This window comes from Aeromicrobium sp. 9AM, assembly GCF_902506105.1.
GTDB lineage: Bacteria > Actinomycetota > Actinomycetes > Propionibacteriales > Nocardioidaceae > Aeromicrobium.
Genome location: NZ_LR733303.1, coordinates 111215 through 167035, shown reverse-complemented (window position 1 = coordinate 167035; position 55821 = coordinate 111215). Strand labels below are relative to the sequence as shown.

Sequence of the window (55821 nt, the reverse complement as noted above, 5' to 3'; positions counted from 1 at the left end):
GGTGGCGGCCGGACTCGCGCCAGTAGGCCAGCGCGCCGGAGATGCGGTCGCCGTCCTTGGTCAGGTCGGTGACGGTGCACTCGGCGAAGACCTTGATCCTCGCGTCGAGGTCGCCGGTCTCGGCCAGGTCCTCCTGCTGCAGCGACACGATCTTCTGCTGCAGCGTGCGGATCAGCTCGAGGCCCGTGCGGTCGCCGACGTGCGCGAGCCGGGGATAGGTGTGGCCGCCGAAGTTGCGCTGGCTGATCTTGCCGTCGGGCGTACGGTCGAACAGCGCGCCGTAGGTCTCGAGCTCCCAGACCCGGTCCGGCGCCTCCTTGGCGTGCAGCTCGGCCATGCGCCAGTTGTTGAGGAACTTGCCGCCCCGCATGGTGTCACCGAAGTGCACCATCCAGTTGTCCTTGTCGTTGACGTTGCCCATCGACGCGGCACAGCCGCCCTCGGCCATCACGGTGTGGGCCTTGCCGAACAGGGACTTGCTGATGATCGCGGTCTTCTTGCCCTGCTCGCGTGCCTCGATCGCCGCTCTCAGGCCGGCGCCGCCGGCTCCGATGACGATGACGTCATACGACAGTCGCTCGATCTCCGTCATTCACGATCCTTGTCAGTTGATGATGCGGGGGTCGGAGAACCAACCGGCCGAGACGGCCATGATGTAGAAGTCGGTCAGCGCCAACGTGCCGAGCGTCAGCCACGCGAGCTGCATGTGCTTGCCGTTGAGTCGCGTCACCCAGCCCCAGAGCTTGTAGCGCACGGGGTGCTTGGAGAAGTGGTTGAGCCGGCCGCCGATGATGCTGCGGCACGAGTGGCACGACGCGGTGTAGGCCCACAGCGCGACGACGTTGCCCAGCAGCACGAGGTTGCCCAGGCCGATTCCGAATTCGCCGTCGCCGGTCTCGAACGCCTTGATCGCGTCGTACGTGTTGATCAGCGAGATCAGCACCGCGGCGTAGAAGAAGTAGCGGTGCAGGTTCTGGCCGATCAGCGGGAACCGGGTCTCGCCGGAGTAGGTCGCGTGCGGCTCGGCGACGGCACAGGCCGGCGGCGAGAACCAGAACGCCCGGTAGTACGCCTTGCGGTAGTAGTAGCAGGTCATCCGGAACAGCAGCAGGAACGGCAGGGTCAGCGCGGCGTACGGCAGCCACCACACGTCGGGCAGGAACGAGCCGAAGTGCGACGACTCGGGGACGCAGCCGTTGGAGATGCACGGCGAGTAGAACGGCGTCAGGTAGTTGTAGTCGCCGACGAAGTAGTCCTTCTGCATGAACACGCGCACGGTCGCGTACGTGATCCACGCGATCAGGCCCACGGCGGTGGTCAGCGGTGGGATCCACCAGCGGTCGGTTCGCAGGGTTCGGGCGGCGATCGCAGCACGGCCGTCGCCGGCTTCAGGTGACGAGGTGGAGGTGCGGAGTGTGGCCACCGTCACACACTAAGGCGGAGCCACCTATCCGCCAAGTCATTGTGAGGTCGCCTTTCATAGCCGTCGACTATCGTGGCATGCGTGCAGATCCAGCAGCTGACGTACTTCGTCGCGGTCGCCAGGACCCGGCACTTCACCCGCGCCGCCGAGCTGACGGGCGTCTCGCAGCCCAGCCTCTCCAAGCAGATCCGGGTGCTCGAGAACTCGCTCGGCACGCCGCTGTTCGTCCGCAACCGGGGAGCCATCGAGCTGACCAGCGCGGGCGAGGCGCTGCTGCCGCACGCGCAGCGCATCCTGATCGACACCGAGAGCGCGGAGCGCACGGTGCGCGAGGTCGCGACCCTGCGCCGCGGTCGCGTACGCATGGGCGCCACGCCTTCGCTGTGCGAGGGACTGCTGCCCGAGGCGCTCAAGGAGTTCCACGCCTCGTACCCCGACATCGAGCTCGAGGTGCAGGAGGCCGGCTCCCGCGTGCTGACCCGCGAGCTCGCCGACGGCCGGCTCGACGTCGCGCTGCTGATCGTGCCGCTGCACAACGCCGACCCCGACATCCAGACCACACCGATCCTGCGCGAGCGGCTCGTGCTGGCGAGCCCTGCCGACGCGGACCTGCCCGATCGCCTGGAGATCCGCGACCTCGAGGAGCTCCCGCTCGTGATGTTCCGCGAGGGCTACGACCTGCGCGAGGTCACCCTGGGCGCGTGTGCCGATGCGGGCTTCGAGCCGAAGCTCTCGGTCGAGGGCGGCGAGATGAGCGCCGTGCTCCGCTTCGTGCAGGCCGGCCTCGGCCATGCGGTGGTCCCGAGCATGGTGCTGACGACACGTCCGCAGCTCCGGGCGACCCAGCTCGACAGCCCTTCGCTCGAGCGCGTCATCGCCCTGGCCCACCGCAGCACCGAGGCGTTGCCACTGGCGGCCCGCGCGTTCAAGTCCGAGCTGCTCAAGCACCTGACGACGATGGTCTCGGACGACCTGGGAATCGTCTGACGCGGGAGACCTGGCGGCACTACGCTCCCGGGATGCGCATACGCCAGCTCGTCTGCATCGGCATCCTGCTCGTCCTGTCCGCGTGCGGCAGCGGCGATGGGTCCGACGAGCCGGCGTCGGCTCCCTTGTCCAAGGCACAGGCCCAGAAGGCCCTGCTCACGATCGACGACTTCGAGTCGGACTGGAAGGCCGAGCCGGTCGACGACTCGGCCGCCGGCATCACGATCACCAAGGGCGATGAGTCCTGCAACGCGCTGGCGAACGGCCCCCACGACAACGCGCCGACCCAGGTCGAGTCGTCGTTCTCCCGGGCCGACCAGGCGTCGATGAACGACACGGTCGAGTCGTACGACGACAGCTCCCAGGCGACAAAGAAGTGGCGCGCCCGCCTCAAGGCCGCGCGCGCCTGCCACGCCTTCACGCTGGGTGGGCCCGACGGATCGAGCGTGGAGGTCGCGGTCGAGCCGACCGAGGTCAGTGACCTCGGTGACGAGGCAGCCGCGTTCCACGCGACCGGGACGGTTCAAGGCGTCACGATGAACCTCGACCTGATCACCGTCAGGACCGGCCGCAACGTCGTCGCGATCACGACGTTGGCGTTCAACGACCGCCCGCCGAGGGACAAGCTCGAGGACAAGGTCAACACCATGCTCGACCGGCTCGAGGGCGCGGCCTGACGACGACGCGTCAGAGGCCCCGCAGGCGAAGCACGACGCCGCCGTGGTCGGACGGCCACAGCCCGGTCGCCGGGTCGCGATCGGCGACATCCGTGCCGGTGACCTCGCCACGGTCCACGGCCAGCGGGCCGCCGGCTGCGGTCCGGCCGAACACCATGTCGATGCGATGGTCGAAGTCAGCGGCGGTCGGATCGTCCACCAGCTCGGAGAGGCCCGAGGTCCAACCCCGTGCGGCCGGCGCCCACCTGAGCCACTCGTCGGTGAAGCCACCTGGACCGGTGATCAGCTCGTAGGGCGCCTTGTGCGGCACGTGGTCGTTGGGCTTGACCGAGCTGTTCAACGGGTCGGAGTTGCAGTCACACACCAGCACCGTGCTGCGGTCGCTCGCCGTGGCGGTCAGCAGCTCGGACGCCTGCGCGAGCGCGAGGTCGGAGCTGAACGCCTCGAGGTGGGTGTTGACGAAGCGGAACCTCGTGGCCCCGGAGCGTACGTCGACCCACTGGTAGCCGCGGTCGAAGCGGAACGAGGCACCTGCGGCGGTGACCACCAGGTTGTGCGCGTAGACCCGGTCGCCGGTGGATCCGGCGGTCAGGCTGCCCTTGACGTGCATCAGCACGACGTCACGCATCGTCAGGCGGACGTCCTTGGCGTCGGCGCTCATCGTGCCGTTGAACGGGCTGCCGGTGAAGCTCGGCGCCTCCACGTCCGCCCGGTTGCCGACCGACACGGCACGGTAGCGCTCGCCTCGCTCGGCGAGCGCATCCAGCAGGATCTGGAGGAAGTCGTAGTCGACGGTCGTGGCGTTGGGGACGCCGACCTGGTTGAGCTGCAACCCGCCCGAGCGCCACAGTGCGACCTCCTGGAGCCCGATCAGGTCGGGCTCGGTGCGGGCGATCTCGTCGGCCAGGAGATCTGCTCGCACGGGGAAGTTCGTCCGGTCGACGATGTCCCTGGTCACGTGCGTCGCGTTGGCGAGCGCCACGAGGATCTCCGGGCCGGTCTTGCCCTGCGCCTGCGCCGTCAGCGCCGCGGTGACGGGGCGGTTGATGTCCGCGCCGAGGTAGATGTTGCGCGACATCACCGTGACCGGCTTGCCCGGCGGGGTCTTGGCCTGGGCCGGTCCCGCCGCGACTGCGGTGATGACCAGCCCGATCGTGGCTGCGACTGCGAACGTACGGACCTGTCGTGACCTCATGTGTCCCCCGGGCTCCTCGATTGCCCTGATCCTGCACCCGCCACCGGCAGATGTCCATGGTGCGGCCGGGGCTACGAGGGACCGAGGGCGAACGTGTGCTGCGGGACCCAGCCGGCTGCGTCGTCGTGGTGGTAGAGCGCGAACTCGTCGACCGAGAACTGGCACTCGAACGAGCTGAGCTCGTCGTACGCGCGGTCGAGGCTCGCGTCATCGAGGTTGTGCGCGATCGTGACGTGCGGGTGGAACGGGAAGTCGGGCTCCGGGGCATCGAGCGCCCGGCGCACCGTCTTGGCCAGCATCTCGGTGTAGGAGATGCCCTGGCTGACCGCGATGAACACGACCGGCGACACGGGCCGGAACGTGCCGGTGCCTCGCAGTCTCATGGGGAACGGTGGAATCGACACCGAGGCCCGCTCGAGCGCAGCGTAGACACCGTCGAGCTCCTGGCGGTCGTACTGGAGCGGCGGGATCAGCGTGACGTGGCTCGGCACTGTCTGGGCCATCGGGTCGCCGAAGGCGGCCCGCATCTTGCGCAGGTCACCGCCGTAGGGCTCCGGCACCGGGATCGCGATCCCGACGGTCACGGGCGTCATACGGGACGCACGAAACCGGAGCGGTCGTAGACCAGGTCGAGGGTCACCGAGGCCACCTCGCGGGCGCGCTCGGCCCCCTTGGCGAGGATGCGATCGAGCTCGGCGCGGTCGCTGAGCAGCTCGCGCGTGCGCGCACCGAACGGCTCGACGAAGTCGGCGACGACCTGCGACAGCGCCACCTTGAAGGCGCCGTACTGCTGCCCTTCGTACTGCGCGACGATCTCGTCGATCGACTGGTCCGTCAGGGCGGAGTAGATCGTCAGCAGGTTGGAGATGCCCGGCTTCTCGGCCACGTCGTAGCGGATCTCGCTGCCGGAGTCGGTGATCGCCGAGCGGATCTTCTTGGCGGCCTTCTTGGGGTCGTCGAGCAGGTCGATGACGCCGTTGGGCGACGACTGCGACTTGCTCATCTTGTTGGTGGGTTCCTGCAGGTCGTAGATCTTGGAGACGCCCTTGACGATGTGCGGCTTGGGCACCGTGAACGTCTCTCCGAAGCGGTGGTTGAACCGCTGCGCGAGGTCACGGGTCAGCTCGACGTGCTGGCGCTGGTCCTCGCCGACCGGGACGCTGTCGGCCTGGTAGACGAGGATGTCGGCGGCCATGAGGATCGGGTAGGTGAACAGGCCGACGCTCGCGGACTCGGAGCCGCCCTTGACGGTCTTGTCCTTGAACTGCGTCATCCGGCTGGCCTCGCCGAATCCCGTGATGCCGCTGAGCACCCATGCGAGCTGGGCGTGCTCGGGCACGTGGCTCTGGGCGAACAGGGCGCTGCGCTGCGGATCGACGCCGGCCGCGAGCAACTGGGCCGCGGCGATGTAGGTGCGCTCGCGCAGGGCCGCCGGGTCGTACTCGATCGTGATCGCGTGCAGGTCGGGGATGAAGTAGAACGCCTCGAAGTCGTCCTGGAGGGCAACCCACTGCTTGAACGCGCCGAAGTAGTTGCCGAGGTGGTACGAGTCGGCGGTCGGCTGGGCGCCGGACAGGACTCGGGGGCGACGGTCAGCGGACATGGACGGCATTCTGCCAGCCACCGCCCACGTCGTAGGGTCGGGGCGTGACAGACGTGCGCCGGTGGGATGTGCCCGGACGAGTGAACCTGATTGGTGAGCACCTCGACTACAACGGCGGCCCCGTGCTGCCCATGGCGATCGACCGCTCCTTGACGATCAAGGTGCGGCCTCGCGACGACGAGACCGTCAACCTCTGGTCCGACCTCCCCGGCTCGGCGAAGGTCACGTTCGGTACCGGCGTGCAGCCCGGCGACGTGGACGGCTGGGCGGTCTATGCCGCCGGCATCGTGTGGAGCCTGATGTCCGCCGGCCACCGCTTCGAGGGCGCCGACATCGTCGTCGAGTCGCGGATCCCGTCAGGTGCCGGTATGTCGTCATCGGCGGCCCTGACCTGCGGCATCGCCTCGGCCCTCGACGACCTGACGGGCTTCGGCCTCGATCGCACCGAGCTGGCCCTGCTGGCGCAGCGGGCCGAGCACGACTTCGTGGGCGCGCCGGTCGGCCTGATGGACCAGCTCGCCGTGCTCTACGGCGAGGCCGGGCACGCCGTGCTGATGGACACCGCCCAGTCGCCCCCGACGACCGAGACCGTGCCGGTCACGTGGGAGGACGACGGGGTCGCGCTGGTGGCGATCAACACCCGGGCACACCACTCCCTCGCCGATGGCGAGTACGCCGCCCGACGCACCGAGTGCGAGCAGGCGGCGGCCGAGCTCGGTGTCACCTGGCTGGCCGAGGCGACACTCGACGCCACGATCGCCCTGACCGACGAGACCCTCAAGGCACGCACTCGGCACGTGCTGACCGAGACCGCCCGCGTACGCGGTGCCGTCAGCGCGATCGGCCGGCGCGCCTGGCCCCAGCTCGGCACGATCTTCACCGCGTCGCACGCATCGCTCCGCGACGACTTCCAGGTCAGCTGCCCCGAGCTCGACGTCGCCGTCGAGGCGGCGCTCGAGGGTGGCGCCCTCGGCGCTCGCATGACCGGCGGCGGCTTCGGCGGCAGCGCGATAGCCCTGGTCCCCGTCGAGCGAGTGGCGGCCGTGCGCGAGCGGGTCGAGGCCCGCTACGCGGCGCAGCAGTGGCGCGAGCCGGAGATCTTCGTCGTACGACCGGCAGCCGGCGCCCACCTGGTCCAGTAGCACCTCGATATTTCTCGAGGTGGATGCTTGCGCAGCCTATTCTGGATGTGTAATATCCAGGATATGAAGTTGAGCGAAGGCGTCGAATGGGCACTGCACAGCTGCCTCAACCTGTCGTGGGTCGAGGACGAGGCAGTCACCGCCACCAAGCTGGCTGCGTTCTACGAGCTGCCGACGGCATACATGAACAAGCAGCTCCAGGCACTGGCCCGGGCCGGCATCCTCTCCTCGGTCTCCGGGCCCCGGGGCGGCTTCCGGCTCGCCAAGAACATCGACGACATCACACTGCTCGACGTCGTCGTGGCCATCGAGGGCCCGGACGACATCTTCCGCTGCGACCAGGTCCTGCGTCGCGGGCCCGGCGGCTCGGACGAGGTCGACTATCGCCAGACCTGCATCCTGTCCGGAGCGATGCGCAAGGCCGACCTGGCCTGGCGCACGAGCCTCGCCGGCCAGACCATCGCCGACATCAGGGCCGACGTCGAGAAGGCGTACCCGCACACCCGCGACGCGACACTCAACCACTTCCTGAACGTCGGCTAGATCCACTCGCCGATCGCAGACGCGTCACCCGCAGATCACAATTCTGGACATTTTGTATCCATAACACAACCAAGGAGAATCGCATGAACACCACACTCGCACCCGTACTCGTCCGCGCCGACCAGGCCGAGACCGTCGTCGACGGACCGACCAGCCTGATCGGCCTCCTGGCCGATGCACCCGAGACCGGCGGCGCCGTGACCGTCAACCGGGCTCGGCTCGCCGTCGGCTCGCCCGGCGCGCCGCCGCACTCCCACACCCGCGCCGCCGAGAGCTTCTTCGTGCTCGACGGCGAGCTGCAGGTTCTCGTCGGCGACGAGGTGATCCATCTCGGCAAGGGCGACTTCTTGCTGGTGCCCCCCGGTACGACTCACGCGTTCGCCCCGCCGACGGGCCGGGAAGCCGACATCCTGGTCATCTTCACACCCGGGATGCGCCGGTTCGACTACTACCGCCTGCTCGGGCGCGTGCACACCGGCGAGGCGGAGGTCAGTGATCTCGCCGCCTGCTCGGAGGAGTTCGACAACCACTACGCCGTCAGCGAGGTCTGGGCGGCCCGGTAACGAGCGTGGAAGATTCTTGAGCCTGTCGAGGGGACGTGTGATGTCCTTTCGACAGGCTCAAGGAGCGAATGGGAGACTGGGCCGGTGAGCACCAAGCAGCGGATCGCGTACCAAGGAGAGCCGGGCGCGAACTCCCACATCGTCGCCAAGGAGCACTACCCCGACTGGGAGGCCGTGCCCTGCGCGTCGTTCGAGGACGTCTTCGCGGCCGTGACGGGCGGCGACGCCGAGCTCGCGATGATCCCGATCGACAACTCGATCGCCGGCCGGGTCGCCGACATCCACCACTTCCTGCCCACGTCGGGTCTACACATCATCGCCGAGCACTTCCTGCGCATCCAGTTCAGCCTGCTCGGCGTCCCGGGCTCGAGCCTCGAGACGATCAAGACCGTGCACAGCCACGTCCACGCGCTCGGGCAGTGCCGCAAGATCATCAAGCAGTACGGACTGACGCCGATCATGTCCGGCGACACCGCAGGCGCGGCCCGCGAGATCGCCGACGCCGCCGACCTCAGCCAGGCCGCCATCTCCCCGCCGATGGCCGCCGAGATCTACGGCCTCGACGTCCTGGCCTCCGACATCGAGGACGAGGACCACAACACGACCCGGTTCGTCGTCCTCTCCCCCGAACCCCGGCGCGCCCCCGCCGGCAACGGCCCTACCGTCACGAGCTTCATCTTCAACGTCCGCAACCTGCCGGCTGCGCTCTACAAGGCGCTGGGCGGCTTCGCGACGAACGGCGTCAACATGACCAAGCTCGAGAGCTACATGGTCGACGGCTGGTTCACGGCGACCCAGTTCCTCGCCGAGGTCGACGGGCACCCCGACGACGTACCCCTCGCGAGGGCGCTCGAGGAGCTGACGTTCTTCACGACCGACGTCAAGATTCTCGGGGTGTACCCGGCCGACCCGTTCCGCTCGCTCGCCCCATGAGCGCCACCGCATGAAGTGGCCGCTCAACGTCCCCGTTCTCAGCGACGGGGTCGTGACGCTGCGGGCCCACGTCCCGGCGGACACCGATGGCCTGGTCGAGATGGCGAACGACCCCACGATGCAGCGCTGGACCGCGATCCCGATCCCCAACACCCGCGAGATGAGCGAGCAGTACGCGTTCACGGTGCTCCCGCGCGGCTGGGACGACGGGAAGCACCGCGGCTGGGCGATCGAGGTCGACGGGCGGTTCGCCGGCAACATCGACATCCGGCAGTCACCCATCGCGGACATCGGGTTCGCCCTGCACCCGTGGGCTCGGGGCCGCGGCTTCATGACGCACGCCGTACGCCTGGCCGTCGACTGGGCGCTCAACGAGGGCGGCATCGAGATCGTGCACTGGCGGTCGCACGTGGGCAACGAGGCATCCCTCCGGGTCGCCCACCAGACCGGCTTCACCCTGCACGGGCTCATGCCGGGCACGCTGCACGAACGCGGCCAGGTCCTGGACGCGTGGACCGGCTCGTTCCGCTTCGGCGACAGCCCGGTGCCTCGTACGCCGTGGGCGGAGTCGGCGGTGCTGGAGTCCGAGCGCCTGCGCCTCCGGCCGTTCACCGAGGCCGACGTGCCGCGCGTCGTCGAGGCCTGCAGCGACCCGGTGTCCCGGCACTTCCTGGCCGGACTCCCCCACCCCTACACGCCGGCCGTCGCTCGCGGCTATCTCGCCGACTGCGTGTGGCAGGCGGCGACCGGCGCCAAGGCGACCTGGGCGATCGCAGACCACGGAACCGACGAGCTGCTCGGCAACATCGCGGTCATGGACATGATCGGCATCAACCCGACATCGGGCGAGATCGGCTACTGGATGCACCCGGCGGCGAGGGGGCGCGGCTTCATGACCGAGGCCGTACGGATGGTCGTACGCCACGCGCTCGATCCCCAGGGACTCGACCGGCGCCGCCTCGTGCTCTACGCCGCGGCCGACAACCCGGCCAGCAACGCCGTCGCCGTGGCCGCCGGCTACCGGCACTACGGCACGCAGCGCGCGGCCGAGCGACTCGGGGACGGGTCGTTCGACGACCTGCACGGCTACGAGATCCTCCGCTAGTCGGCCCTTGACCTCAACCCGGATTGAGGTTCTAGTGTGAGTTCGTCCACGACAAGCTGACACGAAGGACCGTGCCGCAATGACGATCGACCACTTCGCGATCCGCCCAGGCGACGCCGACTACGACACCGCGCGGGCCACCATCACCCGTACGGCGGAGCCGACGGTCGTGCTGCGCCCGACGAGTCCCGCCGAGGTCGCCGCGTCGATCCGTCATGCTCGCGACGAAGGCCTCCCGCTGGCCGTGCGCAGCGGCGGCCACAACGCCCTGGGCTTCGGCACGATCGACGACGGTGTCGTGATCGACGTGTCACGGCTCGACCAGGTCGAGCTCCTCGGTGACGGCCGGGTGCGCATCGGTGCCGGCGCCACGTGGGGTCCCGCGGCCGCGGCGCTCGCCCAGCACGGACTCGCCATCACGGCCGGCGACACGATCTCGGTCGGCGTCGGCGGCCTGACCCAGTCCGGCGGCATCGGCTGGATGGTGCGCAAGCACGGCATGACGATCGACAGCCTGCTGGCCGCCGAGGTCGTCACGGCTGCAGGCGACGTCGTGCGCGCCTCGACAACCGAGAACGCCGACCTGTTCTGGGCACTGCGCGGCGGAGCCGGCAACTTCGGCGTGGTCACGGCGTTCGAGTTCCAGGCGCAACCGGTCACGACCGTGCAGTTCGGGACGATCTCGTTCGCCCTCGACGACGTCGCGCAGCTGGTCAGTCGGTGGGCGCAAGTCATGCGCAGCGCGCCCGAGGAGCTGAGCGCGACCCTGGCACTGACGCCGGGACTCGGCGACTTCCCGGCCGGCGCCACCCTGTTCGTCTGCCTGGCCTCCGACGACACTGCAGCGCTCGAGCCGCTCCGCGCGATCGGTCCTGTCGTCGCCGAGTCGGTCAGCGAGCGCGCATACGCCGAGATCCTCGAGGAGGCTCCGCACGCACCCGACGGCATCCTGCCCGTCATCGGCAACACGTTGCTGACCACGCTCGACGAGCCACTGGCCGAGGCGATCGCCGAGGCGTACGCCGTCGGTGGACGCGTGATCTTCCTGCGCGGCCTCGGCGGCGCGTTCGGCCGGGTCGACCCCGCAGACACGGCGTTCGCGCACCGTGCCGCCGAGGTGCTGGTGGTCTCTGCTGCGTTCGTACCGGTCGATGCGCCGCAGGAGCAGTTCGACGCGGCGCGCGCGGTGTGGCGCACGATCGCCGACCGCGGCATCGGCTCGTACTCCGGGTTCCTCGGCACCAACAGCGACGAGGACGTCGCGGCGCTCTGGCCCGCGGAGACGCTCGAGCGGCTGCGTGAGGCCAAGCGTGCCTGGGACCCCGACAACCTCTTCCGGCGGAACTTCAACATCGCTCCCTGAGCCGGCGCTTCTGTCACACCCCCTCGCGAGACTTGGTTGTGCGACGCACCTGCGATGCTATATATTCCACGTGGAATAATTCGCATGGAATGAACCGGGAGGAGCATCGATGACGCTGACACCGCTGGCCATCGCGGCACTCGCGCTGGCGAACGAGCGGCCGATGCACCCCTACGAGATGTATCAGCTGCTGCTCGAGCGCCGGGAGGACCGCATGATCAAGGTCCGCCCCGGGTCGCTCTACCACACGGTCGAGCGCCTTCACGCGGCCAAGTTCCTCGAGGTGACCGGCACGGCACGCGAGGGCAACCGGCCCGAGCGCACGACGTACGCCATGACGGACGCGGGTCGCGAGGCGCTCTCGGCACGGATCCGCGAGCTGCTCAGCCAGCCGGTGCGGGAGTACCCGCACTTCCCCGTCGCGCTCGACGAGGCACACAACCTCCCCGTCGACGAAGCCGCGGCCGACCTCACGACATACGCGGACGCCCTCGACGAGGAGATCCTCGAGATCTCCGCGGTCCTGGACGCCGTACGCGCCCGCGACCTGCCCGAGGCGTACTGGATCGGCGGCGCCTACCTCCTGCACATCACCATCGCCCAACGCGACTGGATCCGCACACTCATCACCCGCATCGAGACCAAGGACCTCACATGGCAACCTCCACAGGCATGACCACGGACCTGCCCGACGACTACCAGCCCTGGCCGGCCCTCTGGGCGATGGTCATCGGCTTCTTCATGATCCTCGTCGACAACACGATCGTCTCGGTCGCGACCCCCGCGATCTCGACCGATCTCGACGCCGACGTCAACAGCGTCATCTGGGTCACCAGCGCCTACCTCCTGGCCTACGCCGTGCCGCTCCTCGTGACCGGGCGACTGGGCGACCGCTTCGGGCCCAAGAACCTCTATCTCGTCGGGCTGGTCATCTTCACCCTCGCCTCGTTGTGGTGCGGACTGACCGGCAGCATCGAGATGCTGATCCTGGCCCGGGTCGTGCAGGGCATCGGCGCCTCGCTCATCACCCCCCAGACGATGGCGGTCATCACCCGCACGTTCCCCGCGGCCAAGCGCGGCAGCGCGATGGCGCTGTGGGGTGCGACCGCCGGTGTCGCCACCCTCGTCGGCCCGATCCTCGGCGGCGTCCTGGTCGACAGCCTCGGGTGGGAGTGGATCTTCTTCATCAACGTCCCGGTCGGCATCGTCGGCTTCGTCCTGGCCTGGCGCCTCGTCCCGACCCTCCCGACCCACACGCACAGCTTCGACTGGCTCGGCGTCGCGCTGAGCGGCATCGGCGTCTTCCTCGTCGTGTTCGGCATCCAGGAGGGCGAGAAGTACGACTGGGGCCAGATCTCGGGCATCATCAGCGTCCCGTTGCTCATCGTCCTGGGCGTCTTGATCTTCGCCACGTTCCTCTGGTGGCAGGGCCGCATCCGCAAGGAGCCGCTCGTCCCCCTGGGGCTGTTCCGCGACCGCAACTTCTCGCTGGGCAACGGCGGCATCGCGATGGTGTCCCTGGCCATCACCGCCATGGCGCTGCCGTTCCAGTTCTACGCGCAGGGCGCCCGCGGCTGGAGCCCGACCGAGTCGGCCCTCCTGATGGCGCCCATGGCGGTCGTGCTGATGGTGCTGTCGCCGTTCGTCGGCAAGCTGGTCGACAAGGTGCACCCGCGCAACATCACGCTGGTGGGCTTCGGCACCGCGACGATCTCGATGGCCTGGCTCGCCATAATCATCGCTCCCGACACCCCGGTCTGGCAGATGCTGCTGCCGATGGCCCTGTTCGGCGTGTCCAACGCCTGCATGTGGGCCCCGCTCGGAGCGACCGCGACCCGCAACCTCCCGATGAGCTCGGCCGGTTCCGGCGCCGGCGTCTACAACACGACGCGCCAGATCGGCGCGGTCCTCGGCAGTGCGGCCGTCGCGGCCCTCATCCAGGCGCGGCTCACCGCCAACGGCCTCGGCGACTCGTCGAGCTCCGTCCAGGCGTCGGGCAAGAGCATGCCCGAGCAGATCCAGGGACCGTTCTCGGACGCCATGGCGCAGTCGCTCGTGCTGCCCGTCATCGCGTTCGCAGTCGGCTTCGTCCTGATGATCTTCTTCGCGAAGCCGTCGCACTCCGGTCACGCCGGTGCGACGCCGGCGGCCGCCGAGCCGGTGCCCGTCGCGGAGTGACGTGGGCCGAAGGCACCCGTCCAGATCTACAGTGGGCGGGTGCCTTCGACGTACGTCCTGACCTTGTCGTGCCCTGACCGGCCGGGACTGGTCTATGCCGTCACACGGTGGATCGCCGAGGCCGGCGGCAACATCCTCGACAGCCAGCAGTTCTCCGACACGAGCGACGCCGAGTTCTTCCTGCGGGTGCACTTCACGCTGCTCGACGGCTCGGCGCCCGAGGTGGACGCGCTGAGTGACCGTTTCGCCGACCTGGCCGGCGAGCACCGCATGGCATACCGGCTGGTGGTGGCCGAGACACCGATGCGGGCGCTCATGCTGGTGTCCAAGGAGGGGCACTGCCTCAACGACCTGCTCTACCGGCAGAGCACCGGGGCGCTCAACATCGAGATCCCGGCGATCGTCTCCAACCACCCCGACCTCGAACGGCTCGCGAGTGCGTACGACGTGCCGTTCCACCACGTGCCCACCGACGACAAGCCCGCCGCAGAGACGCGCCTGCTCGGCCTCGTCGACGAGCTCGCCATCGACCTCGTGGTGCTGGCCCGCTACATGCAGATCCTGTCCGACGAGACCTGCCGCCGGCTCGAGGGACGGGCCATCAACATCCACCACAGCTTCCTGCCGAGCTTCAAGGGTGCGCGGCCCTACCAGCAGGCCCACGATCGCGGGGTCAAGCTGATCGGCGCGACCGCGCACTACGTCACGGCCGCCCTCGACGAGGGGCCGATCATCGACCAGGGCGTGCTGCGGGTCGATCACCGGATGACCGCGGCCGACCTGGCGCGCGTGGGTCGAGACGTCGAGTCCCAGACGTTGTCGCGGGCCGTCCAGCTGCACGCGGAGTCCCGCGTCCTGATGAACGGCCCCCGCACCGTCGTGTTTGCTTGAACCAGGCGAGCTCTGCGAGCGAGCGCCGAGGGCAGGTTTGGGGGTCCCCCCACGAGCTCTGCGAGTAGGGGGCGCGATCGGCGCGAAGCCGCCCGATGACGAAACCTCGCGAGGTGAGCACCCAACGCAGGAAGCATGTGACCTGCACCATCTCGACATGCAGGCACACGTCTCGCATCCTGAGATCTGCTCAAACGCCTCGTCGGTCCCCCTAGTTTGAAGCCCGGAGCACGCACAGTGGCGGGCCCTGACGATGAGGTAGGACGATGAAGATCACCCGCAGGAACCTGATGGCCGGAGTCGCGATCGCGACGAGCGCAGCGGTGCTGACGGCCTGTGCGCCTTCCTCGGGCTCCGACGACTCCTCGTCGGCCGGCACCGGCAAGAAGACGACGCTCTCGCTCGTCGCCTACTCCGTGCCCAAGGCCGCGGACGGCGCGATCGAGGATGCCTTCGCCAAGACCGACCCCGGCACCGGGGTCACGTGGAAGCAGTCCTACGGCGCGTCGGGCGACCAGAGCCGCGCCGTCGTCGGCGGGCTCAAGGCCGATGTCGTGCACTTCTCGCTGAGCCCCGACGTCACCCGTCTCGTCGACGAGGGACTCGTCGACAAGTCCTGGGACCAGAACGCCAACAAGGGCATCCTGTCGACCTCGGTCGTGGCGATCGTCGTGCGCAAGGGCAACCCCAAGCACATCGAGTCGTTCGCCGACCTCGCCAAGCCCGGCGTCGGCATCGTGACCCCCAACCCGGGCTCCTCGGGCTCGGCCCGCTGGAACGTCCTCGCGGCGTACCAGTCGGTCATCGCGAACGGTGGCAGCGAGGCCGACGCCAAGGCGTACCTCAAGAAGCTGTTCGCCAACGTCAAGGCCCTGCCCGGCAGCGGCCGCGACGCGACCACCGCGTTCCAGGGCGGCACCGGCGACGTGCTGCTCTCGTACGAGAACGAGGCGATCTTCGCCCGCCAGAGCGGTGAGGACGTCGACTACATCGTGCCCAAGCAGAACCTGCTGATCGAGAACCCGGCCGCCGTCACGACGAAGGCTGCTCCGGCCGCCAAGAAGTTCCTCGACTTCGCGATCAGCCCCGAAGGCCAGGGCATCTACGCGCAGTACGGCTTCCGCCCGGTCGAGTCCGTCCAGGGCGTCGACATCGGTACGGTCAAGGGTGCCAACGACCCGGCCAACCCGTTCCCGAAGATCGACGAGCTGTTCACGATCGACAAGACCTTCGGTGGCTGGGAAGCCGTCAACGCCAAGTTCTTCGACGAGAAGAAGGGCATCATCACCAAGATCATCGCGGACTCCGGCAAGTCGTGACGACTGAGATCCCGCTTGCTCCGGGTGCGGCGCGCAGGCGCCGCACCCGGAGCGCCACGTCGCTCACGCGGTCCTCAGGCCTCGGCCTGGGGATCGCGTTGACGTGGTTCAGCCTGCTCGTCCTGATCCCCCTCGCGCTGGTCGTGATCCAGTCGGCCGATGACGGATGGGGAACGTTCCGCGACACCCTCACCAACTCGCAGACCGCCGCCGCCCTGCGGCTGACCGTCGAGCAGGCGCTGATCGTGACGGTCGTCAACGTCGTCTTCGGCACGTTGATCGCGTGGGTCCTCGTGCGTGACTCGTTCCGCGGCCAGCGCCTCCTCGAGGTCATCATCGACATCCCGTTCGCCCTCCCGACGATCGTCGCCGGGCTCGTGCTGCTAAGCCTCTACGGCCCGGACAGCCCCATCGGCATCAACGTCGCCAACACCGAGCGCTCGGTGTTCCTCGCCCTGCTGTTCGTCACGCTGCCGTTCGTCGTACGCACGGTCGAACCCGTCCTGCTGGAGCTCGATCCCGAGGTCGAGGAGGCCGCCGCGTCGCTCGGCGCCAGCCGCTTCACGACGCTTCGCCGGATCCTGCTGCCCGCGCTGGCGCCGGCCATCACCGCCGGTGCCGCGCTCTCGTTCGCCCGCGGCATCAGCGAGTACGGCTCACTGGTCCTGCTGTCGGGCAACCTGCCCAACAAGACCGAGGTCGCCTCGGTGCGCATCCTGACCTACATCGAGAACGGCAACGAGGCCGCCGCGGCATCGGTCGCGGTGCTGCTGCTCGGCGTCGCGCTGATCGCGATCATCCTGCTGCAGGTCCTCACCAAGGTGGTGTCCAAGCGTGGCTGACTCACGAGGTTTCGAGGCTACGGCCGCGGGCGGCCTTCGCACCTCAACCAGCGGATGCAAGCAGGTGACGGACCATGGCTAGCCGCATCCGACAGCCCAAGACCACGGGGACGTACGTCCGCCGGGGCCTCGTCATCGCGTACCTCTTCCTGCTCGTCGTGTGGCCCGTCTCGCTCGTCGTGCAGCACACGTTCTCAGGCGGCCTGGACAACCTGCAGACCGCGCTGTCCGACCCCGATGTCGTGTTCGCGCTGCAGCTCACGGTCTATGTCGCGGTGTGGGCCGTCGTCATCAACACGATCTTCGGCGTCGGCGTCTCCCTGCTGCTCGTACGCTACGACTTCCCCGGCCGCGGCATCCTGTCCGCGCTGATCGACCTCCCGCTGTCGGTGTCGCCGATCGTCGTGGGTCTCGCGCTGCTGCTGGCATACGGCGGCAACAACGGCCTCCTCGGCCCGACCCTGCAGGACGCGGGCTTGCAGGTCGCGTTCGCGCCGCTCGGCATCATCATGGCGACGGCATTCGTGAGCCTGCCGCTCGTGATCCGCGAGCTTGTGCCCGTGCTGCAGGAGATCGGCACCGACCAGGAGCAGGCCGCCCGCAGCCTCGGCGCCGGCCCGTGGCAGACGTTCCGCCGCATCACGTTGCCGTCGGTCAAGTGGGCACTGCTCTACGGCGTGGTGCTGAGCCTCGCCCGCTCGCTCGGCGAGTTCGGCGCCGTCAAGATCATGTCCGGCAACATCGCCGGCCAGACCCAGACCGCCACGCTGAGCGTGGAGGAGAAGTACCAGGACTTCCAGCAGGGCACGGCGTACGCCACGAGCTTCCTGCTGGCACTGATCGCGGTCGCGGCCCTCGTCGTCGTCTCCGTGCTCCGACCGAAGGAGAACCCCGATGGGGATTGAGATCCGCGGCATCAACAAGTTCTTCGGGGACTTCGTCGCCCTCGAGAACATCAACCTCAGCATCCCCAGCGGGCAGCTGACGGCGCTGCTCGGACCCAGCGGCGGCGGCAAGTCGACGCTGCTGCGCATCATCGCGGGACTCGAGTCGTCCGACAGCGGCACGGTCGAGATCGAGGGCGTCGACACGACGAACGTACCGGCGCAGAAGCGCAACGTCGGCTTCGTGTTCCAGCACTACGCCGCGTTCAAGCACATGACGGTCGCCAAGAACATCGCGTTCGGGCTCGAGATCCGCAAGCGCCCCAAGGACGAGGTCAAGGACCGCGTCCAGGAGCTGCTCAAGCTCGTGCACCTCGAGCAGTGGTCCGACCGGTTGCCGTCCCAGCTGTCCGGCGGTCAGCGCCAGCGCATGGCGCTCGCGCGAGCACTGGCCATCGAGCCCAACGTGCTACTGCTCGACGAGCCGTTCGGCGCACTCGACGCCAAGGTCCGCAAGGAGCTGCGGGACTGGTTGCGCCGCCTCCACGACGAGATGCACGTGACGACGGTGTTCGTGACGCACGACCAGGAGGAGGCCCTCGAGGTCTCGGACAGCCTCGTCGTGATCAACGAAGGACGCATCGAGCAGATCGGCTCCCCCGACGACCTGTACGACCGACCGGCCAGCGACTTCGTGCTGTCGTTCCTCGGCCCGGTCACGCGGCTGGGCGATCACCTCATCCGGCCACACGACATCGAGATCTCGCGCTACGAGCAGGCCGCCACGGCGACCGGGCGCATCACGCGGTGGACGCGGGTGGGCTTCGAGATCCGCCTCGAGGTGACCCCCGACGACAAGCTGCACCCGGATCCGGTCCACGTCGTCGTGACGCGTGCCGAGGCGACCGCGCTCGGACTGCACGAGGGCGACCAGGTGTGGTTGCGCCCGCAGGCCGGCGTCGAGCCGGTCAGGGCCTGACGGAGCGGCGCTGGGCGGCGAGGCCCAGTGCGAAGATCACCAGCCCGGCGACCGCGAGGCCGGCGCCCACGAGGCTCGACGCGCGGTAGCCGTAGCCCGCGGAGATCGCGACCGAGCCGAGCCAGGCGCCCAGGCCGTTCGCGGTGTTGAGCGCGGAGTGGTTGAGGGCTGCGCCGAGCATCTGCGCATCACCGGCCGCATGCATCAGTCGCATCTGCAGGTTGATCGCCACGACCGAGCTGATGACCGCGACGGCGAACACCAGGACCATGGCCGGTACGACGTGCGGTGCCGCGAAGAAGAATGCCACGAGGGCGACGACCGTGCCTGCGAAGCCCAGCAGCACCGAGCGCTCGGCGTCCCAGTCCGCGAGGATGCCCGCCAGCCACGACCCGATGACCGAGCCGATGCCGAACGCCAGCAGGAACCACGGGATCCACGCCTCCGGCTTGTCCGCGACCTTGGTGACCAGGGGCGCGATGTAGCTGTACATCGCGAACAGCCCGCCGAAGCCGATCATCCCGGCCGACACGGCGTAGAGGACCTGCGGGCGCTTCAGCGCGGCGAGCTCGCTGCGCACTGACGCGTCGCGGTTGGCCGGTGAGTGGGGCACGAACGCGACGATCATCAGCGCCGTGGCGATCGTGATCGCCAGGACGACCCAGTAGGCACTGCGCCAGCCGAGGTGCTGGCCGAGCACCGTGCTGGCCGGCACACCCACGACAGTCGCGACGGACAGGCCGAGCATGACCGAGCTGACGGCCCGGCCCTTGAACTCAGGTCGTACGAGCGAGGCAGCCAGCAGAGAGGCGACGCCGAAGTAGGCACCGTGCGGGAGCCCTGCGACGAAGCGCGCGAGCATGACCGGCAGGTAGCCGCTCGCCATGGCGGTGATCGCGTTGCCGATGCCCAGGGCCAGGATCAGTCCGATCGCCAGCTCACGCTTGGGCAGCCGGGCGCCGAGCGACACGATGACCGGTGCACCCACGACGACACCCAGGGCGTACGCCGTGATGATGTGGCCGGTCGTCGCGTTCGACCTGTGGATGCCGTCGGCGATCTCCTCGAGCAGGCCCATCGTCATGAACTCGGTGGTGCCGATCGCGAAGCCACCGAGAGCCAGCGCGAGCAGCGCACCCGTCAGGTGACGGGTGCTCACGTTCGTCTGGGGAGAGCTCTCGACTGTGGTCACCACAGGTACAAGTCTCACAGCGGTGCCGGTTGTTCCACGAATCGTGACGGTGTGCGTCGCCTCACGCCTCGTATGTGTGGGTGGCTGATGCCACGCTGTCCGGTATGCACGCGATCTCCGACGCCGAGCGGCGAGCCCGACTCGGCCGGCGTCACGCACTGGCGACCGAGCACCGCACGGACGCCGTCGTCGACGCGGCCAGGGCCGTCGTCGCCCTGCACGGCACTGATCCGGCCACGACCGTCCTGTCAGCGCTGGCCCGCACCCGCGATGCGACGCCGGCCGATGTCGAGCAGGCCCTTTACGACGACCGCAGCCTCGTCCGCATCCTGTCGATGCGAAGGACCGTGTTCGCGGCCCCCCGCGACGTCGCGGGCACCTGCCTCGCGGCCGCGTCCGATGTCGTCGCTGCCGAGCAGCGCAGGCTCCTGCTCAAGTCGCTCGCCGAGGCAGGCGTCTCCGGCGATCTCGACGCCTGGGTCACCCGTGCCGAGCAGGTGGCGCTCGCCGCGATCGAGGCGACCGGCGAGGTCACCAGCACCGAGCTCTCACAGGCCGACCCGATCCTCGCCACGCGCGTGCAGATCGGCAGCGGCCGCTTCGTTGCGACGCCGACCGTCGCCAGCCGGCTCCTGACCCTGCTGTCCGCCGAGGGCAGCGTCGTCCGTACGCGACCGCGCGGCACGTGGACGTCGACCCAGTTCCGGTGGGCGACGATGTCGTCCTGGTGCGATCTCGGCGAACGCCCCGACCCGGTGGTCGCGGCCACCGAGCTGGCCCGCCTGTGGTTCGCGGCCTACGGCCCGGCGACGCTCGACGACCTGCAGTGGTGGACCGGCTGGACCAAGACCCGGACCCGCGCCGCCGCGGCGCCACTCGACACCGTCGAGGTCGATCTCGACGGTCGTCCCGGGCTGATCCTCGCCGACGACACGGAGCCCGTCGAGCCGCTCGAGCCGTGGGTCGCGCTGCTGCCCGCCCTCGACCCCTCGTCCATGGGGTGGAAGCACCGCGACTTCGTGTTGGGACCACATCGCGAGCGCGTCTTCGACGTCAACGGCAACGCCGGACCGACCGTCTGGGTCGACGGCCGCATCGTCGGTGGTTGGGCGCAGCGCGACGACGGCGAGGTCGCCTTCACCCTGCTGCAGGACGTCGGCGCAGAGGCGACCGCCGCTGTCGAGCGACGAGCCGCCGAGCTCACGACGATGCTCGGCGACGTACGCCTCAAGGCCCGCGCCCGCGGCTGGACCGTGGTCGAGAAGGAGCTCAGGAGCTGACGGCGTCGGTGATCAGCACGCGGAGCTCCGCGGCCACGGCCTCGAGCGGCTCCGGGCTGCGCTGGCTGCGCGCCATCACGACCGCGCCCTCGAGGCTGCCGACGATGAGCCAGGCGAGTCGCTCCGCCCGCTGAGGCGCGACCCCGTCGCGCCGCAGCACCGGGACGAGCAGACCCTGCCACGTCTTGAACACCTCGTTGGCCGGGCCCGCAGTTGCGGTCGCCTCCGTCGCGACGGCGAGCACCGGGCAGCTGGCCTCGTAGTCGCTCGCGACGAGGAACTCGCGCCAGTTGGTGATGAAGGCGTCGAGCGCCGCCAGAGCGCCTCCCTCGCCGGCCCGGGCCAGCACCTTCTCGACGCGACCCGAGACCCACGCGACGGCCTCCTCGACCAGCTGGTCCTTGCCGCCCGGGAAGTAGTGGTACGTCGAGCCGAGCGGCGCACCGGTGAACTTCGCAAGCTCCCGGACGCTCGTCGCTCCGACGCCGCGCTCGCCGATCAGCTGCGCAGCGCCGGCGACCATCTTGGTGCGGGGATCGAGAGGCATGCGCCCAGCATACTCCTTGACTATAACGTTCGTCATAGCCTAGCGTCGGTTCTATGACGAACGTTATAGAGCACCAGCTGTGGGACGCCTTCACGTTCCCTGCGGACGACGGCTACGAGCTGCACGGGCGCTGGTTCGAACCGAACGGCGAGGCCCGGGGAGTCATCCTGGTCGTGCCGGCCATGGCGACCCCGGCGGCGTACTACGCGACGTTCGCGTCCTGGCTGCGCGACCGCGGCTTCGCGGTGATGACCTTCGACTACCGGGGGCACGGCGAGTCGCTCGACGGGCCGATGCGGCAGGTCAGGAGCGATCTCGTTCGCTGGGCACTCGATGCCCGGGACGCCCTAGACCACGCGCACGTACGCGCCGGGGGCCGACCGGTCACGTGGCTCGGTCACAGCCTCGGCGGGCAGGTGCTGCCGTTCGCGGACCACACCAAGGCCGACCGGACGATCAGCGTCGCGGCGGGTTCCGGCTACTGGCGGCACAACACCCCGCGAGCCCGCCGCCTGGCTCCCCTGTTGTGGAAGGTCATCGCGCCATCGGCGATGGCTGTCACGGGCTACTTCCCTGGCGGGCGGCTGCGCATCCTCGGCGACCTCCCCGCCAATGTCATGCGCCAGTGGTCGCGATGGTGCATGCACCCCGACTACCTGCTCGGCGAGCTGCCCGAGATGCGCGAGCGCTTCGCCGAGGTCGAGACGCCCATGGCGTCGATCTCGTTCACCGACGACGAGCTGATGTCGGCCACCAGCATCAGCACGCTCGACGGGCTCTACACCTCGGTCGACACGACCCGCATGCGCTTCACCCCGCAACAGCTCGGTGTCGATCGCATGGGTCACTTCGGGTTCTTCCGGCACAACCAGGTCGACCTGTGGGACGAGCTGGTCCTGCCACATCTGGCTGAGCAGCGCAGCTCCTGAGGCAGTAGGGGGGCTAACCCCCACCTGGGGCGGAGGCCACCCCCGGCCGAGCGACCGGGAAACCCGGCGCTCGTCCCCTGGGGACGGACGGACAACGCACTGCCGCGGCACCCGCTGATCTTCATAACGTCGAGGAGTCAGAGCACCAGCCGCCCGGTTTGGAGCTCACCGTTCAACGAAAGGCTCCATCATGTCCCGCATTCTCTACCGAATCGGCCACTTCTCCGGACGCCACCCCTGGCGCATCCTGGCGGCGTGGGTCGTCATCGGCATCTCGGTGTTCATGCTCAGCTCCTCGATCGGCGGATCGCCGGACGAGAGCTTCGACATTCCCGGTGCGGAGTCGCAGCGTGCTGCCGACGCCGTGACCGACCGGTTCCCCGAAGAGACCGTCTACACGTCCAACGTCATCTTTCACTCCGACAAGGGTCTGGACGATCCGGCCACCAAGGCCGCGATCGAGCAGTCCGTCACCGAGCTGGCGGAAGGCCACAAGGTCGTATCGGCCACCAGCCCCTACGACCCGCGTGGTCCGACGCTGAGTGAGGACGGCAAGACCGCGTTCGCGACCGTCGCGTACGACTCGGACAAGATCGAGGCGTCACAGTTCAAGGAGGCTTCGGCAGCGACCAAGGCCGCCCGCGACGCCGGCGTCCAGGTCGAGTACGACGGTGGCCTCGGCTACGCCAAGGCTGAAGCTGCTGCACCCAGCAGCGAGAAGATCGGCATCCTCGTGGCCATCGTGGTCCTCGCGGTCGCCTTCGGCTCGCTCGTCGCGCTCAGCATCCCGATCGTCACGGCGCTGTTCGGCCTCCTGATCGGCGTCAGCTCGCTCAGCATCATGTCCGGCATGATCGCCGTTCCGGAGATCGCCAACATCGTCGGCATGATGCTCGGACTCGGCGTCGGCATCGACTACGCGCTGTTCATCTTGTCCAGGCATCGCCAGAACCTCGATGACGGCATGACCGTCCCCGAGGCGATCGGCCAGGCCAACTCGACCGCAGGACTCTCGGTGCTGTTCGCCGGCGTCACGGTCATCGTCGCCATCGCCGGCCTCCAGGTCTCCGGTGTCCCGATGATGACGGTCATGGGCTGGGCTTCAGCCTTGATGGTCCTGATCACCATGCTGGCCGCGATCACCCTGCTGCCCGCGATCCTCGGCATCGTCAAGACGAAGGTCAACGCCGCGAAGATCCCGTTCATCAAGCAGCGTCCGGCCAACGATCCCAGCTCCGGCTCGGCTCGCTGGGCCGCCCGGGTCGTCAAGCACCCGGTGCGCTACGGAATCGTCGCGACCGTCATCCTCGGAGTGCTCGCTGCTCCGGTGTTCTCGATGCGACTGGGCTTCACCGATGCCAGCAACGATGCGTCGTCGACGACGACTCGCAAGGCGTACGACATCATGGCCGACTCCTACGGACCCGGCTTCAACGGAGAGCTCGTCGTCGTCCTCGAGACGCACGGTGCAGCCGACACGGATGCCACCGTCGCTCGCGTCAGCAAGGCACTCGCCTCGGCCAAGGGCGTCGACTCGGTCGACGCGCCGACGTTCAACAAGGGCAAGGATCTTGCGATCATCGGCGTCAAGCCGACGAGCGCGCCCCAGGACGCCGAGACGTCGGACACGCTGCACCGTCTGCGTGACACCGTGCTGCCGGACGCGATCGGTGACAGCAAGGTCGAGCCGATGGTCACCGGTGCAACGGCGATGTCGGAAGACGTCTCCAACCGTCTGCAGGATCGCATGCCGTGGTTCCTCGGAGCCGTCATCGGCCTGTCGTTCCTGGTCCTGATGCTCGTGTTCCGCTCGGTGCTCGTGCCCCTCAAGGCAGCCGTGCTCAACCTGTTGAGCGTCGGAGCTGCGTACGGCGTCGTCGTCGCGGTGTTCCAGTGGGGCTGGGCCGCGAACCTGATCGGTGTCGAAGGATCTGTCCCGATCATGCCGCTCGCACCGATGCTGATGTTCGCGATCCTGTTCGGCCTCTCGATGGACTACGAGGTCTTCCTGCTGAGCCGGGTGCGTGAGCAGTTCACGCGCCACGGCGATGCGAAGAAGGCCATCGTGGAAGGCGTCGCCACCACGGGACGCGTCATCACGAGCGCCGCACTCATCATGATCAGCGTCTTCGCGTCGTTCATCCTCATGGCTGACGTCACGGCCAAGATGTTCGGTGTCGGCCTGGCCGTCGCGGTCCTGCTCGACGTGACACTGGTCCGGATGGTCCTCGTGCCGTCCGCGATGAGCCTGCTGGGCGCCCGCGCCTGGTGGCTGCCGAAGTGGCTCGATCGCCTCCTGCCCAACATCGACCTGGAAGGTGGGCACGTCGAGACGAAGCTCACCGAAGAGGACGAGAAGTTCCTGGAGGAGGACACCAGGGTCCTCGTCTGAGGATCGTCAACAAAGAAAGGCAGCGCGGCCGGTCCCCTCAGGGGCCGGCCGCGCTGGCGTGCGGGGGGCGGCCAGCCGCCCCGAGTGTGCGGCCAGCAACATTCCGAGGACCGGGGTGCTCGCCATACGTTCGTTGCATGAACAAGAACCCCCTGTCCCCGGCCGCCACCCCCACCGCCATCGTCGCGGGAGCCGGCATCGGTGGCCTCGCCGCCGCGCTGCTCCTCGCCGAGGCCGGCACCTCCGTCACTCTCCTCGAGAAGGTCGAGTCCTCGGCCCCTGTCGGCGCCGGCCTCCTGCTGCAGCCCAACGGCCTCGCCGTCCTGACCGGCCTGGGCCTCGGCGCGCAGCTCGAGCACGCGGGTCACGCCCTCGACCACATCACGCTTCGCCGCGCGGACGGGCGCACCATCGCCGCCAGCACCGTCCCGACGCATGACGCCGGGCTGGACCACGTGCTGGTGATCAGGCGCAGCGCACTCCACACGATCCTGCTGCAGGCCGTGGCCGACGAGCCGGGCATCGAGCTGAGATTCGGCACGGAGGTCCGGCAGGCGTCCGCCGATGGATCCGTGACCGTGGAGAGTGCCGACGGCACCGAGCACTTGAGTGCCGATCTGGTGGTCGCAGCGGACGGGGTGACCTCCACCGTCCGCCGACACGGCTCGTTCGGTGACGTCATGACTCCCACCGGCAAGACGTACCTGCGAGCCGTCGTCGAAGGCGAGATCGACGGACTGCCCGGCGAGTTCTGGACGCGCCTCGGCCTCTTCGGCGGTGCCCCGCTCGGCGACGGCCACACCTACTTCTACGCGGCGGCGAACGCTCCGACCGTTGCCACCGCAGTTGCGGACCGCGACCTCGAGTCGCTGCGCCGGTCGTGGATCCGGCGGTTGCCTGCCAGCGCCGAGGCGTGGGCCGGAGTGACGACCTTCGACGAGCTCTTGGTCAACAACGTAGTCCGGGTCGACGCCGAGCGATGGCATGACGGCGCGCTCGTCCTGCTGGGAGATGCCGCCCACGCGATGGCGCCGACGCTCGGCCAAGGCGCCAACAGTGCGCTTGTCGACGCCGCAGTCCTCGTCCACGAACTCACGCGGCGCGCGGACCGGGACCCTGCTCTTACGGCGTATGCGTCCCGCCGCCGGCCCGCCGTGCGCGCCGTCCAGGACGCCGCAGACAAGATGGCCACACTGAGCGATCTGCAGGGACGCGTGCGCCCCCGCCTCCGAGACGCCGCGATCCGGACCGTGAGTCGCATCCCTGCCGTGAGCTCGCGGCAGGACCGGCTGGCCCAGCAGGAGGACCCGGCAGCGTTGCACGACATCGTCGCGTCGATCGTGAGTGCCGATCTGTCCAGGACCGCCTCCAGCGGCCCTGCGCTGCGATAGTCTCCGGAAATGGTGCTGCGAGTGGTGTTTGCAGACGACAACTACCTCGTCCGCGAGGGCGTCTCAGCGTTGCTCGGCCAGGTCGACGACATCGAGCTGGTCGAGATCGTCGACGATCCGGCAGCGCTGCTCAAGGCCGTCGCGATCCACAAGCCCGACGCGGTGCTGACCGACATCCGCATGCCCCCCACGCACACGACCGAGGGCATCGTCGCGGCCAAGCAGATCCGCACCCAGTTTCCCGCGACCGGCGTGGTCGTCCTGTCGCAGTACGTCGAGGAGGACTACGCCTTCGAGCTCCTCGAGGACGGCGTGGCCGGCCTCGGCTACCTGCTCAAGGAGCGGATCACCCAGCTGGACGAGCTGGTCCGGGCGCTGCACGAGGTCTCCCGTGGCGGGTCGGCTCTCGACCCCAAGGTCGTCGAGGGCCTCATGGCGCGCAAGGCCAGCGAGCAGGAATCACCGCTGCTGGGCCTGACCGAGAAGGAACGCGCCGTGCTCGAGTGCATGGCGACCGGTCGCAACAACGCCACGATCGCCAAGACGCTCTACATGAGCGAGCGAGCCGTCGAGAAGCACATCAGCTCGGTGTTCCAGAAGCTGCGCCTCGTCGAGGAGGGTGAGCTCAATCGCCGGGTGATGGCGGTGCTGGCGTATGTCGAAGCCACCTCCTGACGCCTGTTCGCCACGCGATCGTGCGGCTGACCCCACCCCCTTGGGCGGTCAACGCCCTGTCCTGACAGTCGCGAACGGGAGCAGACTCGCGCCATGACAGCGCTGGTGGCCCAACGACGCCTGCATCCCGACCGCGTCGGGAGCGCGCTGGTCGTCGTCGGTCTGCTGGTGTTCGTCGCGGTCGTCTACGTCGTCGTCGTGCTCGGCGGTGGTGTGCTCATCGGGCACACGTCGTCGCCCGACACCCGGCTGTCGATCCTGGCCACCCTGCTGGTCGCCCTCGGGCTCGGCCCCGTGCAGTCCGCGCTGCAGAAGCGGGCCCGCCGGTTGGTGGCCGGTGAGCGTGAGCTTCCCTACGACGTCCTGAGCGGGTTCTCGGCCTCGGTGACCCGGTCGCACGAGGACGTTCCGGCCACGATGGCCCGCGTGCTGGCCGAGGGGACCGGAGCCGCCTGGGCCCAGGTCTGGCTGCTCGTCGGCGATGCACCCGTCCTCGCGGCGACCTGGCCCGAGGGCGCGGAGGATGGCCCCTACGTGTCCGGGGGGACCGACCCGACTCCGGACGGACAGCGCACGCTCCTCGTACGCCTCGCGGGCGAGACGCTCGGTGCGCTCCGCATCCAGGAACGGCCGCACCAGCCGCTGACCCCGGTCGAGCGACGGCTGTTCGACGGCCTAGCCACCCAAGCCGGCCATGTGCTGCAAGGAGCACGCCTCCGGGCGGAGCTCGCGGCTCGCGTCGAGGAGCTCTCGGTCCGGTCGGAGGAGCTGCGATCGTCGCGCGGCCGCATCGTCGAGGCCCAGGACGCCGAGCGCCGCCGGCTCGAACGCGACATCCACGACGGCGCGCAGCAACACCTGGTCGCCCTGGCGGTCAACCTGCGCCTCGCTCAGAGCCTAAGCGAGACCGCACCCGAGGCGGCCGCCAAGGTCGTCGCGGACCAGGTCGACGCCACGGAGCTGGCCATCGAGACCTTGGTCGACCTGTCGCGCGGCATCTACCCCGGTGCGCTCAGTGACGGTGGCATCGGTCCGGCGCTTGCCACGGCAACTGCCGCGGCGACGACCCCGGTCGAGGTGCGGGACGAGACGCACGAGCGATACGACCCGGAGGTCGAGCTCGCGGTCTACTTCTGCTGCCTCGAGGCGATCCAGAACGCGCTCAAGCACGCGGGAGCGTCGCACATACGCGTGACCCTGGGCGATGACGACGGCCACCTCGTGGCCGCGGTCGCCGACGACGGCACCGGTTTCGACATCGACGGCACGGCCGGCGGCTCCGGGCTGGTCAACATGCAGGACCGCCTCGACGCGGTCGGTGGCTCCGTCACGATCGAGACCTCGAGCGAAGGCACACGGGTCACCGCTCACGTCGAGCGGAGCGCCCCATGACCCGGGCCGTCGCGTGGACGCTCGCACTGGTCTCGGCCCTGGCCGTCATCGGCGACACGCTGATCGTCTCGGCATACAGCTCCCTGTGGTCGCTGGACACGTTCGGAATCCACGGTTGGCCGTTCGTCGACTTCGCCGGGATCAGCTGCTCGATCCTCGGCGCGGTCATCGTGATGACCTATCGGCGCCACTTGATCGGTTGGCTGCTGGTCGTCATCGGGATCACGACCTCGATCTCCCTGGTTCTCGAGTCGTACAGCACCTGGGTCATCGACGAGGGCGGTCCCGGCTCGACCTCCGACGGGCAGCTCGCGGCGTGCGTCTCGCTCGCGCTCGGCGGTCCGTTCGCACTCACGATCCTCGGACTGGTCTTCCTGACCGTGCCGGCCGGTCGGGTGCTCTCACCGCGGTGGCGCGCGGTCGCCTGGGCGTCCTGCGTCGGGTATGCCCTGTCGCTTGTCGGACTGTTCATGATCCCGCCTGCCGAGATCGTCAGCAAGGCAGATGTCACCGCGAGCATGTCGCCCGGCGAGGTGGTGAGCTCGATCGGCATCACACTCACCGCGCTCGCCCTGCTCGCCGGGGTCGCCAGCATGGTCGTCCGCTTGCGCCGGTCGCAGGGCGAGGCCAGGCAGCAGCTCCGCTGGGTGGTCACCGCCGCGATCTTCGTCGGCCTGGCCCTCGTCACGATCCTCTCCACACAGTCCATCACCGGCCGACAGTCGCCGGCCACGAGCATCCCGCTCTACCTCTCGTACGTCGCCCTGATCGCCAGCATTGCGATCTCGGTGCTCCGCTTCAGGCTCTACGACCTCGACATCATTATCAGTCGGGCGGTCGCGCTGGCCTGCGCGACCGCGTTCGTGACGGCGGCGTACGTCGTCGTGGTGGTGGCCGTCGGCGATCGCCTCGATGGCGAGGCCGAGAGCTTCGGCCTCTCACTGGTGATCACGGCGATCGTCTCGCTGGCCTTCCAGCCGCTCCGGCGCTGGGTCGTCCGGCTGGCCGATCGCCTGGCCTATGGCCCCAGGGCCCAGCCCTATGACGCGCTGGCCGCCTTCAGTCGTCGCGCCGGCGAGAGCCCCGCCCCTCACGAGCTGCTGCCGGCCGTCGCGGAGGCAGCAGGGCTCGCTGCCTCGGCCGTGGAGTCGGACGTCCGGCTCCACCTGCCCGACGGCGTCCAGCGATCCGCCTCGTGGACCCCGCGGGCATCCGGGCGCGGGACGGCAGGCGACTGGGTCGAGATCCCGGTCGCCGACAGGGCCGGCGAGGTCGGCACCATCCGCCTGCGGCTGCCCGCGACCCGCAACCTTCGCCGACAGGAGGAGCGGCTGCTGAGCGACATCGCCGACCAGGCAGCTGTGGCGTTCCGCAACGTACGCCTGGAGGTCGCCCTCGGCGCGCACGTCCAGCAGCTTCACCAACAGACCGAGGAGCTCACGTCCTCCCGCGGCCGTCTCATCCGGGCCAGCGACTCCGAGCGCCACCGCCTTGAGGTCGCCATCGCCGACGACGTGTTGTCACGGCTCCGGGACCTGCGCGCGGCCCTGGCGGCAGTGCCTGACAGCGGTCCGACCCCGGAGCAGGCCGGTGCCTTCGTCACGGACGCGACGACCGCGCTCGAGTCGCTCCGCGACCTGACCAAGGGCCTGCACCCGACGCTGCTCACCCGGAGCGGGCTCGCGTCGGCACTCGGCTCGTACGTCGGGCGGAGCGAAGGCGTCGCGGCACTGGTCGTCGAGCCGGCCGTGTCCGCGGCGCGATGGCCGGACCGGGTGGAGGCCGCGGCCTACTTCTGCTGCACCCACGCGATCGCCGACGGCGGCGCGACCTCGGTGACCCTGCGGGTCGTGCCGGGCGCCGACAGCCTCGAGGTCGACCTCACGGGGGCGGACCTGGACGCCGAGGTTCTGCAGTCGATGGTCGACCGGGTCGATGCGCTCCGCGGCAGCCTCGAGGACGGTCCCAACGGCATCGTCATCCAGCTGCCGCGGGAGGCCGAGCGGTCAGCCGTCCCGGCGAGCTGAGTCCCAGGCCTCGATGAGCCGGTCGGGCCCGAACGCACCCTTGGGCACGTACTCGGCCGCTCCGGATCCATCGAGGTCGACGTCGTCGCGGTCGTACGTCGAGAGCAGCACGACGACCGGACCATCGCCCGCGGCGAGGATGCGACGAGTTGCCTCGACACCGTCGATGCCGGGCAGGTTGACGTCCATCAGCACGAGCTCCGGGAGCAGGTCGCGCGCCGCCTCGACGGACTCCTCGCCCGTCGCGGCCGTGCCCACGACGGTGAAGCCGTCGGTGGCATCGACGACCGCCTGCATCGCCCTGCGGTACGGCTCCTGATCGTCCACCACGAGCACTCGTACGTCCGGCTCATGGGAGACCGCTGCAATCTCCATACCACCAGTGTGCCGGGCGACGACCGCGCACAGGAGGGGGCTAGCCGCACACTTGTCGCGGCCGGCCCCCGTCCGGTGTGTCAGGCCAGGATCGCGAGCACGTCCGAGAACGTGCTCGACGGGCGCATGACCTGGGTGGCCTTGGCGTCGTCAGGGCGGAAGTAGCCGCCGATGTCGGCCGGCGAGCCCTGCACCGCGAGCAGCTCGTCGTTGATCTTCTGCTCGTTGTCAGCCAGCGAGCCGGCGACCTCGGCGAAGGCCGCGGCCAGGTCCGCGTCGTCGGCCTGCGCCGCGAGCTCCTGCGCCCAATAGAGCGCGAGGTAGAAGTGGCTGCCCCGGTTGTCGATCTCGCCTACCTTGCGGCTGGGCGACTTGTTCTCGTTGAGGAACGTGCCGGTCGCCCGGTCGAGCGTGTCGGCGAGGATCTGCGCACGGGCGTTGCCCGTCGTCGTCGCCATGTGCTCGAAGCTCGAGGCGAGGGCGAGGAACTCGCCCAGGCTGTCCCAGCGCAGGTGGTTCTCCTTGACGAGCTGCTGCACGTGCTTGGGCGCCGAGCCGCCGGCGCCGGTCTCGAACAGGCCGCCCCCGTTGATCAGCGGGACGATCGAGAGCATCTTGGCGCTCGTGCCGAGCTCGAGGATCGGGAACAGGTCGGTGTTGTAGTCGCGCAGCACGTTGCCGGTCACCGAGATGGTGTCCTCGCCCTTGCGGATGCGGTCGATCGAGAACTGCGTGGCCTCGGCCGGCGCCATGATCTCGATCTGCAGGCCGTCGGTGTCGTGCTCGGGCAGGTAGGCCTCGACCTTGGCGATCAGGTTGGCGTCGTGCGCGCGGGTCGGGTCGAGCCAGAACACCGCGGGCGTCTGCGACGCGCGGGCGCGGGTCACGGCGAGCTTGACCCAGTCGCGGATCGGCACGTCCTTGGTCTGGCAGGCGCGCCAGACGTCACCCGGCTCGACCGCGTGCTCGATCAGCACGTTGCCGTCCTGGTCGACGACCTGCATCGTGCCTACGGTGGCGATCTCGAACGTCTTGTCGTGGCTGCCGTACTCCTCGGCCGCCTGCGCCATGAGGCCCACGTTGGGCACCGAGCCCATCGTCGTCGGGTCGTACGCACCGTTGGCACGGCAGTCGTCGATCACGGTCTGGTAGACGCCGGCGTACGAGCTGTCGGGGATCACGGCGAGCGTGTCGGCCTCGTTGCCGTCGGGGCCCCACATGTGGCCCGACGTACGGATCATGGCCGGCATCGACGCATCGACGATGACGTCGCTCGGCACGTGCAGGTTGGTGATGCCCTTGTCGGAGTCGACCATCGCGAGCGCGGGACCCTCGGCGATGCCCTGCTCGAACGCGGCCTTGATCTCCGCGCCGTTGGGCAGCTTGTCGAGGCCGGCGAGGATGCCGCCGAGACCGTTGCTCGGGCTGAGGCCGGCCGCCTCGAGGTCGGCGCCGTACTGCTCGAACACGGCGGGGAAGAACGCCTTGACGACGTGGCCGAAGATGATCGGGTCGGAGACCTTCATCATCGTGGCCTTGAGGTGCACCGAGAACAGCACGCCTTCGTCCTTGGCCCGCGCGATCTGGGCGGCGAGGAAGGCGTCGAGGGCCGCAGCGCGCATGACCGTGCCGTCGACGATCTCGCCGGCGAGCACGGGGAACGCGTCCTTGAGCACCGTCGTGGTGCCGTCATCGCCGACGAGCTGGATGCTGATCGTGCCGTCGGACTCGATCACGACCGACTTCTCGTTGGAGCGGAAGTCGTCAGCGCCCATCGTCGCGACGTTGGTCTTGGAGTCACTGCTCCACGCGCCCATCGAGTGCGGGTGCGCCTTGGCGAAGTTCTTGACCGAGGCCGGCGCGCGGCGGTCGGAGTTGCCCTCGCGGAGAACCGGGTTGACCGCACTGCCCTTGACCTTGTCGTAGCGCGCCCGGACGTCCTTGTCCTCGTCGCTCTGCGGGTTGTCGGGGTAGTCGGGCAGGGCATATCCCTGGCTCTGCAGCTCGGCGATCGCGGCCTTGAGCTGCGGGATCGAGGCGCTGATGTTGGGCAGCTTGATGATGTTGGCCTCGGGCGTCTTGGCCAGGTCCCCCAGCTCGGCGAGGGCGTCGCCGATCTGCTGCTCAGGGGTCAGACGGTCGCCGAACAGGGCGATGATGCGGCCCGCGAGCGAGATGTCGCGGGTCTCGACCTCGACGCCGGCGGTCGAGGCATACGCCTCGATGACGGGGAGGAACGAGTAGGTGGCCAGCAACGGCGCCTCGTCGGTGTGGGTGTAGATGATCTTGGCCATGAGTGCGACGACTCCTACGTGTGGATCAAAGATTGTTTGACATCAAGATATCTCACCGACATCAACGGTCCCAGCGTCCCCCAGCGACGCCACTTGGAGCCCTACCCTGTGAGACAGGTCACACACGCTCTGCAGGAGGCTTCCCATGGCTGCACCCACCACGTCCCACAAGCTCGGCGCCGAGGCGCTCGGCACCTTCTGGCTCGTCCTCGGCGGCGTCGGCACGGCCGTCCTGGCCGGCGGCGAAGGCGGGGTCGGCACGCTCGGCATCGCCCTGGCGTTCGGCCTCACGGTCCTGACCGGCGCGTACGCCTTCGGACCCATCTCGGGCGGGCACTTCAACCCCGCCGTGACGGTCGGCCTCGCCACCGCGAAGCGGTTCGACTGGAAGGACGCACCCGGCTACTTCGCGGCCCAGCTCGTCGGAGCCACCGTCGCCGGCGGCGTCCTCTACGTCATCGCCGATGGCGCCGACGGCTTCGACGCATCGGCCAGCGGCTTCGGCACGAACGGCTACGGCGACCACTCCCCCGGTGGCTACAGCCTGCTGGCGGTCATCATCACCGAGATCGTGCTGACGGCGTTCTTCCTCTACGTGATCTTCGGCGTCACCGCCAAGCGCGCGGCGGTCGGCTTCGCCGGCATCGCCATCGGTCTCGCGTTGACACTGATCCACCTGATCTCGATCCCGGTCGACGGCACCTCGGTCAACCCGGCCCGGTCGCTGGGTGTCGCCTGGTTCGCCGGTGGCGACCACCTGGCGCAGGTCTGGGTCTTCATCCTCGCGCCGGTCATCGGCGCGGCGATCGCCGGCGTCACGCACGCCATGATCGTCGGCGAAGACTCGGACTGAGGAGGCAGCATGACCATCGCGCTCATCATCGTGGCAACGGCTCTTGTCGTCGGGCTGGTCGTCATCCTCGTACGCCGGTCCTCGGGTTCGGAGCTGCCGCCGCGAGACGTGGAGCACCTTCGGCCATCCGCGGAGGGCGGCCACCAGGGCCGTTCGCCCGGGGCTGACGGCGGCGGCATGTCCTACTACAACGGCGGTTGACGCCACTCTTCCCATGAGACGGATTGTCTGAGACGATCCATCTCCCACGCCCGTCAACGGCGACGGACTCCGGAACACATCACCGGGAGGTCCTCATGATTGCCTTCGTCATCATCCTTGTCGCGGTCACGGTCGTGGTCGTCTTCCTCTACTCGACCAGCTACTCACGCGGCTCGCGTCGCGCCGGGCGCTACGGCGCATCGGGCGCGGGCGGCGGCTACTTCTTCGGCGGCGGCTCCGACGGCGGATCGTCTGGCCATGGCGGCGGCCACTCCTGCGGTGGAGGCGGGCACTCGTGCGGCGGCAGCAGCGGCTGTGGCGGGCGCGGCTGTGGAGGGGGCGGGGGCTGATGTCCCGCTCGCCCGTCGCCGGCCTCGGTGTGGGCGCGGGCTGGCGCCCTGCCATCGCCGACGATATCCTCGCGCAGTCCCGGACCGGCATGCAATTCAGCGAGGTCGTCGCCGAGAACGTCTCGCCGGCCGACCTCCCGGCGTCCCTGGTCGCAGCACGCGACGCAGGACTCACAGTCGTACCGCACGGCGTGACCCTCGGGCTGGCCGGTGCGCAGCACCCGGATCCGGCGCGGATCGACCGACTCGGTGACCTCGCGGTCGCGCTCGGGTCGCCGTTGGTCAGTGAGCACGTCGCGTTCGTCCGCAGCGGCAAGGCTCCCGCGGGGACGGATCCGTTGCACGCCGACGTCATCGAGGCGGGCCACCTGGTTCCTGCGGCGCGGACCACCGACTCGCTGGCCGTCCTCGTCGACAACGTTCGTGCGACCCAGGCGCGGCTGCCTGTCCCCCTGGCGTTGGAGAACATCGCCGCCACGTTGGCATGGCCCGAGACGTCGATGGACGAGCCCGAGTTCCTGACCGCGCTGACAGAGGCCACCGGCTGCTTCTTCCTGCTGGACGTCGCCAACCTGCACGCCACCTGCTCGGCGCTCGGGGGCGATCCGCGTGAGCAGCTCGAGCGCATGCCGCTGGACCACGTGGCCTACATCCACGTCGCGGGCGGGTTCACCGACACCGACGGCGTCTACTGGGACACCCACGCTCACGACATGACCGACGACGTCCTCGACCTGCTGACCCACGTGGTGGAGCTGCTGGGCCCCGACGGTCCGCCGGTCCTGCTCGAGCGCGACTCCGACGTCGACGCCGATGTCGTGCGCGCCGAGCTGACGCGCGTACGCCATGCCGTCCAGAGCGCCCGAGTGCCGACGTGACCCGACCGGAGCTCGCCCGCCGACAGCAGCACGTGCTGCGGGCGCTGCTGGCCGGCGAGGTGCCCGACGGGTTCGACCCACGGTCGGCGACGTTGACGACGCGCGTCCTGGTCACCAAGCGTCGCAGCGAGGCGACCGACGCCTTCCCCCTGCTGCGAACGGTCCCCGACTTCGCCGCGCGATTCGGTGCCTGGTCCGCTCAACACCCACGCCGCGGCTGCGCCGACGACGATGTCGTCGACTTCCTCGCGGACGACACCGGCGAGCTTCCCGAGCCGCTCGCCTCGATCCGCACGATCGAGCAGGTCTATCGCGGCAGCCGTTCGTTTGCCCGGGATCGTCGACCCGGCCAGGCCCGATGGGTCATCGCACTCCGCGGTCGCGTCTGGCACCTCGGCCCACGCTCGTAGACAAGCCGAAGGGCCCGGGACTCGTGAGTCCCGGGCCCTTCGACGTACGTCTCACACCAGGTCGTAGCGGTCGAGGTCCATGACCTTGGACCACGCCGCGACGAAGTCGTGCACGAACTTGCCCTTGGCGTCGTCGCTCGCGTAGACCTCGGCGATCGCCCGCAGCTCGGAGTTCGAGCCGAAGACCAGGTCGGCCCGGCTGCCGGTCCACCTGACCGCGCCCGACGCGTCACGCGCCTCGTACGTCGACGAGTCGGCCGCTGCGGCGGTCCAGGTCGTGCCGAGGTCGAGCAGGTTGACGAAGAAGTCGTTCGTCAGCGTTCCCGGCTGGTCGGTGAGGACGCCCGTGGAGGAGTTGTCGTAGTTGGTGCCGAGGACCCGGAGGCCTCCCACCAGCACCGTCAGCTCCGGCGCGCTGAGGTCGAGCAGGTTGGCCCGGTCGATCAGCAGGAACTCCGCAGGCAGGCGGTTGCCCTTGCCGTAGTAGTTGCGGAACCCGTCGGCAACCGGCTCCAGCGCGGCGAACGACTCGACGTCGGTCTGCTCCTGGGTCGCATCGGTGCGTCCCGGGGTGAACGGGACTTCGATGTCGTGCCCTGCGGCCTTGGCGGCCTGCTCGATCGCCGCCGCACCACCCAGCACGATGACGTCGGCCAGCGAGACTCCCTTGCCGAACGCCTGCTGGACGCCTTCGAGCGTACGCAGCACGATCGCCAGCTGGTCGGGGTTGTTGACTTCCCAGCCGTTCTGGGGCTCGAGCCGGATGCGCGCACCGTTGGCGCCACCGCGCTTGTCGCTGATGCGGAACGAGGACGCCGAGGCCCAGGCCGTGGCGACGAGCTGCGAGACCGTCAGGCCGGAGGCGAGGATCTGGCTCTTGAGCTCGGCGACGTCAGCAGCTGAGAGCGGCTCGCCCGTTGCGGCGGGGAGCGGGTCCTGCCACAGCAGCTCCTCCTGCGGCACCAGAGGGCCGAGATAGCGCTGGATCGGGCCCATGTCGCGGTGCGTCAGCTTGTACCAAGCGCGCGCGAACGCGTCGGCGAGCTGGTCGGGGTTCTCGAGGAAGCGGCGGGAGATCGGCTCGTAGATCGGGTCGAACCGCAGTGCGAGGTCCGACGTCAGCATCGTGGGCGGACGCGACAGCGTGCCGTCCTGCGGGTCGGGCACGGTGTTGGCCGCAGCGCCGTCCTTGGGCTGCCACTGGTGGGCGCCCGCGGGGCTCTTGGTCAGCTCCCACTCGTGGGCGAACAGGGTCTCGAAGAACGAGTTGTCCCACGTCGTCGGGGTCGCCGTCCAGGTGACCTCGAGGCCGCTGGTGATCACGTCGCGGCCCTTGCCACTGCCCAGCGACTGCTTCCAGCCGAGTCCCTGCTCCTCGATCGAGGCGCCCTCAGGCTCGGGTCCGACGTACTGGTCGGGGTCGCCTGCTCCGTGCGCCTTGCCGAACGTGTGGCCGCCGGCGATCAGCGCAACGGTTTCCTCGTCGTTCATGGCCATGCGGCCGAACGTCTCGCGGATGTCCCGGGCCGAGCCGAGCGGGTCCGGGACGCCTTCGGGGCCCTCGGGGTTGACGTAGATGAGGCCCATCTGGACCGCGGCGAGAGGGCTCTCCAGCTCACGGTCACCCGTGTAGCGCTGCTCGCCACCCTTGTCGCCACCGAGCCATTCGTCCTCGGGGCCCCAGTAGACGTCCTCGTCGGGCTCCCAGACGTCGGGACGACCACCGGCGAAGCCGAAGGTCTTGAAGCCCATCGTCTCGAGCGCGACGTTGCCGGTCAGGATCATCAGGTCGGCCCACGAGATCGCGGCGCCGTACTTCTTCTTGATCGGCCACAGCAGGCGGCGCGCCTTGTCGAGGTTGCCGTTGTCGGGCCAGCTGTTGAGCGGGGCGAAGCGCTGCATGCCGGCGCCGGCGCCGCCGCGCCCGTCCCTGATGCGATAGGTGCCCGCGCTGTGCCACGCCATCCGGATGAAGAACGGCCCGTAGTGACCGAAGTCGGCCGGCCACCAGTCCTGCGAGTCCGTCATGAGCGCCGCGAGGTCGCTGCGTACGGCGTCGAGGTCGAGCGCGTTGAACGCCTCGGCGTAGTCGAAGTCGTCGTCCATCGGGTTGGCGACGTCGGTGTGCTTGCGCAGGATCTTGAGGTTGAGCTGGTTGGGCCACCACTCCTGGTTGGCCGATCCCTCAGTCGGGTGAACCCGTCCGCCGTGGGAGACGGGGCACTGTCCCTGGCCCTCGTTCTCCTCATCGTTCATGTCGCCGACGACGGCGTTGTGGTCGTTGCTTTCAGGCATGGGGTTCCTCCCGGATCAAGATGGATGATTCATGAGCAGGTGTGGCGGCGCAGTCGGGGCAGATGCCCCAGTACGTCACCTCGGCCTCGTCGATCGAGAAGCCGTGGTCATTGGATGCGGTCAGGCACGGCGCGCTGCCGTGAGCGCAGTCGACGTCGGCGATCGCACCGCACGAGCGGCACACGACGTGGTGGTGGTTGTCCCCGACGCGCAGCTCGAACCTGGCGGGCGAGCCGGCCGGCTCGATGCGGCGTACGAGGCCGGCGGTGGCGAAGGCCTTGAGGACGTCGTAGATCGCCTGGGTCGAGACCGTGCCGAGCTCGACGCGGGCCGCGTCGGCGATCGAGTCGACATCAGCGTGGGGCTGCCGGCCGAGCGCGTCGATGACCGCGAGCCGCGGCCGCGTCACGCGCAGTCCCGCGTCGCGCAGCAGTGCGACGGGGTCGGTGAGCGTGGGCATGCGGCCATGCAACCACCTTTTCTGGAATCATTCAAGAATAGGATCATGAACGTGTCGTGAACGCAGGGTCGGGTGGGTCGGCCTCCGCCAGCGTGCGCTACTTTCGAAAGGAACCCCAGCCTCAAGGAGCACCTCTCGTGAGCACTACCCCCGTCAAGGTCGCCGTCACCGGCGCCGCCGGCCAGATCGGCTACAGCCTTCTCTTCCGCCTCGCCAGCGGATCCCTGCTCGGACCCGACACCCCGATCCAGCTCCAGCTGCTCGAGATCACCCCGGCGCTCAAGGCGCTCGAGGGCGTCGTCATGGAGCTCGACGACTGCGCATTCCCGACGCTTGCCGGCGTCGAGATCGGCGACGACGCCGAGAAGATCTTCGACGGCGTCAACCTCGCCCTGCTCGTCGGCGCCCGCCCGCGTGGCCCGGGCATGGAGCGTGGCGACCTGCTCGAGGCCAACGGTGCGATCTTCACCGCACAGGGCAAGGCCCTCAACGCCGTCGCCGCCGACGACGTACGCATCGGTGTCACCGGCAACCCGGCCAACACCAACGCGCTGATCGCGATGTCCAACGCACCCGACATCCCCAAGGAGCGCTTCAGCGCCCTGACCCGCCTGGATCACAACCGCGCGATCTCGCAGCTCGCGGCCAAGACCGGCGCTCCCGTCACCGACATCAAGAAGATGACGATCTGGGGCAACCACTCGGCGACCCAGTACCCCGACATCTTCCACGCCGAGATCGCCGGCAAGAACGCGGCCGAGTCGGTCAACGACCAGGCGTGGATCGAGAACGACTTCATCCCGACCGTTGCCAAGCGCGGCGCCGCGATCATCGACGCGCGTGGCTCGTCGTCCGCTGCGTCAGCGGCGTCGGCGACGATCGATGCCGCCCGCGACTGGCTGCACGGCACCCCCGAGGGTGACTGGGCGTCGATGGCGGTCGTGTCCGACGGTTCGTACGACGTCCCCGAGGGCCTGATCTACTCGTTCCCCGTCACGACCAAGGGCGGCGACTGGGAGATCGTCCAAGGCCTGGAGATCGACGAGTTCTCGCGCGGTCGGATGGACGCCACCGCTGCCGAGCTCATCGAGGAGCGCGACGCGGTCAAGGAGCTCGGCCTCATCTGAGCCGACGCCCCGAGATTTGGATCGAGGTGCACCACGCGCATGCCGCGTGTGGTGCACCTCGATCCATTTCTGGGTGCGTCAGGTGGGTTGGCCGGGGATGACGACCGCGAGCACGACGAGGGCGACGCCCAGCGTGCTCATCCAGAAGACGTCGAACGCCTTGCCACGGACCCGCAGCATGCCGGTGTGGTCGATCGGCACGACGACACGGGCCAGCGCACCGACCACGAACGCCGCCCCGATCACGATGACGCCCGTGCGCCAGGGCCCTGCGACGACGATCACCAGACCGGCGAGCACCGCCAGGAGGTGCAGCAGGTAGAGCTGGGAGCCGCGGCTCCGGGGACCCATCACGGGTTCAGCCGCTCAACAGTCTCCACGACGTTGGCCAGCAGCATCGCGCGTGTCATCGGCCCGACCCCACCGGGGTTGGGCGAGATCCAGCCCGCCACCTCGTACGCCGCGGGGTCGACATCACCGACGATGCCGTTGTCATCGCGGCTCACCCCGACGTCAAGGAGCGCGGCGCCGGGCTTGACCATGTCGGCGGAGATGATGCCGGGCACGCCTGCTGCGGCGATCACGATGTCGGCGCGGCGTACCTCGGCGGCGAGGTCGCGGGTGCCGGTGTGGCACAGCGTCACGGTGGCGTTCTCGCTGCGGCGGGTCAGCAGCAGTCCCATGGGCCGGCCGACCGTGATGCCACGGCCGACGACGACGACATGCTGGCCGGCGATCGGCACGTCGTGACGGCGCAGCAGCTCGATGATGCCGCGCGGCGTGCACGGCAGCGGTGCTTCCTTGCCCAGCACGAGCCAGCCGAGGTTGGTCGGGTGGAGGCCGTCGGCGTCCTTGGCCGGATCGATGCGACCGATCACCGCGTTCTCGTCGAGGCCCTTGGGCAGGGGCAGCTGCACGATGTAGCCGGTGCACGCCGGGTCGGCGTTGAGCTCGTCGACCGCGGCCTCGACCTCGGCCTGCGTCGCGGTCTCGGGCAGGTCGATGCGCAGCGACTCGATGCCCACCTGGGCGCAGTCGCGATGCTTGCCCGCGACGTACCACTGGCTGCCCGGGTCGTTGCCCACGAGGATCGTGCCGAGTCCGGCAGTGACACCCCGCTCGCGGAGGGCGTCCACGCGTACGCGGAGCTCGTCCTTGATCGCGGCTGCAACCGCCTTGCCATCGAGAATCTGCGCTGTCACGGCACGAGTCTTTCATGGTGGCGCACCTCCGGAGCCGACCGGGCGTCCGCCTAGACTCGCTGCATGGCCATCCGCGCACAGCTGTCACAGGAGCGCAGCCGGCTTCGGCGCGACGAGTTGCTGGCCGCCGCGATCGAGCTGTTCGCCGAGGGCGGGTCACGGGCCATCACGCATCGCGCTGTCGCGGCGCGCGCCGGCCTCCCGTCGGCCACCACGACGTACTACTTCGAGTCGATCGACGACCTCATCCGCGAAGCGCTCGGCGCACACATCGAGAAGTGGATCCGCGACCTCGAGGCGTTGACCACGATCGACACCGGCGCCGCCGTGTCCCTCGACGACGCTCCTGCGTTCATCTCGCACCTGCTCGCGGTGCGCCGGCCCGAGATCGCCGCCCTCGAGCTGGCGATCTTTCTCGCCGCGGCACGAGTCCCCGAGCTCCGTGACGACACGGCCCGGGCCATGCAGGTCCTCGAGGAGCTGTCGACCAAGCTCCTGACGAGGGTCGGGGTCACCGAACCGGGAGCCCTGGCCGGTTCGATCGTCGCCCTCATGCTCGGCACGGCGCTGCGTCGGCAGTCGGGGCTGCACGCCGACGACGTCGAGGCACGCCAGCTGGTCTCGGCGATCCGCAGCCTCGTCGCCGCGCAGCCGCTCGGCCCTGATGCGGTCGACCGCGCGATCACCGACCTGCCCCGCGAGCCGCAATGACGGTGCGCTTCGGATCCCTCGAGCTCGAGCCGGTCCGGGACGAGCTGCTGGCACCGCCCGTCGCCGCGGCGCTCAGCGCCGCGCCCGGCGTCGCTGCCAAGGCCCACACGGTGGCGATCGATCCTGACCTCGCCGAGACCGCGACCCTGACCCAGCAGTTCGGCCTCGATCCCGAGATGTCGGCCAACTGCGTCATCGTGCTGGGCAAGCGCGGCGGCGAGCTCCGGCCGGCGGCCTGCGTCGTGCTGGCGAGCACGCGCGCCGACGTCAACGGCCTCGTGCGCCGCACGCTCGACGCCCGCAAGTGCTCGTTCGCGCCGCAGGACTGGGCCGTCGCCCAGACCGGCATGGAGTACGGCGGCATCACCCCGGTCGGCGTGCCTGACGGCTGGCCGATCCTCGTCGACCGCGCCGTGACGGAGCAGCCATGGGTGCTGCTCGGCAGCGGTCTGCGCCGCTCCAAGCTGGCGCTCCCGGGCCCGGCCCTCGCCGAGCTGCCCGGCGCCCAGGTGCTGGACGACCTCGGCCTGCGCTGACGCGTCAGCCGTGCTCGAGCAGGCTGATCAGGTAGTCGCCGTAGCCGCTCTTGGCGTACGCCTCGGCCTGCCGCCGCAGCCCGTCATCGCTCAGCAGCCCCTTGCGCCAGGCGGCCTCCTCAGGACACCCGATCGACAGGCCTTGTCGCTTCTGGACCGTGCGGATGAACTCGCCGGCCTCGCCCAGTGAGTCGAACGTCCCGGTGTCGAGCCAGGCCACGCCGCGTTCCAGCACCTCGACCCTCAGTCGGCCGGCCTCCAGGTAGGCGCGGTTGAGGTCGGTGATCTCGAGCTCCCCCCGCGCGGAGGGCACGAGCTCCGCGGCCATGTCGACGACGTCGTTGCTGTAGAAGTACAGGCCCGGCACGGCGAAATGGCTCTTGGGGACGGCCGGCTTCTCCTCCAGCGAGACCGCGACGCCGCGCTCGTCGAACTCGACGACGCCGAAGGCCGACGGTTCGGCGACGCGATAGCCGAAGATGACCGATCCGTCGATGTCGGTGAACTTCGCGAGCTGGGTGCCGAGCCCCGCGCCGTAGAAGATGTTGTCGCCGAGGATCAGGGCGGCCGACTCGCTGCCGATGTGGTCCTTGCCGATCACGAACGCCTGCGCGAGCCCGTCGGGGCTGGGCTGCACGGCGTACGTGATCGAGATGCCGAGCTGCGAGCCGTCGCCGAGCAGGTGCTCGAACTGGGCGGCGTCGTGCGGCGTCGTGATGACCAGCACGTCGGTGATCCCGGCCAGGATCAACGTCGACAGCGGGTAGTAGATCATCGGCTTGTCGTAGACCGGCAGGAGCTGCTTGCTCACGGCTCGCGTGACCGGGTGTAGCCGTGAGCCCGTGCCGCCGGCCAAGATGATTCCCCGCATGCGGACCATCCTAGGGAGGTCGCACGCGCGGACCCCTACTACGCTCGGCGCATGCGCACATTCCTGGTGACCGGAGGGGCCGGGTTCATCGGCTCCAACTTCGTACGGCACCTGGTCGCGACGACCGATGTCGAGGTGACGGTGCTCGACAAGCTGACGTACGCCGCGAGCCGCGAGAGCCTTGCCGACCTGCCGGCGGAGCGTTGCCGCCTGGTGGTCGGCGACATCGCCGACGAGGAGCTCGTCGGCAACCTGGTCGGTACGCATGACGCCGTGGTGCACTTCGCCGCGGAGTCGCACAACGACAACTCGCTCAACGATCCGAGCCCGTTCGTCCAGACCAACCTGGTCGGCACCTTCACCCTGCTGGAGGCCGCGCGCCGGCACGACGTCCGCCTCCACCACATCTCGACCGACGAGGTCTACGGCGACCTCGACCTCGACGACACCGCCCGCTTCACCGAGGCGACGCCCTACAACCCCTCGAGCCCCTACTCGGCGACCAAGGCCGGCTCCGACCTGTTGGTCAGGGCCTGGGTGCGCTCGTTCGGCGTACGCGCCACGATCAGCAACTGCTCCAACAACTACGGTCCCTGGCAGCACGTCGAGAAGTTCATCCCGCGGCAGATCACGCAGCTCATCGACGGTCTCAAGCCCCGCGTCTACGGCGACGGCCTGAACGTGCGCGACTGGATCCACGTCGACGACCACAGCAGCGCCGTCCTCACGATCCTCGAGCACGGCACGATCGGCGAGACCTACCTCATCGGAGCCGACGGCGAGCACAGCAACCGCGACGTCGTGGCCCAGCTGCTGGCGATCTTCGGCCGGAAGCCCGACGAGTTCGAGCACGTCACCGACCGTCCCGGGCATGACCGGCGCTACGCGATCGACCCCGGCAAGCTGCGCGAGGAGCTGGGCTGGCAGCCCCGGCACGCCGACTTCGCCACGGGCCTCGCCGAGACGGTCGAGTGGTATCGCGCCAACGAGCACTGGTGGCGGCCGAGCAAGGCCGCGACCGAGTCGATGTACTCCCGGCAGGGCCAGTGAGCGAGTCGCCCCAGGCCGGCACGACGCCGATTCCGGGACTGCTGGTCATACGCGTGGCGGTGCACGAGGACGCGCGCGGCTGGTTCAAGGAAAACTGGCAGCGCAGCAAGATGATCGACGCGGGACTGCCCGACTTCGGCCCCGTGCAGCACAACGTCGCGTTCAACACCTCGGCCGGCACGACCCGCGGGATCCACGCCGAGCCGTGGGACAAGCTCGTGTCCGTGGCGACCGGCCGGGTCTTCGGCGCCTGGGTCGACCTCCGCGCGGGCGAGTCGTTCGGGGCCGTCCACACGGCGGAGCTCGATCCGGCGACGGCCGTCTACGTGCCGCGAGGCGTCGCCAACAGCTACCAGACGCTCGAGGACGGCACGGCGTACTCCTATCTCGTCAACGCGCACTGGAGCCCCGACGCGGAGTACGCCAACCTCAACCTGGCCGACGAGACCGTCAACATCGCCTGGCCACTGCCGCTGGTCGAGATCTCCGACAAGGATCGCGACCACCCTCGCCTCGCCGACGTCGTGCCGGTGCCACCCAGGCGCACCGTGATCCTCGGCGCCGACGGCCAGCTCGGCCGGGCCCTCCGCGAGGCCCTCCCCGACGCGCTGGCCCTGACCCGCGCCGAGCTCGACCTCGCGGACCCAACGACGTACGACCGCGTGCGCTGGGACGACGTCGACACCATCATCAACGCGGCGGCGTTCACGGCCGTCGATGCCGCCGAGACGCCCGACGGGCGACGCGAGGCGTGGGCGGTCAACGTGACCGGCGTCGCGGCCCTCGCCCGCCTCGCGATCCAGCACCGGCTGACCCTCGTGACGGTCTCGTCGGACTACGTGTTCGACGGCACGCAGGCCGAGCACGCCATAGACGAGCCGGTCTCGCCGCTCGGCGTCTACGGGCAGACCAAGGCCGCCGGCGAGGCGGTCACGTCGACCGTCCCGCAGCACTACGTCGTGCGTACGAGCTGGGTCGTCGGTGACGGCGGCAACTTCGTCGCCACGATGCAGCGGCTGGCTCGCGACGGCGTGCGCCCGCAGGTCGTCGACGACCAGTTCGGCCGGCTCACCACGGCCCGGGAGCTGGCCGACGGCATCCTCGGACTGCTGTCGTCGGGAGCGCCGTACGGCATCCACCACATCACCGGGGGCGGCGAGCCCAGGTCCTGGGCTCACATCGCCCGCGAGGTCTTCGTCGCCGAGGGTCGCAGCGCCGACGACGTCATCGGTGTGTCGACCGAGTCGTACGGCGCCGACAAGCAGCTCGCCCCGCGCCCGAGGCACAGCAGCCTCGCGCCGCGCGCCGACTAGGTGTACTCGGCCATCAGGTTGGTAGCAGTCGGCTGATGGGTGGGAGTCCTCCGAGTGCGCTGTGGCGTCGCCGAGTGTTGTAGTTCTCGAGCCAGGGCGCAAGGGCTTCGGCTCGCTGGTCGTTGAAGACCTCCTGGTCGTGAAGCGGTTTCTCAACAGCTCCACTCCACACCGGGAGGTCTTCACCCGTCTACAGATCAGATCGAGACGTCACACGATCTCGACCAACGTGCCTGGGCATCACAGCTAGTCCAGGGAGTGGTGGGGCCCATTCGGGCGGGATTGCAGCACCAAGTACCACTGTTGTAATTCAGTTCAATTCATTCCCACCAGTCACACCAGTCACGTAGGGTGACCGGGTGTCGCGTGCTCGGGTCCTTCTGGTGGTGCTGTTTTTCGCTGCCATCTTGGTCCCGACCTCCTCGGCGCAGGCCAGCTCCTCACTGCTCTGCACGGGCTACACGTCGTGCAGCGACAAGGGCTACTCGCACTCCGGCTACGCGACCCACAAGTCGACGAGCTACTGGCGCATGTACACCGGCACCAACTGCACCAACTACGTCGCGTACCGGCTCGTCACGACCAACGGCATGCCGAACGTCCGGCCCAAGTCCGGTGTCGGCAACGCTGAGGACTGGGGCTTCGCGATGGCCTCGATCACCAACTCGACGCCGTCGCAGGGCTCGGTCGCGTGGTGGGGCAAGACCGGCCACCACGTGGCGTACGTCGAGAAGATCGTCTCCTCCAGCGAGATCTGGGTGTCGGAGTCCAACTGGAGCGGCGCGTTCGACTGGCGCAAGATCACGAAGTCCGGCTCGGGCTGGCCAGACGGCTTCATCCACTTCAGCGACCTCAAGATCGTCAACAACGAGAAGCCGACCATCCGCGGCACCGTCAAGGTCGGCGCCGCCCTGACCGCCTGGGGCGGCGACTGGACCCCCAAGGGCAACACGTACGTCTACCGGTGGCTCGCGAACGGCTCGGCCATCTCCGGCGCGACCGGCAAGACCTTCATGCCCACCGCCGCCCAGCTCGGCAAGAAGCTGTCGGTCCAGGTGACGGCCACCCGAACCAGCTACCCGACGCTCAAGGCGACCTCGGTCTCGGCCACGGTGGCGCCCGGCACCCTGACGAGCAGCGAGCCGCCGGCGATCACCGGCACCGCCCGGGTCGACTCGACCCTCACGGCGTCGACCGGCACGTGGTCACCCACCGGTGCGACGTACGCGTACCAGTGGCTGGTCGACGGCACGCCCGTCCCCGGCGCGACCGGCCGCACGTTCACCCCAGGACCCTCCGACGTCGACCGCCGCGTCACCGTCAAGGTCACCGCGACCAAGGCCGGCTACGACGCCGTCACCTCGATCTCGGACCCCACCGCTCAGCTGGCCCCCGGCCTCCTGAGCGCCACCACCAAGCCGGCCATCTCCGGCAGTCCCAAGGTCGGCTCGACCCTGACCGCGCGTCCCGGCACGTGGTCGAAGCCCGACCTCACGTACGCCTATCAGTGGTTCGTCGACGGGAAGGCCGTCAGCGGTGCGGACCACGAGACCTTTGTCCCCCGGCCCGCCGACGTCGACCTCCAGGTGACGGTCCACGTCACGGCCAGCCGCCACGGCTATGCCACGACGACGGCGATCTCGGGACAGACCGGCAAGGTCGCCCGTGGCACCTTCACGATCAAGTCTCCGCCGACCGTCACAGGCTCGCGGATGCGCGTCGGCGCCCGGCTCACCGCGACTCCCGGCACCTGGTCGCCGACCGGCACGTACACCTATCAGTGGTACGCCGACGGGAAGGCCATCGCCGGCGCCACCGAACGTACGTTCACCCCCACGAAGCACGAGCGCAGCCACCGCCTCCGCGTCCGGGTGACGGCGCGCCGGGACGGGTACGCCACCACCTGGGCGCTCTCCCCCAACACCCCCGAGATCGGCTACGGGCACATCGGCGTCGCCAAGCCGCCCGTGATCACCGGATCGGTCCGGCTCGGCAAGACCGTGAGCGTGGCGCCGGGCGAGCACACCCCGTCGGGTGCTGCGATGCGCTATCTGTGGCTGCGTGACGGCAAGGTCATCACGGGTGCGACCGGCCGCAGTCACCGCGTCAACACGGGCGACCTCGGCCACCGGCTCACAGCGCGGGTCACGCTCTCGGCTGCGGGCTACACGACCAGGACCGTCACGACCGCGCAGACCGGCTGGGCCAAGGCGACGTCGTCCGTACGAGCCTCCGCCACGACCGGCAGCCACAAGGTCACGTTCACGATCCGCGTCGCCGCGGCCGGCGTCCATGCCCCGGACGGCTCCGTCCAGGTGCGCTTCGCCGGCGACCACCACCGGACCGTCAAGATCGTCGACGGCCGGGGCTCGCTGCTCTTGACCGGACAGGCTCCCGGCGCTCATGCTTACGTTTTCACGTTTGGGGGTACGTCGACCGTCACGTCATCGACGTATCGCAAAACCGTCACGATCGGCTGACTCGTCGGCCGCATCGTACGGCTCGGAAAACAGACGGTCACATATGCGCGTCATGAAGTGGATCGGGACTCGTCTTACTACTGAGCCGTAACAAGCGGTTACACCGGGGGGTGGACGATCTCTACCGAGATCTCCTGTCTGCTCACTCCCAGGGGACCGACATGGCAACGACCGAACCATCCGAGATCGAGCGACCGGACCTGTCCGAGCTCGACGACGGCGCACTCGTCCAGCTCGCGCGAGACGGAGTGCACGACGCGTACGCCGCGCTCTACAGCCGACATGCCCACCCGGCGCAGCGCCTCGCGCGACATCTCGGCATGCGCGACGAGGCCGAGGACGTGGTGTCGGAGTCGTTCGCCCAGGTGCTCGAGCTCATGCGGCGCGGCAAGGGACCCGAGACGTCGTTCCGCGCCTATCTCTTCACGACGGTCCGCCACGATTCCGCCCGCCGCGCCAAGGCACGACAGAAGCTCGTCCCCACCGATGACGACTCGGCGATCGACACGATGATCGGGCTCGATGCCGGACAGCTCGACGCGTTCGAGGCCTCCGCGATCCGCGCCGCATACACGTCGCTGCCTGCGCGCTGGCGGACGGTGCTGTGGCAGGTGGAGGTCGAGCGCCGCAAGCCCCAGGACCTCGCGCCCGTGCTGGGACTGTCGCCCAACGGAGTCTCGGCTCTTGCCTATCGCGCCCGTTCCGCGTTGCGTGAGGCCTATCTCAAGCAGCACCTGCGCTCTGCCGCAGCGTCAGGCCGCAAGTGCCGCGAGGTCCGGGATCGCCTGCCCGCCATGCTCGGGGGGCGCCTGCCGAAACGACGCAAGCAGGCGGCCCTCGAGCACCTGGCCGGCTGCGCGGACTGCCGCGCGGTCCTGCGCGAGCTCGAGGTCGCCAACGCGACGGTGCAGGGCGTGGAGCGCATCGGATAACTTTCGATGTCCCCACATCGTTGTGAGAGACAGTCACTTACGCATCATTCGCACCACACGCATCGCGGGAGACGCAGCCAACCGTGTCAGAGATGGCAAGCACCTCGACGGGACGGAGCGACGCCGAGCTCATCTCGGCCGTCCGTTCCGGTGACAACGATGCCTACGCCGAGCTCTACGGTCGTCACCACGACGCCGCGATGCGCATGGCCCGCCAGCTCGTGCCCGGTCCGGACGCCGACGACCTGGTCGCCGAGGCTTTCCTCCGCGTCATGTCCGTCGTACGAGCCGGCAAGGGACCTGACGAGTTCTTCCGCGCCTACCTGCTGAGCACGATCCGCCGCCTGCACATCGATCGCATCCGAGCCAGCAGGCGCGTACGCAGCACGGACGACGAGTCCGAGCTCGATCGCGTGGTCCGGTTCGTGGACCCCGTCGAGATGACGTTCGAGCAGAAGGCCGCCTCCGACGCCTTCTCCTCGCTCCCGGAGCGCTGGCAGCTCGTCCTGTGGCACCTGGACGTCGAGGGCCAGAAGCCGGCGCAGATCGCGCCCCTGCTGGGCCTGAGTGCCAACAGCGTCTCGGCCCTGGCATATCGCGCGCGTGAGGGCCTGCGCCTGGCGTACCTGCAAAGCCACCTCGCGCCGCCGCTCGACGACACCTGCCGCTGGACCACGTCGCACCTCGGTCAGTACGTCCGCAAGGCGCTCTCCAAGCGCGACACGGCGAGGGTCGACCAGCACCTGGACACCTGCAGCCGGTGCGCGGCGCTCTACCTGGAGCTGGCCGAGGTCAACTCCCACCTGCCCGGCCTGCTGGCACCGGTCGTGCTGGGCACCGCCGCGGCGGGCTACCTCTCCTCCGGCGGCGCCGCCGCGGCTGCCGGCACGCTCAGCCAGGTGCTCGACTGGCTGACCAAGCCGTTCCACGCGATTGGCAAGGCCGGCCCGGTTGCCGGGACAGCCGCTGCCACGGTCGCGGTGGCTGCGGTCAGCGCGGTGGCCGTCTCCCAGCTCCTCTCCGACGGCGGGCCCGACGCCGCGGCCCCGGCGAGCGCACCCACGCGGTCAACCGCAGCCCCGTCGCCACCCGTGCCCAGCCCTCACCGGCCCACCAGCAAGCCGACGCCCACGCCGTCACCGTCGACCATCTCGCCGCTGCCGTTCGTGCCGCTGCCCACGGCGGCGCCCACACCACGCCGCACGCCGACGACACCTGCCAGGAGTCCGTCTCCCTCGCCATCGACGACTCCCCCGACGACACCGCCAACCACACCGCCGGGGCCCGCCTCGACCGACTATGGAGTCTCCGTCGCGTTCACCGACGAGGCCCCTCAGTTCCAGCGGACGTTGTCGGTCGACGTGTCGGCGACGGGAGACGCTCCGAAGGGCGCCGTCTTGACCCTCACGCTGGGCTTCGTCGCCGTCTCAGGAGGAGACGTCACGTTCCGGGGCGGCCTCACCTCCGAGTGGAGCTGTGGATCCCCACTGGAGGGCGACAGCATCACCGCGATGACCTGCACGCGTCCGCAGACGGGACTCGCGGTGCCGCCCCTGACCTTCTCGCTGCGCGGCCTCAACCCGCAGGTCACCGCGAGCATCAGCGGAGCAGACAACGTCGACGCGACGCCCGGCAACGACTCAGCCGTCGTGGTGGCGGCGGACTGGACGACTCACTGACCCGCCTCACGCTGCGGAGTCGAAGACGACCTTCCAGTGGCGGCCGACCTTCTGCACGTCGTACGACTCGGTCGGGTAGCCGTTGCCCCACGTGATGCGCACCGTGGCACTGGCGTCATGGACCTTGCCGGCACGATAGGTGACCTCGTCGAGGTCGATCCCTTCGGCCGCGAACGAGTCGGTGGCCTGCTCGACGACGTCACACCCCAGCTCCGACGGGGTGACGACGAGCTTGCGCGCCGCCTTGCAGTCGCCCGCGTCGAGCGCGCGCATCAGCCCGTCGACCGCGGCCTCGGTGGGCGAGAGCACCGCGGCCGGCGGGGCAGCGGTGGTGGTCGTGGTCGTCGGAGCGGAGGAGGGCTTGCCCGGGTCGGCAGGATCCGACGTGCCGCAGGCCGCAGCGAGCAACATCGCTCCCACCGCGACCAGCCGCCTCATCCCCTCAGTGTCCTCCGTAGGGCACACCGAGCTCGGCCAGCCTGGCCTTGCCGCCGTCGAGCTCGGTCAGCACCCACGCTCCCGTGTCGGTCAGGGTGAAGGTGTGCTCGTAGTGCGCCGCCCACGACCGGTCGGTCGTGACGACGGTCCAGTCGTCCGCGAGCGTACGGGTCTCGGGCGAGCCGAGAGTCACCATCGGCTCGACGGCGAGGGCCAGTCCCTTGACGAGCTTGGGACCGCGGCCGGGGCGGCCGTAGTTGGGCACGTTGGGTGGCTGGTGCATGGCCGACCCGATGCCGTGTCCCGTGTAGCCCTCGACGATCCCGTAGTCGCCGGCAGCGTCGACGGTCGCCTCGACCGCGTGGCTGATGTCGGAGACCCGGCCACCGAGTCGTGCCGCCGCGATGCCGCGCCACAAGGCGTCCTCGGTGACGCGCATGAGGGCGGTGACCTCGTCGGGAACCTCGCCGATCGCCACGGTCGTCGCGGCATCGCCGTGCCAGCCGTCGACGATCGCCCCGCAGTCGATCGAGATGATGTCGCCGTCACGCAGCACGCGCGTGCCCGGGATGCCGTGCACGACCTGGTCGTTGACCGAGGTGCAGATGACGCCGGTGAATCCGTGGTAGCCGAGGAAGTTGGACGTGGCGCCCTGCGACCGGATGTGGTCGTGGGCGATCGTGTCGAGCTCAGCCGTGGTCATGCCCGACGCGACGACCGAACGCAGCAGCGCCAGCGCGGAGCCGACGACCAGGCCGGCGGCCCTCATCGACTCGATCTGGGCCGGGGTCTTGATCTCGATGCCGCGTTCGAACATGGTTGCGGTCGCTCCCTCAGGAGGGCAGGGCGGCGTCGATCCTTCGGGTGACCTCGTCGACATCGCCCATGCCGTCGACCTCGATGACGAGCCCACGGGTGCCGTAGACCTCGAGCAGCGGAGCCGTCTCGGCGGTGTAGACCTCTTGGCGGTGACGGATGACCTCTTCGGTGTCGTCGGCCCGGCCGCTGGTCTCGGCGCGCTTGAGCAGCCGCTGGATCAGCTCCTCGGGATCGACCACGAGCTCGAGGACACCGTCGAGCTTGGTGCCGAGACCGTTGAGGATGCGATCGAGGGTGTCTACCTGGTCGACCGTGCGCGGATAGCCGTCGAGGATGAACGCCTCACGAGCGTCGTCCTGCGCCAGTCGGTCCTCGACCATCGCGTTGGTGACCTCGTCGGGCACGTACTCGCCGGCGTCCATGAACCGTTGTGCGGCCTTGCCGAGCTCGGTCTGCTGCTGCACGTTGGCGCGGAAGATGTCGCCGGTCGAGATGTGCGCCCCACCGATGCGCTGAGCCAGCGCCACGGCCTGGGTTCCCTTGCCGGCGCCGGGGGGACCCATGATCAGCAGGCGCATTACTTGAGGAACCCTTCGTAGTTCCGCTGCTGCAGCTGGCTCTCGATCTGCTTGACCGTGTCGAGACCCACGCCGACGATGATGAGGATCGTCGTGCCACCGAACGGGAAGTTCTGGCTGGCGTTGAGGATCGCGATCGCGATCATCGGGATCAGCGCGATCAGGCCGAGGTAGAGCGCTCCCGGTGCCGTGATGCGGCTCAGGACGTACGCGAGGTAGTCCTGGGTCGGCCGGCCCGCGCGGATGCCCGGGATGAAGCCGCCGTACTTCTTCATGTTGTCGGCGACCTCTTCGGGGTTGAACGTGATCGACACGTAGAAGTACGTGAAGAACACGATCAGCACGAAGAACGTGATCATGTAATAGGGGTGGTCGCCCTTGACGAAGTTGTTGTTGACCCACTGGGCCCACGGCGCGTTCTGGTTGAACTGCGCCATCAGGGCCGGGAGGTACATCAGGCTCGAGGCGAAGATGACCGGGATGATGCCGGCCTGGTTGACCTTGAGGGGGATGTACGTCGAGGAGCCGCCGAACATCCGCCGGCCGACCATGCGTTTGGCGTACTGCACCGGGATGCGGCGCTGGGCCTGCTCGATGAAGATCACGGCCGCGACGATCACGAGTCCGATCAGCACGACCAGGACGAACGTGGTCCAGCCCTTGGTCTGCTTGATCTGCCACATCGCGCCGGGGAACGTCGCGACGACCTGGGTGAAGATCAGGATCGACATGCCGTTGCCGATGCCGCGGTCGGTGATGAGCTCGCCGAGCCACATGATGACGGCGGTGCCGGCAACCATCGTGAGGACGATCAGGAGGAACGACAAGATGCTGTCGTTGTTGTAGAGCAGGTCACCGGTGGTCTGGCCGCCGAACAGGTTGCCGGAGCGCGCGAGCGCCACGATGCCTGTCGCCTGGAGGATCGCGAGACCCAGCGTCAGGTAGCGGGTGTACTGCGTGATCTTGGTCTGACCGGCCTGGCCCTCCTTCTTGAGGGCTTCGAGGCGGGGGATCACGACGACGAGGAGCTGCAGGATGATGCTGGCGGTGATGTAGGGCATGATGCCCAGCGCGAAGACCGTGAGCTGCAGCAGTGCACCGCCGGAGAAGACGTTGATCAGCGCGAAGAGGCTGCTGTTGTCACCGTTGGTGGCTGCGTCGACCGAGTCCTTGACGTTGCCGACGTTGATGCCGGGCGCCGGCATGGTCGAGCCCAGGCGGAACAGCACGATGATGAACAGGACGAAGAGGATCTTCTTCCGCAGGTCGGGCGTCCTGAATGCATGGACGAAGGCGCTGAGCACCGAGATCCTCCTCGTGCACCGGAGTGCTTCGGTATGACGGACAAAAGCGGGCTTTCGCCCGCAAGGTGACTCTAACAGTCACCCAAGCAGCCGGGGCAGGACGTGGCGTCCTGCCCCGGACAGCATCAACCGAGAACGGTGACGCTGCCGCCGGCTGCTTCGATCTTGGTCTTGGCAGACGCGGAGAACTTGTTCGCCGTGATCTGGAGCTTGACCGTGATCTCGCCCTGCCCGAGGACCTTGACCGGACGGCCCTTGCGGACCGCGCCGTTGGCGACGAGCGACGCGACGTCGACGTCACCACCCTTGGGGTAGAGCTCCTCGAGGCGATCGAGGTTGACGACCTGGTACTCCTCGCGGAACGGGTTCTTGAACCCCTTCAGCTTGGGCAGTCGCATGTGGATGGGGACCTGGCCGCCCTCGAAGCCCGCGGGGACCTGGTAGCGAGCCGCGGTGCCCTTGGTGCCTCGACCGGCAGTCTTGCCCTTCGAGCCCTCACCACGACCCACGCGGGTCTTGGCGGTCTTGGCTCCCGGTGCGGGACGCAGGTGGTGCAGCTTGAGCGTCATGTCAGTCAACCTCCTTGACGTCCACGAGGTGCGAGATGGACGCTGCCATGCCGCGGATCTCGGGACGATCTTCCTTGACGACAACGTCGCCGATGCGCTTCAGACCGAGCGTGCGCAGGGTCTGACGGTGATTGGGCTTGCGGCCGATGCCGGACTTGACCTGGGTGACCTGGATCTTCGCCATCACGCACCCACTCCGGCGTCTGCCTTGGCCTTGGCCTCGGCGATGCCTTCCTTGCCGGCCCGCAGGAGCGCCGCCGGAGCGACCTCCTCGACCGTCAGGCCGCGACGCGCCGCCACCATCTCCGGCGACTCGAGCAGCTTGAGGGCCGCCACGGTCGCGTGGACGATGTTGATCGCGTTGGACGAGCCGAGCGACTTGGACAGGACGTCGTGGACGCCTGCCGCCTCGAGCACGGCGCGCACCGGGCCACCGGCGATGACGCCGGTACCGGGCGATGCGGGACGCAGGAAGACGACGCCAGCCGCCTTCTCGCCCTGCACCGGGTGCGGGATCGTGCCCTGGATGCGGGGAACGCGGAAGAAGGACTTCTTGGCCTCTTCGACGCCCTTCGCGATCGCGGTCGGGACTTCCTTGGCCTTGCCGTAACCGATGCCGACCTGACCATCGCCGTCGCCGACGATCACGAGAGCGGTGAAGCTGAAGCGACGACCACCCTTGACGACCTTAGCGACACGGTTGATCGTGACGACCTTCTCGATGTACTGCGACTTCTCGGCTCCGCGGTCGTTTCCACGACCGCGTCCGCCTCCGCCTCCGCGGCGCTGCTGCCCGCTCATGCGGCACTCCTCTGGTTGTTAGTCTTCATCAGAACTCCAGTCCGCCCTCGCGCGCGCCGTCAGCCAGGGCTGCGACACGGCCGGCGTACTTGTTGCCCGCGCGGTCGAAGACGACGGTGGCGACACCGGCGGCCTTGGCGCGGTCGGCGACGAGCTCGCCGACCTTGCGGGCCTTGGCGGTCTTGTCACCGTCGGACGAGCGCAGATCGGCTTCCATCGTCGACGCGGAGGCCAGCGTGCGGCCTTCGAGATCGTTGACGACCTGAGCGACGATGTGCTTGCTCGAGCGAGTGATGACGAGACGCGGACGCTCCGCCGAACCCTCGATCTTCTTGCGTCCTCGCACCTGACGGCGCAGACGCGAAGCCGTACGGGGCGACGTGTGCTTGGCGTGCTTGATCGAGATAGCCATGACTACTTACCAGCCTTTCCGACCTTGCGGCGGACGTGCTCGCCGGCGTAGCGGACGCCCTTGCCCTTGTAAGGCTCGGGCTTGCGGATCTTGCGGATGTTCGCTGCGACCTCACCGACGGCCTGCTTGTCGATGCCGTGCACGGCGAACTTGGTGGGCGACTCGACCGAGAACGTGATGCCCTCGGGAGCCTGGACCGGGACGGGGTGGCTGAAGCCGAGCGCGAACTCGAGTGCAGCCGGGCCCTTGGCCTGGACGCGGTAACCGACGCCGACGATCTCGAGCTTCTTCTCGTAGCCCTCGGTGACACCGGTGACCATGTTGGCGATCAGGGTGCGCGACAGACCGTGAAGAGCCTTGCTGCGACGCTCGTCGTTGGGACGCTCGACAGCGAGGCTGCCGTCGTCCGCCTTGGAGACCGTGATGGGCTC

58 protein-coding genes and 1 pseudogene (2 of these 59 only partly in view) are annotated in these 55821 nt (G+C 69.1%); 35 read left to right on the top strand and 24 right to left on the bottom strand.

Annotated features, from left to right (window positions below; genetic code table 11):
• Positions 1–592, bottom strand: the beginning of a protein-coding gene (locus tag BOSE46_RS00875; protein ID WP_159537349.1) for a fumarate reductase/succinate dehydrogenase flavoprotein subunit. It extends 1301 nt beyond the left edge of the window; 592 of the gene's 1893 nt are visible here — the first part of the coding sequence; it begins with the start codon at positions 590–592; the stop codon falls past the left edge of the window.
• 12 nt (positions 593–604) lie between these two features.
• On the bottom strand, positions 605–1423 hold the full coding sequence (locus BOSE46_RS00870; protein WP_159537347.1) for a hypothetical protein: 819 nt from the start codon (positions 1421–1423) through the stop codon (positions 605–607).
• 81 nt (positions 1424–1504) lie between these two features.
• On the opposite strand from BOSE46_RS00870, the gene BOSE46_RS00865 reads away from it, so the two are divergent.
• Together BOSE46_RS00865 and BOSE46_RS00860 are read left to right on the top strand one after the other, a co-directional pair.
• Positions 1505–2410, top strand: a complete 906-nt coding sequence (locus BOSE46_RS00865; RefSeq protein WP_159537345.1) for a LysR family transcriptional regulator — start codon at positions 1505–1507, stop codon at positions 2408–2410.
• Positions 2411–2442: 32 nt separating this feature from the next.
• Positions 2443–3087 (top strand): hypothetical protein, encoded by a 645-nt coding sequence (locus BOSE46_RS00860; protein ID WP_159537343.1) that lies wholly within the window; start codon positions 2443–2445, stop codon positions 3085–3087.
• Between the two features lie 10 nt (positions 3088–3097).
• Here BOSE46_RS00860 and BOSE46_RS00855 read toward each other — a convergent pair whose 3' ends face one another.
• From BOSE46_RS00855 to trpS, 3 genes are all read right to left on the bottom strand, one after another.
• Positions 3098–4282, bottom strand: coding sequence for a hypothetical protein (locus BOSE46_RS00855; RefSeq protein ID WP_159537341.1), 1185 nt, complete (start codon positions 4280–4282; stop codon positions 3098–3100).
• Positions 4283–4353: 71 nt separating this feature from the next.
• Positions 4354–4875: a 2'-5' RNA ligase family protein gene (locus BOSE46_RS00850; RefSeq protein WP_159537339.1), complete on the bottom strand. Its 522-nt coding sequence runs from the start codon at positions 4873–4875 to the stop codon at positions 4354–4356.
• The gene (gene trpS / locus BOSE46_RS00845; protein ID WP_159537337.1) at positions 4872–5894 is read right to left on the bottom strand and encodes a tryptophan--tRNA ligase; all 1023 of its coding nucleotides are present in this window, start codon (positions 5892–5894) and stop codon (positions 4872–4874) included. Before trpS ends, BOSE46_RS00850 begins: the two co-directional genes overlap by 4 nt.
• A gap of 35 nt (positions 5895–5929) precedes the next feature.
• On the opposite strand from trpS, the gene galK reads away from it, so the two are divergent.
• The 13 genes from galK to BOSE46_RS00780 all read left to right on the top strand — a co-directional run bounded on the left by galK (position 5930) and on the right by BOSE46_RS00780 (position 18627).
• Positions 5930–7027 (top strand): galactokinase, encoded by a 1098-nt coding sequence (galK, locus tag BOSE46_RS00840; protein ID WP_159537335.1) that lies wholly within the window; start codon positions 5930–5932, stop codon positions 7025–7027.
• Between the two features lie 63 nt (positions 7028–7090).
• Positions 7091–7570 (top strand): Rrf2 family transcriptional regulator, encoded by a 480-nt coding sequence (locus BOSE46_RS00835; protein WP_159537333.1) that lies wholly within the window; start codon positions 7091–7093, stop codon positions 7568–7570.
• 83 nt (positions 7571–7653) lie between these two features.
• Positions 7654–8133, top strand: a complete 480-nt coding sequence (locus tag BOSE46_RS00830; protein ID WP_159537331.1) for a cupin domain-containing protein — start codon at positions 7654–7656, stop codon at positions 8131–8133.
• 84 nt (positions 8134–8217) lie between these two features.
• Entirely contained in the window at positions 8218–9066 is an 849-nt protein-coding gene (locus tag BOSE46_RS00825) for a prephenate dehydratase (RefSeq protein WP_159537329.1), read from the top strand.
• A 10-nt stretch (positions 9067–9076) separates the two neighbouring features.
• Positions 9077–10171: a GNAT family N-acetyltransferase gene (locus tag BOSE46_RS00820; protein ID WP_159537326.1), complete on the top strand. Its 1095-nt coding sequence runs from the start codon at positions 9077–9079 to the stop codon at positions 10169–10171.
• 79 nt (positions 10172–10250) lie between these two features.
• Positions 10251–11534: an FAD-binding oxidoreductase gene (locus BOSE46_RS00815; protein ID WP_159539306.1), complete on the top strand. Its 1284-nt coding sequence runs from the start codon at positions 10251–10253 to the stop codon at positions 11532–11534.
• Between the two features lie 109 nt (positions 11535–11643).
• On the top strand, positions 11644–12210 hold the full coding sequence (locus tag BOSE46_RS00810) for a PadR family transcriptional regulator (RefSeq protein WP_159537324.1): 567 nt from the start codon (positions 11644–11646) through the stop codon (positions 12208–12210).
• Positions 12189–13712, top strand: coding sequence for a DHA2 family efflux MFS transporter permease subunit (locus BOSE46_RS00805; protein WP_159537322.1), 1524 nt, complete (start codon positions 12189–12191; stop codon positions 13710–13712). The genes BOSE46_RS00810 and BOSE46_RS00805 overlap by 22 nt, the downstream gene beginning before the upstream one ends.
• A gap of 39 nt (positions 13713–13751) precedes the next feature.
• The gene (purU, locus tag BOSE46_RS00800) at positions 13752–14603 is read left to right on the top strand and encodes a formyltetrahydrofolate deformylase (RefSeq protein ID WP_159537320.1); all 852 of its coding nucleotides are present in this window, start codon (positions 13752–13754) and stop codon (positions 14601–14603) included.
• Positions 14604–14869: 266 nt separating this feature from the next.
• Positions 14870–15922, top strand: a complete 1053-nt coding sequence (locus tag BOSE46_RS00795; protein WP_159537318.1) for a sulfate ABC transporter substrate-binding protein — start codon at positions 14870–14872, stop codon at positions 15920–15922.
• Complete coding sequence (gene cysT, locus BOSE46_RS00790) at positions 15919–16764, top strand: sulfate ABC transporter permease subunit CysT (RefSeq protein WP_159537316.1); 846 nt, start codon at positions 15919–15921, stop codon at positions 16762–16764. Before BOSE46_RS00795 ends, cysT begins: the two co-directional genes overlap by 4 nt.
• A gap of 74 nt (positions 16765–16838) precedes the next feature.
• Positions 16839–17669, top strand: coding sequence for a sulfate ABC transporter permease (locus BOSE46_RS00785; protein ID WP_159537314.1), 831 nt, complete (start codon positions 16839–16841; stop codon positions 17667–17669).
• Positions 17659–18627 carry a sulfate/molybdate ABC transporter ATP-binding protein gene (locus BOSE46_RS00780; RefSeq protein ID WP_159537312.1) on the top strand — a complete coding sequence of 323 codons (969 nt, stop codon included), beginning with the start codon at positions 17659–17661 and terminating at the stop codon, positions 18625–18627. Before BOSE46_RS00785 ends, BOSE46_RS00780 begins: the two co-directional genes overlap by 11 nt.
• On the opposite strand, the gene BOSE46_RS00775 is transcribed toward BOSE46_RS00780, so the two are convergent.
• Positions 18617–19822, bottom strand: coding sequence for an MFS transporter (locus BOSE46_RS00775; RefSeq protein WP_236551571.1), 1206 nt, complete (start codon positions 19820–19822; stop codon positions 18617–18619). The two genes, BOSE46_RS00780 and BOSE46_RS00775, sit on opposite strands and share 11 nt — an antisense overlap.
• 77 nt (positions 19823–19899) lie before the next feature.
• On the opposite strand from BOSE46_RS00775, the gene BOSE46_RS00770 reads away from it, so the two are divergent.
• Complete coding sequence (locus BOSE46_RS00770; protein WP_236551570.1) at positions 19900–21099, top strand: winged helix DNA-binding domain-containing protein; 1200 nt, start codon at positions 19900–19902, stop codon at positions 21097–21099.
• Here the strand turns inward: BOSE46_RS00770 and BOSE46_RS00765 are convergent.
• The gene (locus tag BOSE46_RS00765; protein ID WP_159537310.1) at positions 21089–21646 is read right to left on the bottom strand and encodes a TetR/AcrR family transcriptional regulator; all 558 of its coding nucleotides are present in this window, start codon (positions 21644–21646) and stop codon (positions 21089–21091) included. The genes BOSE46_RS00770 and BOSE46_RS00765 overlap by 11 nt on opposite strands.
• Positions 21647–21699: 53 nt before the next feature.
• Here BOSE46_RS00765 and BOSE46_RS00760 point away from each other — a divergent pair, with 53 nt between their 5' ends.
• From BOSE46_RS00760 to BOSE46_RS00735, 6 genes are all read left to right on the top strand, one after another.
• Positions 21700–22575, top strand: coding sequence for an alpha/beta fold hydrolase (locus BOSE46_RS00760; RefSeq protein WP_159537308.1), 876 nt, complete (start codon positions 21700–21702; stop codon positions 22573–22575).
• 190 nt (positions 22576–22765) lie between these two features.
• Positions 22766–24967: an MMPL family transporter gene (locus BOSE46_RS00755; protein ID WP_159537306.1), complete on the top strand. Its 2202-nt coding sequence runs from the start codon at positions 22766–22768 to the stop codon at positions 24965–24967.
• A gap of 137 nt (positions 24968–25104) precedes the next feature.
• Positions 25105–26358, top strand: coding sequence for an NAD(P)/FAD-dependent oxidoreductase (locus BOSE46_RS00750; protein WP_159537304.1), 1254 nt, complete (start codon positions 25105–25107; stop codon positions 26356–26358).
• Between the two features lie 9 nt (positions 26359–26367).
• Positions 26368–27033, top strand: a complete 666-nt coding sequence (locus BOSE46_RS00745) for a response regulator transcription factor (RefSeq protein WP_236551569.1) — start codon at positions 26368–26370, stop codon at positions 27031–27033.
• 93 nt (positions 27034–27126) lie between these two features.
• Positions 27127–28425, top strand: coding sequence for a sensor histidine kinase (locus tag BOSE46_RS00740; RefSeq protein WP_159537303.1), 1299 nt, complete (start codon positions 27127–27129; stop codon positions 28423–28425).
• Positions 28422–30452 carry a hypothetical protein gene (locus tag BOSE46_RS00735; protein WP_159537302.1) on the top strand — a complete coding sequence of 677 codons (2031 nt, stop codon included), beginning with the start codon at positions 28422–28424 and terminating at the stop codon, positions 30450–30452. Before BOSE46_RS00740 ends, BOSE46_RS00735 begins: the two co-directional genes overlap by 4 nt.
• Here the strand turns inward: BOSE46_RS00735 and BOSE46_RS00730 are convergent.
• Both BOSE46_RS00730 and BOSE46_RS00725 read right to left on the bottom strand, forming a co-directional pair.
• Complete coding sequence (locus BOSE46_RS00730) at positions 30432–30827, bottom strand: response regulator transcription factor (RefSeq protein WP_159537300.1); 396 nt, start codon at positions 30825–30827, stop codon at positions 30432–30434. The two genes, BOSE46_RS00735 and BOSE46_RS00730, sit on opposite strands and share 21 nt — an antisense overlap.
• Before the next feature lie 80 nt (positions 30828–30907).
• Positions 30908–33121 (bottom strand): NADP-dependent isocitrate dehydrogenase, encoded by a 2214-nt coding sequence (locus BOSE46_RS00725; RefSeq protein WP_159537298.1) that lies wholly within the window; start codon positions 33119–33121, stop codon positions 30908–30910.
• A gap of 145 nt (positions 33122–33266) precedes the next feature.
• On the opposite strand from BOSE46_RS00725, the gene aqpZ reads away from it, so the two are divergent.
• The 5 genes from aqpZ to BOSE46_RS00700 all read left to right on the top strand — a co-directional run bounded on the left by aqpZ (position 33267) and on the right by BOSE46_RS00700 (position 35813).
• Entirely contained in the window at positions 33267–33974 is a 708-nt protein-coding gene (gene aqpZ, locus BOSE46_RS00720) for an aquaporin Z (RefSeq protein ID WP_159537296.1), read from the top strand.
• Positions 33975–33983: 9 nt separating this feature from the next.
• Positions 33984–34175, top strand: a complete 192-nt coding sequence (locus tag BOSE46_RS00715; RefSeq protein ID WP_159537294.1) for a hypothetical protein — start codon at positions 33984–33986, stop codon at positions 34173–34175.
• Between the two features lie 95 nt (positions 34176–34270).
• A complete protein-coding gene (locus BOSE46_RS00710; protein WP_201299460.1) occupies positions 34271–34525 on the top strand; it encodes a hypothetical protein in 255 nt (84 codons plus the stop codon).
• A complete protein-coding gene (locus tag BOSE46_RS00705; RefSeq protein ID WP_159537292.1) occupies positions 34525–35403 on the top strand; it encodes a DUF692 domain-containing protein in 879 nt (292 codons plus the stop codon). Before BOSE46_RS00710 ends, BOSE46_RS00705 begins: the two co-directional genes overlap by 1 nt.
• Positions 35400–35813, top strand: a complete 414-nt coding sequence (locus BOSE46_RS00700) for a hypothetical protein (RefSeq protein WP_159537290.1) — start codon at positions 35400–35402, stop codon at positions 35811–35813. The genes BOSE46_RS00705 and BOSE46_RS00700 overlap by 4 nt, the downstream gene beginning before the upstream one ends.
• 51 nt (positions 35814–35864) lie before the next feature.
• Here BOSE46_RS00700 and katG read toward each other — a convergent pair whose 3' ends face one another.
• Positions 35865–38108, bottom strand: a complete 2244-nt coding sequence (katG, locus tag BOSE46_RS00695; protein WP_236551568.1) for a catalase/peroxidase HPI — start codon at positions 38106–38108, stop codon at positions 35865–35867.
• Entirely contained in the window at positions 38101–38568 is a 468-nt protein-coding gene (locus BOSE46_RS00690) for a Fur family transcriptional regulator (RefSeq protein ID WP_159537288.1), read from the bottom strand. Before BOSE46_RS00690 ends, katG begins: the two co-directional genes overlap by 8 nt.
• A 137-nt stretch (positions 38569–38705) precedes the next feature.
• Between BOSE46_RS00690 and BOSE46_RS00685 the strand changes: the two genes are divergently transcribed.
• A complete protein-coding gene (locus BOSE46_RS00685) occupies positions 38706–39695 on the top strand; it encodes a malate dehydrogenase (RefSeq protein ID WP_159537286.1) in 990 nt (329 codons plus the stop codon).
• 78 nt (positions 39696–39773) lie between these two features.
• Here BOSE46_RS00685 and BOSE46_RS00680 read toward each other — a convergent pair whose 3' ends face one another.
• Together BOSE46_RS00680 and BOSE46_RS00675 are read right to left on the bottom strand one after the other, a co-directional pair.
• Positions 39774–40046 carry a DUF3017 domain-containing protein gene (locus BOSE46_RS00680; protein ID WP_236551625.1) on the bottom strand — a complete coding sequence of 91 codons (273 nt, stop codon included), beginning with the start codon at positions 40044–40046 and terminating at the stop codon, positions 39774–39776.
• Complete coding sequence (locus tag BOSE46_RS00675; protein ID WP_159537283.1) at positions 40046–40897, bottom strand: bifunctional methylenetetrahydrofolate dehydrogenase/methenyltetrahydrofolate cyclohydrolase; 852 nt, start codon at positions 40895–40897, stop codon at positions 40046–40048. Before BOSE46_RS00675 ends, BOSE46_RS00680 begins: the two co-directional genes overlap by 1 nt.
• Positions 40898–40960: 63 nt before the next feature.
• Here BOSE46_RS00675 and BOSE46_RS00670 point away from each other — a divergent pair, with 63 nt between their 5' ends.
• Together BOSE46_RS00670 and BOSE46_RS00665 are read left to right on the top strand one after the other, a co-directional pair.
• Complete coding sequence (locus BOSE46_RS00670) at positions 40961–41608, top strand: TetR/AcrR family transcriptional regulator (protein ID WP_159537281.1); 648 nt, start codon at positions 40961–40963, stop codon at positions 41606–41608.
• The gene (locus tag BOSE46_RS00665) at positions 41605–42144 is read left to right on the top strand and encodes a YbaK/EbsC family protein (protein WP_159537279.1); all 540 of its coding nucleotides are present in this window, start codon (positions 41605–41607) and stop codon (positions 42142–42144) included. Before BOSE46_RS00670 ends, BOSE46_RS00665 begins: the two co-directional genes overlap by 4 nt.
• Positions 42145–42148: 4 nt before the next feature.
• Here BOSE46_RS00665 and rfbA read toward each other — a convergent pair whose 3' ends face one another.
• Positions 42149–43015 (bottom strand): glucose-1-phosphate thymidylyltransferase RfbA, encoded by an 867-nt coding sequence (gene rfbA / locus BOSE46_RS00660; protein WP_159537277.1) that lies wholly within the window; start codon positions 43013–43015, stop codon positions 42149–42151.
• Between the two features lie 51 nt (positions 43016–43066).
• Here rfbA and rfbB point away from each other — a divergent pair, with 51 nt between their 5' ends.
• Positions 43067–44065 carry a dTDP-glucose 4,6-dehydratase gene (gene rfbB, locus BOSE46_RS00655; RefSeq protein ID WP_159537275.1) on the top strand — a complete coding sequence of 333 codons (999 nt, stop codon included), beginning with the start codon at positions 43067–43069 and terminating at the stop codon, positions 44063–44065.
• Entirely contained in the window at positions 44062–45378 is a 1317-nt protein-coding gene (locus tag BOSE46_RS00650) for a bifunctional dTDP-4-dehydrorhamnose 3,5-epimerase family protein/NAD(P)-dependent oxidoreductase (protein ID WP_159537273.1), read from the top strand. The genes rfbB and BOSE46_RS00650 overlap by 4 nt, the downstream gene beginning before the upstream one ends.
• A 13-nt stretch (positions 45379–45391) precedes the next feature.
• On the opposite strand, the pseudogene BOSE46_RS00645 reads toward BOSE46_RS00650, so the two are convergent.
• Positions 45392–45502 (bottom strand): annotated as a pseudogene (locus tag BOSE46_RS00645) (integrase core domain-containing protein); the annotation flags it as partial.
• 283 nt (positions 45503–45785) lie between these two features.
• Here BOSE46_RS00645 and BOSE46_RS00640 point away from each other — a divergent pair.
• The 3 genes from BOSE46_RS00640 to BOSE46_RS00630 all read left to right on the top strand — a co-directional run bounded on the left by BOSE46_RS00640 (position 45786) and on the right by BOSE46_RS00630 (position 50469).
• Positions 45786–47858 carry a CHAP domain-containing protein gene (locus BOSE46_RS00640; RefSeq protein ID WP_236551567.1) on the top strand — a complete coding sequence of 691 codons (2073 nt, stop codon included), beginning with the start codon at positions 45786–45788 and terminating at the stop codon, positions 47856–47858.
• 161 nt (positions 47859–48019) lie between these two features.
• Complete coding sequence (locus tag BOSE46_RS00635; protein ID WP_159537269.1) at positions 48020–48790, top strand: sigma-70 family RNA polymerase sigma factor; 771 nt, start codon at positions 48020–48022, stop codon at positions 48788–48790.
• A 92-nt stretch (positions 48791–48882) separates the two neighbouring features.
• Positions 48883–50469, top strand: coding sequence for a sigma-70 family RNA polymerase sigma factor (locus tag BOSE46_RS00630; protein WP_159537267.1), 1587 nt, complete (start codon positions 48883–48885; stop codon positions 50467–50469).
• 6 nt (positions 50470–50475) lie between these two features.
• Here BOSE46_RS00630 and BOSE46_RS00625 read toward each other — a convergent pair whose 3' ends face one another.
• The 9 genes from BOSE46_RS00625 to rplF all read right to left on the bottom strand — a co-directional run.
• Complete coding sequence (locus BOSE46_RS00625) at positions 50476–50907, bottom strand: hypothetical protein (protein ID WP_159537265.1); 432 nt, start codon at positions 50905–50907, stop codon at positions 50476–50478.
• A 4-nt stretch (positions 50908–50911) separates the two neighbouring features.
• Positions 50912–51724 (bottom strand): type I methionyl aminopeptidase, encoded by an 813-nt coding sequence (map, locus tag BOSE46_RS00620; protein WP_159537263.1) that lies wholly within the window; start codon positions 51722–51724, stop codon positions 50912–50914.
• A gap of 16 nt (positions 51725–51740) precedes the next feature.
• On the bottom strand, positions 51741–52304 hold the full coding sequence (locus BOSE46_RS00615) for an adenylate kinase (protein ID WP_159537261.1): 564 nt from the start codon (positions 52302–52304) through the stop codon (positions 51741–51743).
• A complete protein-coding gene (gene secY / locus BOSE46_RS00610) occupies positions 52304–53608 on the bottom strand; it encodes a preprotein translocase subunit SecY (protein WP_159537259.1) in 1305 nt (434 codons plus the stop codon). The genes BOSE46_RS00615 and secY overlap by 1 nt, the downstream gene beginning before the upstream one ends.
• A 125-nt stretch (positions 53609–53733) precedes the next feature.
• Positions 53734–54177: a 50S ribosomal protein L15 gene (gene rplO / locus BOSE46_RS00605; protein WP_159537257.1), complete on the bottom strand. Its 444-nt coding sequence runs from the start codon at positions 54175–54177 to the stop codon at positions 53734–53736.
• A 1-nt stretch (position 54178) separates the two neighbouring features.
• Positions 54179–54361 carry a 50S ribosomal protein L30 gene (rpmD, locus tag BOSE46_RS00600; RefSeq protein WP_056209399.1) on the bottom strand — a complete coding sequence of 61 codons (183 nt, stop codon included), beginning with the start codon at positions 54359–54361 and terminating at the stop codon, positions 54179–54181.
• The gene (rpsE, locus tag BOSE46_RS00595; protein WP_056399242.1) at positions 54361–54978 is read right to left on the bottom strand and encodes a 30S ribosomal protein S5; all 618 of its coding nucleotides are present in this window, start codon (positions 54976–54978) and stop codon (positions 54361–54363) included. Before rpsE ends, rpmD begins: the two co-directional genes overlap by 1 nt.
• A gap of 28 nt (positions 54979–55006) precedes the next feature.
• Positions 55007–55390 (bottom strand): 50S ribosomal protein L18, encoded by a 384-nt coding sequence (gene rplR, locus BOSE46_RS00590; RefSeq protein WP_056399245.1) that lies wholly within the window; start codon positions 55388–55390, stop codon positions 55007–55009.
• 2 nt (positions 55391–55392) lie between these two features.
• A protein-coding gene (rplF, locus tag BOSE46_RS00585) for a 50S ribosomal protein L6 (RefSeq protein ID WP_159537255.1) crosses the window boundary here: on the bottom strand, positions 55393–55821 show its 3' portion. It continues 114 nt past the right edge of the window; the window shows 429 of its 543 coding nt (coding positions 115–543); its start codon lies beyond the right edge, outside the window; it ends in the stop codon at positions 55393–55395.

Coding starts and splice junctions, on each gene's coding strand:
- BOSE46_RS00860 (WP_159537343.1), top strand. CDS start 2,443: ATGCGCATACGCCAGCTCGTCTGCATCGGCATCCTGCTCGTCCTGTCC.
- BOSE46_RS00855 (WP_159537341.1), bottom strand. CDS start 4,282: ATGAGGTCACGACAGGTCCGTACGTTCGCAGTCGCAGCCACGATCGGG.
- BOSE46_RS00850 (WP_159537339.1), bottom strand. CDS start 4,875: ATGACGCCCGTGACCGTCGGGATCGCGATCCCGGTGCCGGAGCCCTAC.
- trpS (WP_159537337.1), bottom strand. CDS start 5,894: ATGCCGTCCATGTCCGCTGACCGTCGCCCCCGAGTCCTGTCCGGCGCC.
- BOSE46_RS00835 (WP_159537333.1), top strand. CDS start 7,091: ATGAAGTTGAGCGAAGGCGTCGAATGGGCACTGCACAGCTGCCTCAAC.
- BOSE46_RS00830 (WP_159537331.1), top strand. CDS start 7,654: ATGAACACCACACTCGCACCCGTACTCGTCCGCGCCGACCAGGCCGAG.
- BOSE46_RS00820 (WP_159537326.1), top strand. CDS start 9,077: ATGAAGTGGCCGCTCAACGTCCCCGTTCTCAGCGACGGGGTCGTGACG.
- BOSE46_RS00815 (WP_159539306.1), top strand. CDS start 10,251: ATGACGATCGACCACTTCGCGATCCGCCCAGGCGACGCCGACTACGAC.
- BOSE46_RS00810 (WP_159537324.1), top strand. CDS start 11,644: ATGACGCTGACACCGCTGGCCATCGCGGCACTCGCGCTGGCGAACGAG.
- BOSE46_RS00805 (WP_159537322.1), top strand. CDS start 12,189: ATGGCAACCTCCACAGGCATGACCACGGACCTGCCCGACGACTACCAG.
- BOSE46_RS00795 (WP_159537318.1), top strand. CDS start 14,870: ATGAAGATCACCCGCAGGAACCTGATGGCCGGAGTCGCGATCGCGACG.
- BOSE46_RS00785 (WP_159537314.1), top strand. CDS start 16,839: ATGGCTAGCCGCATCCGACAGCCCAAGACCACGGGGACGTACGTCCGC.
- BOSE46_RS00780 (WP_159537312.1), top strand. CDS start 17,659: ATGGGGATTGAGATCCGCGGCATCAACAAGTTCTTCGGGGACTTCGTC.
- BOSE46_RS00765 (WP_159537310.1), bottom strand. CDS start 21,646: ATGCCTCTCGATCCCCGCACCAAGATGGTCGCCGGCGCTGCGCAGCTG.
- BOSE46_RS00760 (WP_159537308.1), top strand. CDS start 21,700: ATGACGAACGTTATAGAGCACCAGCTGTGGGACGCCTTCACGTTCCCT.
- BOSE46_RS00755 (WP_159537306.1), top strand. CDS start 22,766: ATGTCCCGCATTCTCTACCGAATCGGCCACTTCTCCGGACGCCACCCC.
- BOSE46_RS00750 (WP_159537304.1), top strand. CDS start 25,105: ATGAACAAGAACCCCCTGTCCCCGGCCGCCACCCCCACCGCCATCGTC.
- BOSE46_RS00745 (WP_236551569.1), top strand. CDS start 26,368: ATGGTGCTGCGAGTGGTGTTTGCAGACGACAACTACCTCGTCCGCGAG.
- BOSE46_RS00740 (WP_159537303.1), top strand. CDS start 27,127: ATGACAGCGCTGGTGGCCCAACGACGCCTGCATCCCGACCGCGTCGGG.
- BOSE46_RS00735 (WP_159537302.1), top strand. CDS start 28,422: ATGACCCGGGCCGTCGCGTGGACGCTCGCACTGGTCTCGGCCCTGGCC.
- BOSE46_RS00730 (WP_159537300.1), bottom strand. CDS start 30,827: ATGGAGATTGCAGCGGTCTCCCATGAGCCGGACGTACGAGTGCTCGTG.
- BOSE46_RS00725 (WP_159537298.1), bottom strand. CDS start 33,121: ATGGCCAAGATCATCTACACCCACACCGACGAGGCGCCGTTGCTGGCC.
- aqpZ (WP_159537296.1), top strand. CDS start 33,267: ATGGCTGCACCCACCACGTCCCACAAGCTCGGCGCCGAGGCGCTCGGC.
- BOSE46_RS00715 (WP_159537294.1), top strand. CDS start 33,984: ATGACCATCGCGCTCATCATCGTGGCAACGGCTCTTGTCGTCGGGCTG.
- BOSE46_RS00710 (WP_201299460.1), top strand. CDS start 34,271: ATGATTGCCTTCGTCATCATCCTTGTCGCGGTCACGGTCGTGGTCGTC.
- BOSE46_RS00705 (WP_159537292.1), top strand. CDS start 34,525: ATGTCCCGCTCGCCCGTCGCCGGCCTCGGTGTGGGCGCGGGCTGGCGC.
- katG (WP_236551568.1), bottom strand. CDS start 38,108: ATGCCTGAAAGCAACGACCACAACGCCGTCGTCGGCGACATGAACGAT.
- BOSE46_RS00690 (WP_159537288.1), bottom strand. CDS start 38,568: ATGCCCACGCTCACCGACCCCGTCGCACTGCTGCGCGACGCGGGACTG.
- BOSE46_RS00680 (WP_236551625.1), bottom strand. CDS start 40,046: ATGGGTCCCCGGAGCCGCGGCTCCCAGCTCTACCTGCTGCACCTCCTG.
- BOSE46_RS00670 (WP_159537281.1), top strand. CDS start 40,961: ATGGCCATCCGCGCACAGCTGTCACAGGAGCGCAGCCGGCTTCGGCGC.
- BOSE46_RS00665 (WP_159537279.1), top strand. CDS start 41,605: ATGACGGTGCGCTTCGGATCCCTCGAGCTCGAGCCGGTCCGGGACGAG.
- rfbA (WP_159537277.1), bottom strand. CDS start 43,015: ATGCGGGGAATCATCTTGGCCGGCGGCACGGGCTCACGGCTACACCCG.
- rfbB (WP_159537275.1), top strand. CDS start 43,067: ATGCGCACATTCCTGGTGACCGGAGGGGCCGGGTTCATCGGCTCCAAC.
- BOSE46_RS00635 (WP_159537269.1), top strand. CDS start 48,020: ATGGCAACGACCGAACCATCCGAGATCGAGCGACCGGACCTGTCCGAG.
- BOSE46_RS00630 (WP_159537267.1), top strand. CDS start 48,883: ATGGCAAGCACCTCGACGGGACGGAGCGACGCCGAGCTCATCTCGGCC.
- BOSE46_RS00625 (WP_159537265.1), bottom strand. CDS start 50,907: ATGAGGCGGCTGGTCGCGGTGGGAGCGATGTTGCTCGCTGCGGCCTGC.
- map (WP_159537263.1), bottom strand. CDS start 51,724: ATGTTCGAACGCGGCATCGAGATCAAGACCCCGGCCCAGATCGAGTCG.
- BOSE46_RS00615 (WP_159537261.1), bottom strand. CDS start 52,304: ATGCGCCTGCTGATCATGGGTCCCCCCGGCGCCGGCAAGGGAACCCAG.
- rplO (WP_159537257.1), bottom strand. CDS start 54,177: ATGACGCTCAAGCTGCACCACCTGCGTCCCGCACCGGGAGCCAAGACC.
- rpmD (WP_056209399.1), bottom strand. CDS start 54,361: ATGGCGAAGATCCAGGTCACCCAGGTCAAGTCCGGCATCGGCCGCAAG.
- rpsE (WP_056399242.1), bottom strand. CDS start 54,978: ATGAGCGGGCAGCAGCGCCGCGGAGGCGGAGGCGGACGCGGTCGTGGA.
- rplR (WP_056399245.1), bottom strand. CDS start 55,390: ATGGCTATCTCGATCAAGCACGCCAAGCACACGTCGCCCCGTACGGCT.